The following is a 57,154-nucleotide window of genomic DNA, read 5'->3' as shown; positions in this document are numbered from 1 at the left end:
GGTCCGCCAACCCGACGAACGTGTAACCGAGATCGCCCGCAGTGCGGGCAGCGCCTCTGCCAGCGCCTCGAGTTGACGCCGGGTATCGAGCGAGCCGATGCGCAGGACCAGATGCTCGGCGCCCGCCTCGAGGTAGCGGCCCAGCCAGTCGACGCATTCCTCGGGTGAACCACCGAAATAGGCTTGGACCGTTGCCATTTCGTCGAGTGAGCGCCGATAGTAACGGCGCACATACCCGTCGAGCTCAGCGCGCGCCTTCGCTGAGTCCGGATCGAGGTTGATCGTCGCGTACATACCGGGCGTGATCGGACGGTCCGTCAGATCACGGATGGCAGCCCACGCTCGGGCGTACGCGTCCGCACTGGGCAAGAACGGCAGCCAGCCGTCGTAGGTCCGGGCCACTCGCCGCAACACGCGAGGGGTGTCGCTTCCGGCCAACCACACCGGCGGCCCCGCAGCGCTTGCCGCAGGCAACGCACCCGACAGGTCGTCGAACTTCCAGTAACGGCCGTCGAAACGGCTGACACCGGACCAGCTTGCGCGCCAAATCGCCACCGTCTCATCCAATCTCGCTACCCGCTCGTCGAACGAGATCCCGAGGGCCGAGAATTCGTCTCGGGTCTCGGGCAGCGGGAATCCAGCGCCGACACCGAGTACGAGCCTGTCTTCGCTGAGCTGATCCACGGTCGCGGCAGTGTGCGCACCGAGCAGGGGGTGGCGCAGGGTCGCGGTCCACGCGGCCGTACCGAACTGCACACGGGACGTGGTCGCTGCGACGGCGGCAAGCAGCGGCAGCGGGTCGACGCGGGTCCGCGCCAATGGCGAGTCTCCGATCCATACGGAGTCGAATCCTGCGTCTTCGGCAGCTACCGCCAGCTTCACCAGGCCCGCGGCATCGTGAGCACTCGTCATGGCAGTCTCGCGGCTGGGCAGTAGTACGCCGATTCGAATCATACCGACGATCCTCGGCGGTGACCGGTGAGGCGGCAATTACCTTGCAGGTAAAGGCATGCGAGATCGAGTGACGAGATCCCTTGTCGCAGACTGCCATCGCTATTACGGATGGAGCGCATATCTTTCGCCATCCGGAACATGACCTTGAAGAACTCGAGCACAACCCGGTAGAACGCGGCGGTAGATGCCGATGGCGGGTGCGGTCGGCGCGGTCTCTCGAGGTTGCCGACGCATTCATCGAACTCCTGGACGGTCATTCGCCGCCGGACCCTCTGTCGGGCTGGTGGTTTGTTGGAACTGGCGAACGCATGTATCAACTCGCCCGGCGGTAAGTCCGATTGCGCCATCTTGATTAGTGCCTCGCCGCGGTCTGCCGTCATTGAGATTGCCGAAGTCGCTCGTCGGTGTGTCCGGAGCTTCAGTTCACGGGCACGGTGTGGCGGGCGATGATGTCGTCGATCGGTCGGACGGCGGCATCGTGGCTCGCGGGTTCGGCGCCGTCGAGGATGGTGTCGAGAATGGCGGCGCGGTCGAGTGTGGCTGGGAGGCGGTGGGATTCGCGGGCGCTGACGATGACCGCGTGCAGCAGGGTTGCGTAGACCCGGGAGCGGGGGACGGTCAAGCGCCAACCGTGGCGTTCGCGGTCGCGCAGACGGGTTTCGATGGTGTCGAGGACGTCCTGGATGACCTGGATCTCGATCAGGTCCGGATCATCGCAGGGCATGGCGACCACCGAAAAGCAGTGTGCTGTAGCCGAATACGGCGGCCCGTAGCAGGGTGAACAGGGATCTGTGCGCGGTCGGCGGTGTTCGCGCCTCACGGGGGTCGAGCACCATGCGCCCGGATGCGACCAGGGCGGTGCGTGCCCGCCGACGCACCGCGCAGGTGTCGACTCCGCATTGGAGATGCAGCTGCATCGCGATATGTGCTTGTGCGGCAGTCAGTTCGCCGGGATCGGAGTAGCACGACCACAGCCCGCGCACCGAATACCCGACCGTAGCGCTCTCGTTCGATGGAGGTTCGGAGACGGCGGCTTGTCGCTTCTCTCGTTCGATGCGGTCGATGATCGCCTGCACAGACCACGGGTTGTTGCTGGACATTGTCACCTACCTGTGTGCCGTCGTTGGAACCCAAGCACACCACCGAGGACGTTTCTGAAAACGCGGAATCTGAATATTCAGATTAGGTAGTCTGAAATCCCAAGGCGGGATGCGGATCCACCGCGATGCAGCATTCAGATTCTGTTGGCGCATGTATTCACTTTTCAGGGGGAGCATCGATGGCAGAGGATGTGTCGCCGACCCTGTTGCGGCGGCAACTGGGTAGGTTTCTGCGGGAACGGCGTCAGGCGACCGGGCTGACCCTCGAACAGGCTGCGGTCCAGGTTCAGCTCAGCTTCAACGCATTACAACGACTCGAGGCCGGTCGCACGGTCAAGCCGCGACGGCAGGACGTGCGGGAGCTGTGCATGCTCTACGAGGTGGATGCCGACGAGACGGAGCAGGCGGTCGGTCTGGCGTTCCGCGCGGCGACTGCCAAGGACGAGGATGGGATCTTCTCCCTCGGCGGGCTTTTCAGTGATGCGTTCAACATGTATGTCGGCATGGAGCGTTCCGCCCGCCGTCTGGTCACCTACCAGGAACAGATACCCGGACTGCTGCAAACTTCTGACTATGCGCGTGCGGTGTTCCGCGCCTTCCCGGGCTTCGAGAACGATGAAGACATCCAGCGGCGCATCGATATTCGGTTGAAGCGCCAGGTGATCGTGACCCGCAAGGCCAATCCGCTGGCGGTCGAAGTGTTGCTGAACGAAGCGGCGCTGCGTCGGGTCGTCGGGGGCAAGCGGGTGATGGCCGCACAGCTCAAGCATCTCGCCGACCTGAGCACCAGATCGAACGTGACCTTGCGGGTCCAACCGTATGCGGCCGGGTACACCTGGGGTTTCCAGCACGGCCCGTTCGTGCTGTTGGACTTCGGCACCAACGCCAGGAACAACCGGGTCGAGCCACCGGTCGTCTACGTCGAGGGTCGGCTGACCAGCGATCTGTACGTGGAGAGGCTCGAGGACGTCCAGCGATACAGTGAGTTGGCCGAGGCCATTCGGGCCGAAACGCTGGATGAAGTGCGAACGCGAGACCTGGTCCGCCAGATAGCAAGGGAGTTCGATCGTGAACGGTGACCTGTCCGGAGCGCGCTGGTTCAAGAGCAGCCGCAGCGAAACCGGTTCCCAATGTGTGGAGGTTGCGTTCCTCGATTCGGGCATGGTCGGGATTCGTGACTCCAAGAACCCGACCGGCCCAGCGCTGGTGTTCGCCCCCAGCGAGTGGGACGCCTTCACCGCCGGTGTGGTGGCCGGGGAACTCGACTCTCCCGCCTGATCCGGGCCGGGCCTGATCCAGTCCTCAGGCGGGATCGTTTGGTGCGGTGGCGGGATGGCGACGATGAGCTCTGGGCGCGACGGAGATTTGGTAGCGGATTGATATGGCCCGCGCGGGAAAGCTCGCGCGGGCCATGGTCGTTCATGAATGATTAACACTGCCTGTGGTTGGCTCGATAGCCACACGACGGTGACCGCGCGCGCCGGCGACCCTGTGCCATACTCGGCCGGGGTCGGGCGCAGCGCCCGAGGGAGGAAAGAGAACTCAATGGGCCTGTTCGACATGATCCGCGGCGAATTCGTCGACGTCATCGAATGGTTGGATGACACTCGCACCACGCTGGCGTGGCGGTTTCCCCGCTACGAGAACGAGATCAAGAACGGCGCGGAGCTGATCGTCCGGGAGGGGCAGCAGGCGGTCTTCGTCTACCGCGGGCAGCTGGCCGACAAGTTCGGTCCAGGCCACTACCAGCTGACCACCGAGAACATGCCGATCATGTCTACCCTGCAGGCCTGGCGGCACGGGTTCAACTCGCCGTTCCGGTCCGAGGTGTACTACGTGAACACCCGCGCCGTCACCGATATGCGCTGGGGCACACCGCAACCGGTCACCGTGCGCGACCCCGACTTCCGCATGGTGCAGATCCGCGCCAACGGCACCGCGAACGTGCGCGTCACCGATATCGAGGTGTTCCTGCGCCAGATGATCGGCACCAATGCCGAGGTGGACGCCGACGTGCTCAGCGAGCAGCTGCGGGCCAATGTCGCCCTGGCCTTCTCCGACATGGTGCTGGCCAGCGGCCTGGGCGCGATCGATCTGCAGGGCCGCCAGATCGAATTGTCCGACAAGCTGCGCGAATTCGTCGGTCAGCGCCTGTCCGGCTTCGGTGTCGGGGTCGAGGGCGTCACCATGACGATCTCCCTGCCGGAGGAGATCCAGCAGGCCATGACCCGCGGTGTGGCGCGCGGCGTCGAAGCCGGCGGCTTCATGAACAATGTCGACCTCAACCGCTACCAGCAGATGCAGGCCGCCGACGCCATGCTCGCCGCCGCCCAGAACCCCGGCGGCGGAATGGGAGCCGCCATGCAGGCCGGTATGGGCGTGGTCCTCGGCGGCCAGATGGCCGGCGCCATGCAGGGCAGCATCGCCCAGCCCCAGCAACCCGGTTACGCCCAGCCCCAGCAGGGTGGCTACGCGCAGCCCGCCGCGCCCCAGCAGGCGGCCCCGCCGCCGCTCCCCGGCCAGCAGCAGTTCCACTTCGACAACGCCGGCCAGGCCGCGGGCCCCTTCCCCATCGACCAACTACGCCAGTACGTCTCGTCCGGCCAGCTGACCCGCGACACCAACGTCTGGACCGAGGGCATGCCCGGCTGGCAACCCGCCAGCTCCGTCCCCGCCCTCCAGCCCCTCTTCGCCACCCCGCCCCCGCTCCCGGGCACCCCGCCGCCCCTGCCCCCGCAGTAGCAGCCTCCCCGCCCAGCCCGGCCGACCCGGCCCGGCCGCACCCGTCGGCACCTTGGACCACCGACGGGTCCGCCGACGTACCCGCGCCGCCGGAACCAACGCCCGACAACTCGGTGCGTCCCGAAAGCCCTTCCACCGCAATGCGCGACCCTCGAGTCCGCCGCACCGAGTGAGCCCAGATGAACGACAACCAGCCCCCGCACCCCTCCGGCCCGCCGCCGCTCCCGGGCAGCGACCCGGCCACCCCGCACACGGCCGACCCTCAACCCTGGACGCCCCCGCTCCCGGGTCATGATTCGAGCCAGAGTGGTCTCCCACCGATGCACGGGATGACGCCGCCCCCACCAGGGCCGAATGCTCCCGGTGGTGCACCGCAGTTCGCACCCGGCGCGGGATCGCCTGTGCCGCCGCAGAATTTCGGGCAGGCTCCGGCCGGTCCGCCTCCGCTGCCGACCTCCGGGCCCGGTGAACGCGGTGTCCCGCCCATGCCGCAACGCGGGGCGGTCCCGCCTCCGCTGCCAGGTGCCGGAGCCGGACAGCAACAATGGGGGACGCCGGCCGCTCCAGGTGGGCCCGGCGGAGTCCCGCCCATGCCGCAGGCCTCCCCGCCGCAGAACTTCGGCCCGCCGCCGGTCGCTGCTGCCGGGCCGGGAACCGTTGCGCCGCCGCCGCTTCCGGGTGCCGGGGTGACGGCGGGGCCGCCGCCGTTGCCGGGTGGGTTCGGACCGGGGAATCCCGGGCAGGCGCCGATGGGTGCGATGCCGCAGCCTGTGATCGTGGCGCCTGTGATTGTTCCGGGGGTCGGGGACGGCAGGGCGGTCGGGGCGGAAAGTCCTGTAGCGCAGCCGGAGGCGGGGGTGCCGGATCGGGCGATGTTGCATCAGACGGAGTCGACTCGGACGTATCCGTGTTCTTCGTGTGGGGCCCAGTTGGTGTTCGATCCGGTGGGGCAGGATCTGCTGTGTCCCAGTTGCGGGAATCGGTCTCCGGTGACGGCGCCGGATGTGGCGGTTCAGGCTCGGGAGTTGGGGCCTGCGATCGCGGCGTTGCGGGAATTGCAGGCGCATGCGGCGGGGCCGCAGGTGACGGGGGAGTGGGAGGTGAAGTGCCAGAACTGTGGTGGGACAACCGGGTTCAATGGGAGTCTCACCGCTACTCGGTGCCCGTACTGCGCCACGCCCATTCAGCGCGACGATGTGCACAATGCGCCGGCCCGGCTGCCGGTGGATGGTGTGGTGCCGTTCCTGGTGGGGGAGAAGCAGGCTCGGGAGCTGGTCGAGAAGTGGGTGTCGGGGCGGTGGTTCGCGCCGTCGAACTTCCGGAAATATCGGCGGATCGGGGCGTTCTCCAGCCTGTATACCGCGTATTTCACCTACGACGCCGATACCCAGAGCTGGTATCAGGGCGAGCGCGGCGACGACTATCAGGTGCGGGTCGGGACGGATTCGGACGGGGATCCGATCTACGAGACCCGGACCCGGTGGTATCCGGTGGCCGGTGAGGTCGCCAATGAATTCGCGGATCTGCCGGTGCTGGCCAATGACAATATGAACCGCAACCGGATTCGGTCGCTGGAACCGTGGCCGGTGGAGCAGGCGCGCGCCTATTCACCGGAATTCGTGGCCGGCCACCTGTGCCGCACCTACGACAATGATGCGGAGCAATCGTTCCCGGAAGCGCAGCAGCGGATGGAGTCGGCGATCGAATCCACCGTGCGCGGCGACATCGGCGGTGACCATCAGCGCATCCACCAGCTCAACACGAACTGGAACTGGCTGGCGTACAAGCATCTGCTGCTGCCGATCTGGCTGCTGACGGTCGTCTACATGGACAAGACCTACCAGGTGTACATCAACGGCCTCACCGGCCAGGTGTCCGGCGACCGCCCGTGGAGCAAGGTGAAGATCATCGCCGCGATCCTGGCGGTGCTCGCGATCATCCTCACGGTGATCCTGGTGTACAGCAAGGTGCACGGCCATCACACCCCGGCGCATCCGACCGGACCGAGCCACTCGACCGTCGCGCCACCGCACCCCACCACTCATCGCTGACCGACCGACGAAAGTGAGCCGACCATGTTGATTGTCGTGCTGATCGTGCTGATTGCGATCGGGGCCGCCGTAGGTGGCGTGATGCTGGTGTCCTCCCGCCAGAAGACCGCGATCGCGGCCGCCAACCAGGTCGTCCCCGGCGCCCCCACCCGCGCCCCCGCCTCCTGGGCGGGCTCGCACGACCCGGAGCCGCGCCTGCACCGCCGCCTGCGCGACGCCATGACGGCCCTGCACACCGCCGATGCCCTCGACGACGCCACCACCATCGTGCTGCGCGCCGAACTCGAGCAGGCCGCCCTGGCCTGGGACGACCGCCTGGTCGCCATGGCCGCCCTGCCCGCCGCCACCCGCGGCGACCAGCTGGCGACCGCGACCACGGCGGTGGAATCCATCGAAGCGGCGGTGGCACAGTATGTTTCGGCCGCCACCCAGCGCACCGCCGCCGACGTGAACGCGGGCCTGACCGCGGCCCGGGCGCAGCTCGAGATCCAGGCCGAGATCCGGAAATCGCTCGAGGCGGGCTGAGAGATTCACCCGGTCGGCGAATCCAGTTCCGCCAGTGAGCGAATGACCGTGATCCCGTCGTCCGGGGCGACCCCCGGCCCGCTGCGGACCAGCCAATAGGCCCGCAGCCCGGCATTTCTGGCGCCCAGTGCGTCCCAGTCGTACCTATCGCCGACGTACGCCACCTGCTCCGGCGGCAGCCCCAGCATCTCGCATCCCGCGCGGAAGATCGCCGGATCGGGCTTGGCCGCGCCGAATTCGTCCGAGCACAGGATGGCGTCCCCGAAGTGGTGCAGCAGCCCGACCGTGCGCAGCTTCCCGGTCTGGTACGGCTGGGAGGCGTTCGACACCACGCCGAGCGCCCTCCGCCCGGCGAACCGCTCCAGTACCGGCGCGGCATCCGGGAACGCCGACCACGCGGAATCCCGGTGTACCGCATAGCGGGCGAACCATGCGACCGGATCGTCGGCCGTCATGCCCAGGTGCGCGAGAAATCGCTCGGTCCGCACCCGCTGCTGCCCCTTGAAGGTGTGTTCACCGGCCAGGAACCGCAGATACTCTTCCTCCTCGATCGCCCGCCACAGCGCCAACGCCGCCTCCGGTGACTCTAAGCGGTCCAGGAGCTGTTCCGCCGCGAGATGCCGCAGGAATCCGATCCGCACCGTCGCGGAATAGTCGATGAGTGTGTCATCGACATCGAACAGCACACCGCGAATACTCATGCGCGCGTACCGATCACCACGGTCGCCCCCATGTCCTCACATTCCACGATCCGAGCCGACAGCCCGTACTCCCGCATGATCCCGACGGCGACCGGAGCCTGCTCCTCGCTCTCCTCCACGAATAGATGCCCACCGGCACAGAGCCATTCGCCCGCCACGGCGGCAATCCGCCTCAGCACGTCCAAACCGTCCGCGCCGCCGTCGAGCGCACGGCGAGGCTCGTGATCGCGCGCCTCGGGCGGCATCCACGCAATGTCCTCCGACGGCACATAAGGCGTATTCGCCAGCAGAATATGCACGCGCCCTCGCAGATCCGCGGGCACAGCGTCGAACAGATCGCCCTCCACGACCCGCGCCCCCACTACGCCGAGATTCTCCCGCGCACAAGCCACCGCCGCAGATTCGACGTCGGCCGCAGTCAACTCGACCCGAATACCTTCCTCCGCCATCTCTTTCGCGAATGCCAATCCCAGAGCCCCGCAGCCGCAACACATATCGAGCGCGATCAGTGTCGAATCCGCGTGAGCGACGGTGGTCTCGGCCGGGTCCGTGAGGGTTCGTGGCCGGATGGGCTGATACTCACCGGCAGCAGTACGGGCAGCAGCGATGGCGGTCCTGGCGGCAGCGTCAGTGGCAGTAGTGGCCATGCTGTCGTGTGCGATACCAGCCGACACGGGTAGCCGGGTCATGCTGCGGCCCAGGACGATAGCCTGTTCGACCAGAAAGCTCGTGCGTTGTCGTGGGACGAAAACGCCCGGCCCGACGGCAACCCTGAGGCCGCGGAACTCCGCCCACCCCAGCAGATGTTCCAGCGGGAACCCGGCGATGCGCTGCGTGACAAGCGATTCCAGGTGGTCGGCGTCGGTGGCCGCATCGAGCAGCAGCGCGGCCTCGTCCTCAGCGAACACGCACCCGGCCGCGCGGAGCCGCGCGACCAGCGTTTCGGTGGCGGAAGGAGTCACCACGTCATTGTGCACGCCTGGACGGCCGCCCCGTTCGAGCAGGGTCCGGGCGTGGGGATCAGCGTTCGGCGGGGAGCCGCAAGGTGCGTGCGGTGTCGAGGTAGATGCCGCGCTGGCTGCTGCGCGCGGGCGGCGGCAGCTGCGAGACGAGCTGCTCGAGGGAGGTGGTCGCGCCGATGACCGGCATCCCGGCGACGATGAAGTCGGCCACCGCGCGGCGAATGTGGTTGGGGGAGGTCACCACAATGGCGCTGGTCGCGCCCGCGTCCCTCAGCAGCTGCGCGCCGAACAGCGCGTTCTGCACGGTCGACCCGGCGCGGTGGTCGGCCACGATGCGGCCGGCGGGAATGCCGTGCCCGATCAGCCAGCCCTGCATGGCCGCCGCCTCGGTGATCCCGTTCTGCGGATTGCCGCCGGTCACCAGGATCGGCGACAGGGGCGAGGCGATCGCCTGCAGCCAGGCCGCCTGCATCCGGTTCACCAGCTCGGGCCGCATGGACCCGTCGGGGAGCAGGCCGTAGCCGAGCACCGCGATGCCGGTCTGCGGTCCCGCGATCGCCGGAATCGGATTGGGCAGCGTGCCCACCGCGGCGCCGATGGCCTGGAACAGCGTCCGGGTGCCGTCCGCGAGCTGTCCGTCGATGCCGTTGAGGCGGTTCAGCGCCACCTCGCGGGTGACGATGTCCCCGGTGTAGTCCGACCAGATCGCCTGCAGCGCCAGCGCCTCCGCGTCATCGGGTGATTCACTGAGCAATTGGCGCAGGTCGGCCAGCCCGGCCGCCTCATTGCCGGCGGTGAAATTGTCCTGCGCGGAGTTGTACAGCGCTGCGGGGTTCGCGTGCGCGGCGCCGCTGCCGAGGATGGTGAGGACGGCGGCCGCCGCCGCGAGCAGGATGGGAAAACGCCTGGCGATCTGCACTGCTGTCGACCTTTCGGGGGTGTCACGCATTGCTGTTTGCTGGCTATCCATGGAATTAGCTGGCTATTGGCTCTTATCGAATGGAGACACGATACGACTGTCCACCCTGGTTGTCGGGTATTTGCCGAACTGATTTCGCCGTTTTGCCGGAATCCACAGCGGGAACGCGCGCGAAGCGTGCCGCGTCACGTGTCGTCCCCGGATCGCATCGCACGCCCGGCCACCGGCGTGCGCGGGGAGGGCGCGGCCGGGACTCGGGATAAGCTGTGCACCCGTGGATACGACTTCGCTCATCGGCAAGGAACTCGCCGCCGCCATCAACGCCGACACCAAGCAGCGCGCCGCCGCCCTCACCGAGCAGGGCGCCGCCCCCCGCCTGGCCCTCGTGATCCCGAACGACGACCCGGCCAGCGCCTGGTACGTGAAGTCCCTCAACCGTGCCGCCGAGCGCAATGGAATCGCTTGCGAGAACGTCGATCTCGGTGTCGACGCCACCGCCGAGCAGATCCGCGCCAAGCTCACCGAGCTGTCGCAGGACCCGTCGGTGGACGCCATCATGCTGCAGACCCCGCTGCCCAAGGGTGTCGGCCTCGACGACGTCAGCTCCGCCATCGCCTCCGAGAAGGATGTGGACGGCGTCAGCCCGCTTTCACTGGGCCTGCTCGCCGCAGGCCTGCCCGGCTTCCCGCCCGCCACCTCCGAGGCGGTCGTGGAACTGGCCAAGTTCCACCAGATCCCGCTCGCCGGTCGGCATGTCGCGGTCGTCGGCCGCTCCAATGTGGTCGGCAAGCCCCTGCTTCAGCTGCTGCTCGCCGAGAACGCGACCGTCACCATCGCCCACTCCCGCACGACCGACCTGCCCGCGGTGACCTCGGCCGCCGACGTGGTCGTCGCCGCGGTCGGACGCGCGGGCCTCATCACCGCCGACCACGTTCGCGAGGGCGCGGTCGTCATCGATGTCGGCACGAACGAGGACGAGAACGGCAACATCACCGGCGACGTGAACGCGGCCTCGGTCACCGGCAAGGCCGCCGCCCTGAGCCCCGTCCCCGGCGGCGTCGGCCCCGTCACCACCGCACTCCTCATGCGCCACGTGGTCCAGGCCGCCGAGAACGTTCGCTGACAACAGCGAATCAGGGAGCTCTCAGCGCGGGAATCGTCCGATTCCCCACGCCGGGAGCTCCCTGATCTTGTCCTGACCGGTACCGGTCACCAGTGCGTGGTGACGGGGTCGCCGACGGAGACGTTGTCGAAGTACCACTCCGCGTCGGCGGGGGCGAGGTTGATGCAGCCGTGGCTGACGTTCGAGTTGCCCTGGGAATCCACGGACCAGGGTGCGGAGTGGACGTAGACGCCACCCCAGGTCAGGCGCTCGGCGAACTCGCCGGTGAGCAGGTAGCCCTCCGGATCGTTGAGCGGGATGCCGATGGTCCGGGAGTCGAAGGTGACCGAGCGCTCACGGGACAGCACCGGGAAGGTTCCGACCGGCGTTTCGCGCCCCGGCTTACCCATCGATGCGGGCATGGTGTGGGCGACGCCGTCCACCCAGACCGTGAACGTGTGTGCCGACATGTCCGCATCGGCGGTGGTGCCGCCATTGGTCTGGAACTTGGTCTGCTCGCGTCCAGCGAGGACCGTGATCGGCGAGCGGGATGGCAGGAAGTTCTCGGGTTGCCACATCAGTTGCCGGTCGTCGATCCAGGTGAAGTGGCCGGCGAGGGAGTCCTGCGCGCGGACGTCGACGGAGCGTTCGGCGGCGGCGCGATCGGTGACCGCGTCGGCGAACTGGACGGTCACGGGGGCGGCGATGCCCACCACCTGACCTGAGGCCGGCGTAATGGCTTGGACGGCTGGGAGATTGGGCGTTTCGAGGGCCGCACCCGCGGCTCCGGTTCCGAACGCGGCCGCCGCGGCGACGAAGCTTGCGACGAACAGGGAGCGAATCGGTTTCCGCATTCTTCCATCCCTTCGAGAGGGTGTGGGGCAGGGTTTCTCAGACTATGACTTGGTCATCAGTCCCATCTGGAAATGTACCCGGTTCGTAACCATTGTCCCGGCGTGGGGGTTATGCGAAGTTCGTATCACCAGGTAGAGAGCCGGAAAATGACTGTGCCCCGTTCCATAACGGAACGGGGCACAGTGCAGGCTAATTTGCGCGGTCAGCGGGTGATGGCCGCGACCACATCGTTGTGCAGGGCATCGGCGCGGGCGATGACCTCCTCGATCTGCTTCAGCACCGGCGCGAACTCGGCGGCGGCCGTGCCGTCCAGCGATGTCACATTGATGGCGATGTTCAGCTGCGAGCTGGCCGCCGCGGACCGGGCGCAGTCGGCCGCCGCGCCGATGTCGGTCACCACGTTGGGGTTGCCGATGGGCAGCAGTTCCGTTGCCAGGGAGACGATTTCGTCGGCCTCGGCGACCACGGCGGCGGGCACCCGGGCGGCCTGCAGCAGCGCGGCGGTGATGGCCTCGCCGCGGGCGGCCTGCTCGGCCTCGGACTCCTTGGGCAGCTTGTAGGCCGCGCCGACCGCGGTGAAGGCGGCGGCGTCGGCGTCGGCCAGGGCCAGGGAGCGCTCGCGGGCCACGTCCGCGGCGGCGATGATGCGGTCGATGACCGGGCGATTCTCGGCATCCTTGGCCCGGGTGGTGTACCGCGCGACCATGGCGACCAGGGCCGCGCCCTGGGCCGCGTGCAGCGCCGCGACCGCGCCGCCGCCGGGGGCGGGCACCTTGGCGGCCAGTTCACCCAGGTACCCCCGCAGTGTCGAATCACCGAAGGTGGTGGTGTCCTGAGTCATGAGGGGTGGCCTCCCTTGGCAGTACGGCGAATTCAGGTGATTTCGCCGCCTACCGTACCGGTCGCGGGGCCGTGTGCGGCAACCCGCCCGCTGTCGGTGTGCCGACCGGTGAGTAAGGTCCCGGACATGCGTATCGGACTGTCGATCAATTACACCGACGGCTTCAAGGAGACCGCCGCCGAGGTCGCCGACCTCGAACGGGCGGGCCTCGACATCGTGTTCGTGCCCGAGGCGTATTCGTTCGACGCGGTGAGCGCGCTCGGATACCTGGCCGCGAAGACCGACCGGGTGCAGCTGGCCTCGGGCATCCTGCAGCTCTACACCCGCACGCCCACGCTGACCGCCATGACCGCGGCGGGCCTGGACTACGTTTCCGACGGCCGCTTCATCCTGGGCCTGGGCGCCTCGGGCCCGCAGGTCATCGAGGGCTTCCACGGCGTGAACTACGACGCGCCGATCGGTCGCACCCGCGAGGTGCTCGAGATCTGCCGCAAGGTCTGGAAGCGCGAACGCCTCGAGCACAGCGGCAAGTACTACAACATCCCGCTGCCCGAGGGGCAGGGCACCGGCCTGGGCAAGCCGCTCAAGCTCATCAATCACCCTGTGCGCGAGAACATTCCGGTGCTGCTGGCCGCGCTGGGCCCGAAGAACGTGGAGCTGGCCGCCGAGATCGCCGAGGGCTGGCAGCCCATCTTCTTCCTGCCCGAGAAGGCCGACCTGGTGTGGGGCGACTCGCTGAAAGCCGGTCTGGCCAAACGTGATCCGGCGCTGGGCGACCTCGAGGTGTTCGCCGGCCCCGCGCTGGCCATCGGCGACAATGTCGACAGCTGGCGCGACGGGGTCAAGCCGCACCTGGCCCTCTACATCGGCGGCATGGGCGCCAAGGGCAAGAACTTCTACCACGCGCTGGCCACCAAGTACGGCTACGGCGCCGAGGCCGACCGGATCCAGGAGCTGTACCTGGCGGGCCGCAAGGAAGAGGCCGCCAAGGTGGTTCCGGACGATCTGGTCCGCGACATCAACCTGATCGGTTCGGCCGGATTCGTGAAGGAGCGGATCGCGGCCTTCCGCGAGGCCGGTGTGACCGTGCTGAACGTGGTCCCGATGGCCGGCACCGCGGCCGAGCGCGTGAAGCTGATCGAGCAGCTGCGCGAGCTCCTCTGACCCAGCCGTGAACGCCGCGAAGCCGAGTCCGGAATGAACCGGACTCGGCTTCGTCGTTCACGGGCGGCCCGCGGCGGTGTGCGGGCAATACCCTCAGTGCAGCGCGCTGAGCGCTTCGTCCAGGGTGGAATGCAGCGAGAACACCTGGTCCAGGCTGGTCATCTTCAACTGGCGGCTGGTGGCGGGCCCGTCGGCCACCACCACGAGGCGGGTGCCCCCGGCGCGCTTGTGGACGCCCACCAGCACCGCCATGCCCGCGGAGGCCAGGAAGCTGACCGCGGACAGGTCGATCACCAGTGCGGCGGGCCGGCCCGCGAGGGCCGCGTCGATCGCGCTCTCGAGAGCGGGGGCGGTCGCCAGATCGACTTCGCCGGTCACAGTGAGCACGGTGGCCTCAGCGTGCGGGGTGACCGAGGTGGTCATCGTTTCGGCGAAGGGATAGCCGTCTCCGGAAGTATTGGTCACGTTTGTTAAATCTGCCATGATCCGTCCGTTCGTGCTGCATCGTCTACCACATCGGTACTGGTTCGGTAGCGGGCGTTATAGCGAAAACCGCAGCTACCGCACTCTTTCGGAGTTCTCCGAAACCGCCCGCCGAATTTGTGCCGGCGGGCCCAGATTCACATGCGCCCGGCCGCCGAAAATGAAACGGCCATTAGTCGCACCGACATCCGCACGCGGGTGCCCGGACCGGAATTGTCGATGTCGAGTTCATCGGTGAGCGCACGCATCATGGCGATACCGCGGCCCCGGTGACCGGGATCCGCGGGCAGCGGCCGCCACACACCGGTATCGGACACCTCGATGGTGAGGGTGTCCACGCCGCAGTCCGCGCTGAGCCGCACCCGGCCGGGTTCGCCGCCCAGATACGCGTGCTCGATGCTGTTGCTACAGGCCTCGTTCGCGGCCGCGACCAGATCGACCGCCGTGTCGTGCGGCACCGCGGCGGCGGTGAGCCAGGAACGCAGCGCGCGCCGGATGCCGGACAGCTCACGGGCTCCGGCGGGCACGTCCAGGCGCAGCGGACCGGGCGGCTGCCGGTAGACGACCATGGCCACGTCATCGTCGTAGCCGGCGGCCGGCCGCAGCCGCGACAGCACCGAATCGGCCACCTCGCGCGGCAATTGCCCGGCCACGCCCGACAATTCGTCGGCGAGTTCGACGAAGCGGTCATTGATGTCGACCCCGCGTTGCTCGACCAGGCCGTCGGTGAACAGGACCAGGGTGGAGCCCGGAGCCATGGCCGTCGTGGCCTCCGGGCGGCGCGGAATATCGAAGGTGGCCAACGGGACTGCGCGACCGCCCTCCAGCAGCCGGCCGCGCTTGGCGGGCTCGGCCAGCACCGGGGGCATGTGCCCGGCATTGGAGTAGCGCACCAGCCCGCGCACCGGGTCCAGGATGGCGGCGCACACGGTGGTGCACATGGCCCCCGGAATGCGGGAGGCCACCGTGTCCAGTTCGGCCAGCAGCTGGGCCGGGCCCGCGCCGCGCAGCAGCAGAGCCCGTGCGGCCGTGCGCAATTGGCCCATCACCACCGCCGCCGAGAGACCACGGCCGACGCAGTCGCCGACCACGACGCCGATGGTGCCGTCCTCGAGCCGCACCACGTCGTACCAGTCGCCGCCGATCTCCAGCGGGGGCAGGGCGGGCTCGTAGTGCACCGAGAAGCGCGGCGGCAGTTCGATCGGGCCGAGCATGGCGCGCTGCAGGGTGAGCGAGGTGGAACGGGCCTGGTCGAAGTTGCGCGCCCGCTGCACGGCCAGGCTCAGATGTCCGACCAGCAGCGAGAACAGGGCCCAGTCACCGGGTGTGATCACCCGCGGCGCGGCGAAGCGCAGCCACAGCGCCGAGTCGCCGCTCTCGCCGAGCGGCGCCACGATGCCCTCCGAACTCGCCGCCCCCTCGGGGATGGCGAACATGGTGCGGCCGGGCTGCAATCGGGCGCGGTCGAGCAGGGCGCGGGCCCGGGCATCCAGGACGCGCCGGGATTCGCCGCCCTCGGCCGGCTCGGCCTCCCCACGTCGGCGGATGGGCTGGGTGTCGTGCGGGGCCAGGCCCGCGCCGGTATACAGATTGTCCTCGGAGACATACAGTTCCGGGCCGGTGTGATGGTTGGGCCAGACCGAGACCACCGCGGCCTCCGCGCCGATAGCGCGCCGCAGTTCCTCCAGGCCGACGGTGAGCACCTCGACCACGCTGGTGGCCGCGCCGACCGCCGTGGCCAGCCGCGAGACCGCCTGGTCGCGGGCCTGGGCGTCGTGCTCGGCGGTGACGTCGCGCAGTGTGCCGACGAAGATCCGTTCCCCGTTCTCGGGTTTCACCAGTGAGGATGTCGATACCGCGAGCCACAGCTGCCGCCCGTCGCGGTGGCGGATGGGCATCACGAAGCGGGCCGCGTCGGTGCCCAGATCCGGGTAGCGCGGCGCCTCGGGCACGGTCCAGGGGTGGGGGAGCGGATACGGAATCCCGTCGGGCCCATAGCCGGTGAGCGCGCCGAACGCCGAGTTGACCTCGACCAGCGTGCCCTGGGCGTCGACGACGAAGAACCCGTCCTGCAGCGACTCCACCAGCGCCGTGCGGAAGGCGTCGCGGCCCGCGAGATCGTCGGCGCGCGAACGCTGTTGCTCGTAGCGCCTGGTCCCGTCCAGGAAGCCGCGGGTGGCGACGTCCAGCGCCGCCATGGTCTGCAGCAGGAACTCCAGCGCCGCTTCGGTGCGGTCGGTGCCGTCGGGCGCGGGCCCGAGGCCCTCGAGCTCGAGCAGCCGGAAGTGGTGCTCGGTGAGGTCGAGGATGCTCACGCCCTCCACCAGCGCCCGCCGCCCGAGCTCGTAGCCCTCGGCCAGGGTGTTCTGATTGGGGGCGCGCAGGTGCAGCCGGAGCGCGGCGGCGTACGCCTCGCGAAACGCGGCCAGTACCGTACTCACGCTCTGCTCCATGGACATGAGCGCAGGCCCTGCGTGGTTACGGAGGCTTCCGCCTCCAGGCCTCGACCGCTCATGCCGGGTTCTCGCTCATGGCTTCACACTCGGAATGGGTTGGGAGGGATGGGATTGCCCGCGATGGCGGGCCGCGAGCACGAGCGCGTCGTCGGTGTCCTTGGCGTGGCGGGCCAGGATCTCGGCGGTGATCTCCGCGGTCGGCTTGGACAGGTCGACGGTGTCGGAGAAGTGGCTGGTGATGCCGTCGGTGGACATGAGCAGCAGGTCGCCGGGGCGCACGGCCACGGTCTGCGGCTGCAGGTTCGGCGGCAGCAGGTAGCCGACGATGCCGCCCGAGAGCAGGGCCGTGGCGCGGACGGCCGGTTTGCCGGGAGCCGCTGCGACGATGCGGGATTCGACATTGCCGACGCCCAGCCAGTGCACCCGGTCGCGAGAGTCGAACAGCGCCAGCGAGACCGCCGCGCCGCGGGTGTCGGACATGGCGCGATGGCACAGCAGCAACAGCACATCCAGTGGCTCGGCGCGGTTCTCGGCCAGCACCTGCGCCGCCCGATCGGACGCGTCGGCCGCCGCCGCACCGTGGCCGAGACCATCCAGTACGGCGAAGAGCACCGAGCCTCCGCCCGCGTCGAGCACGACCGATCGGTCGCCCGAAACCCGTTGCCCGGGCAGTGCGCGACCGGCGACGGCCCATTCGACCGCGCCGATGAAACCGTCCTCACGCACCGGTGGGCACCCACTTCCACATTTCGACGAGGGTGCCGTGTCCCGGCCTGGAATTGATGACCATGCCGTCCATCAGTCGCTTGGCGCCCGGAAGACCCAGCCCCAGACCGCGTCCGGTGGAGAAGCCGTCCTCCATCGCGCGCGGAATGTCGGGAATGCCGGGCCCGCTGTCCTTGGCCTGCACCACCATCGAGCGCCGGCCGTCCCGATCCTGCACGGCCAGCCGGATCTCCCCGGTGCCCGCGTAGCTCGTGATATTGCGCGCCACTTCGGAAATGGCGGTCGCGATCATGGTGCGATCGGAGAGCGAGAAGCCGAGTTTGGCAGCCAACTCCAGCCCCGCTTGCCGAGCGGTCACGATGTCGTTCGACACGTTCACCGCGATCACCACGTCGTCAGCGGCCACGATCACGACCGTCTCGTTGGCCTCGGCTCTTGATCTTCTTGTTGAGCCAGGACAGGCCCTCCTCGAGGTCCAGCGCGGTGTGCATGTCCTCGAACGTGAGCCCCAATTGCACCATGGCGAAAGCGACTTCGGGCTGTAGGCCCACGATGACCGTCTCCGCCCCGCGCAGCTTGGTCATGTGGGCGATGGTACGCAGCGATCTGGCGGCAAAGGAGTCCATTACGTCGATTGCGGTGACATCGACGATGATGCCCTGGGCTCGGTATCTGCTGACGTAGGTCATCAGATCGTCTTGCAGGCGTTCGGTATCCGCGTCGGTGAGCGCTGACTGCACCGACGCAATGAGATAGGTGCCCTGCTTCAGAATGGGTACCGGCATCTGACCCGCCCTGACTACCGTCCGTCGCGATCGGTGACGCGCGACACCTCGTAGCCGAGCAACCGCTCTGCCTCCTCGATGCCACCCTGGAGGTCACCGACGGCATTCATCTTCGACAGATCCAGGCCGATGGTCACCAGGGTAAGCGCGATCTCCGAGGACAGGCCGGTAATGATGACATTGGCGCCCATGAGGCCCGACGCGTCGACCGTCTGCACCAGGTGGTTGGCGACCGTGGAGTCGATCGCGGGCACACCGGTGATATCGATGACGACGACCTTGGCGCGGTTGGCGCGAATGGCGCGCAGCAGCTGCTCGGTGAGCTGACGCGCGCGCTGCGAGTCCAGCACACCGATGATGGGGAGGATCAGCAGCTGCTCACGCACCTGGAGAACAGGCGTCGACAGCTCGCGAATCGCCTCCTGCTGCTGGCGGATGACGCGCTCGCGCTCCTGCACGAAGGACACGGCCACGGTGTTGGCGATGCGGTTCGCGGCCGGTTCGTAGGCGTCGAGCACCAGCTTCAGCAGCTCGAAGTCGGACTGGTACTTCTCGAAGAGGCTGCGCGCCAGCACGTCTCGCAGCAGGAGCACGATGCCGACGACCTCGTCGGTCTCGACTCCTCTGGGGATGATGCGTTCGGACAGGTCGCGCGCGTAGGCCTGCAGCGCCTCGACGCTACCGGTCTCGAGCACCTCGACGTAGTTGTCGTAGACGGAGGTGGCCTCGGAGAAGATTTCCTCGGGCGTCATGGCGGTGAGCAGCTGGGCATCGGTGATGCGACGGGCCCACTCCTCGCGCAGTTCGGTGCGGTTCTGCCGCAGGTGCTCGACGAGCTGCGGAAGCAGGTTGTCGACGGAACCCGCGGGCAGCGAATCCGCCGAGAGACCGATGGACACGTCGGACATGAAAACTCCTGCCCCTTTCGCTAAGGCCAGGTCGGGTGCTCACTTCTACGACCGATAACCGGCCGTGTGCTCGGTGCCGACCGCCGTCGGAAGCCGGTGCCGAGCCTAGTCTTACCCAGTACCCGATGGGTGCCAAACCAAACGCTGGTGGGCTGGGAATTCGGGGTCAGGTGTGCTCGTCGCGGGTTTCCGGTCTACGGTGATGGGCCAGCAGTGTGTCGTAGATATCTGCCAGCGCCGTGAGCTGGCCACGATCGAGCACATCCACCATGTGACGTCGCACACTCTCGACATGCGAGGGTGCGGCGGAATCGAGCACCTGCGCGCCTTTTTCGGTGAGGACCGCGGCGGTGCGGCGGGCGTCGTCGGGAATGGATTCGCGGGCGACCAGGCCGCGCTTCTCCATCCGGGTGATCTGATGCGAGAGCCGGCTCTGCGACCACTCCAGCACGGCCGCGAGTTCGGCGAAACTGCGCCGATGGTCCGGGGCGTCGGCGAGCCGGGCCAGCACGGTGTATTCCACGTAGGTCAGATTGGATTCGCGTAGGGAGTCCCGCCCGACCGCGGCGGCGATGAGGTCGCGGGTGAACACGAATCCCAGCCAGGCGCGCATCTCGACATCGTCGAGCCAGCGGGGTTCGGTCACAGTTCCACTCCCGGGTTCCGTTGTCATGCTAAATCCTCCCCGCCGCCGACAAGCGCATCATGCACAGGTAACACCTGCTCGATTGAAGGTGCAACATGTACCTGTTCGCGGCATCCTGTCGCGGATTGCAGTGTCCTCGACCACGACCCATGGCGCCCGTCGCCGCGTCGTGCACGGCATCGAACGCACTTGCAAACGAGCGAACCTGGCCGGGCCTGGTCATCGGCGGGTACACGTGGGTCGGTACAGTCACTCTGCTTGAACCGTCGGCTGACCAGCCCCCAGCCCTGCTCGAGGAGTCCGATTCGTGACCGCGCCTGATTTCCTGTACTCGGATCTGCTGCCCATCGGTAAAGACGAGACGCCGTACCGGCTGCTCACCACCGAGGGCGTGAGCACGTTCGAGGCGGGTGGGCGGACCTTCCTGCAGGTGGAGCCCGAGGTGCTGCGCATGCTCACCGCGGAGGCGATGCACGACATCAGCCACTACCTGCGGCCGGCGCATCTGGCGCAGCTGCGCAAGATCATCGACGACCCGGAGTCCAGCGGCAACGACCGGTTCGTGGCGCTGGATCTGCTCAAGAACGTCAATATCTCCGCGGGCGGCATCCTGCCCATGTGCCAGGACACCGGCACCGCCATCGTGATGGGCAAGAAGTCCGAGGGCGTGCTCACCGGAGCCGATGACGCGGAATGGATTTCGCGCGGTGTGTTCGACGCGTACACCAAGCTGAACCTGCGCTACTCGCAGCTCGCCCCGATCACCATGTGGGACGAGAAGAACACCGGCAACAACCTGCCCGCGCAGGTCGAGTTGTACTCCAACGCAGGCGATCCCGCCCACCCGTCCTACAAGTTCCTGTACATGGCCAAGGGCGGTGGCTCGGCCAACAAGTCGTTCCTCTACCAGGAGACCAAGGCGATCCTGAACCCGGATCGCATGCTGGAGTTCCTGGACGAGAAGATCCGCTCGCTCGGCACCGCGGCCTGCCCGCCGTACCACCTGGCGGTCGTCATCGGCGGCACCTCCGCCGAATTCGCCCTGAAGACGGCCAAGTACGCCTCGGCGCACTACCTGGACAACATGCCGACCGAGGGTTCGATGGCCGCGCACGGCTTCCGCGACCTCGAGCTGGAGGAGCAGGTCTTCAAGCTGACCCAGTCCTTCGGAATCGGTGCGCAGTTCGGCGGCAAGTACTTCTGCCACGACGTGCGCGTCATCCGCCTGCCGCGCCACGGCGCCTCCTGCCCGGTCGCCATCGCGGTGTCCTGCTCGGCCGACCGCCAGGCGCTGGCCAAGATCACCCCCGAGGGCGTGTTCCTCGAGCAGCTCGAACGTGAACCGGCGCAGTACCTTCCGGAGCAGACCGACGCCATCCTCGGCGGCGACGTCGTCGAGATCGACCTGAACCGGCCGATGTCGGAGATCCGTAACGAGCTGTCGAAGTACCCGGTGAAGACCCGGCTCTCGCTGACCGGCCCGCTGGTGGTGGCGCGCGACATCGCGCACGCCAAGATCAAGGAGCGCCTCGACGCGGGCGAGCCGATGCCGCAGTACATGCGCGACATGGCCGTCTACTACGCCGGTCCCGCCAAGACGCCCGACGGCTACGCCTCGGGTTCCTTCGGACCCACCACCGCCGGTCGCATGGACTCCTACGTCGACCAGTTCCAGGCGGCGGGCGGCTCGCACGTCATGCTGGCCAAGGGCAACCGCTCCGCGCAGGTCACCAAGGCGTGCAAGGAGCACGGCGGCTTCTACCTCGGGTCGATCGGCGGTCCCGCCGCGCGACTCGCGCTGGACTGCATCAAGTCCGTGGAGGTCCTCGAATACCCTGAGCTCGGCATGGAAGCCGTGTGGAAGATCGAGGTCGAGGACTTCCCCGCCTTCATCGTCGTCGACGACAAGGGCAACGACTTCTTCGCCGAGACCTCGAAGCCGATCGCCCTGCGCGTGCGCGAGCGGTCCAAGGAACGCGTCTGACGCCAGGAGGCATGCGAATGCGGAGGGCTTACCGGATCGACACTCGGCACCACCCCGATCCGGTGCCTTCCGCCCGGCGTCGCGGCGGCCGCTACGCGGTCCTCGCGCTGGCCGCCGGGGCCGGAATGCTCTGCGGCGCACTGCCTCTCGCGCACGCCGCACCGGCGCCCGCCGTGCGCGGCGGCCCGATCGCCACCCCGGTCGCGAGCGAAACCGATGGCCTGGACCCGTGGCTGGCGCTGGCCTACAAATTCGCGCTCGCCGAAGCGCAGGGTCAGGGCGTACCGCTGTGGATCGTCTCCGGCTACCGCACCCCCGCCGAGCAGGAAGCCCTGTGGGAGGACGGAATTCGCACCTACGGCAGCCCCGACGCCGCGCGCCGCTGGGTGCTGCCGCCCAGCGAATCCACCCATGTCACAGGCCATGCCATCGACGTCGGGCCGCGTGAGGGCGCGGCCTGGCTGGAGGCGAACGGCAACCGCTGGGGCCTGTGCCGCATGTACGACAACGAATGGTGGCACTTCGAACTCGCCACCACCCCCGACGGCCCCTGCCCGGCCCGCCTTCCCGACGCCAGCGACCGCTGACCCCCTCGTCCGACGGGGCATAGGCGCGCCGGCACCGAGGGGTGGGGCCGATGCCCTCCCACCAGTTTTCGACTGTGCGACAACCAATTGCGTTGTGCCGGTGAATCATTGCGCACGATCCCGACACGCGCTAATGATCGGCGATCAAGTGGGTGAGTGCCACGCTGTCGTGCTGGCGCCCTGATGCCCCGGGCCGCCTCGCGTGCGGGACAGCGGGCAGAGCATCGTCCATGCGCCACCTGACAGCACTCCGTGCAGCGTGAGGGGGTGGCCCACCGGGTGAAGGCGGGCCCTGCGCCGGTCCCGTTACCCGGCCGGAAGGCGGGTCGAGGACGGGCGCATCCGGCGGCGAATTCATGGCGGCTCCCCTGACGATCGGCCGAGGATGGGTAGGGACCCGTGAAAGGCTGCTGACACCATCGGCCCGTCCCGGCGGCCCAGACCATGGGGTCGCAGGCGAATCGGCTGCTCGGGTTGGGCTCGGGTGTTCCGCTCCGGAATTCGCGGGGACGGCAGTGACGACGCAGTTCGGATGTCGCGCGCCAGCTATAGATTGCAGTAATCGACAGGATCGATATCAAGACTTGGACACTATAGCTACAGCTCAGGCAAGGTGGAGCAGGTCGGCCCACATGGGTCGTCGACCCTCGGAGAGGAGTTCCCATGCCGAACCTCGCAGCCGGTCTCGGGCGGTTCCAGCGCGATGTCTTCCCCGCCAAGGCCGGGCTGTTCGCCCGCCTCGCCGGTGACCACCGGCCGGGCGCGCTGTTCATCGGGTGCTCCGATGCCCGCGTGGTGCCGGAACTGATCACCTCTGCCGAGGCCGGGGAACTCTTCGTCATCCGCACCGCCGGCAATCTGGTGCCGCCGCACACCCCGGGCGCGGCGGACGGTGTGGTGGCGAGCATCGAGTACGCGGTGGGTGTCCTCGGTGTCACCGACATCGTGGTGTGCGGGCACTCCGCCTGCGGCGCCATGACCGCGCTGACCGAGGGGCAGGACCTGTCGACGCTGCCCGCGGTCGCGGGCTGGCTGGGGCACGCCGACGCCGCCCGGGCTCTGGTCGACCCCGACATCACCGGTGCCGCAGCGGTATCCGCGCTGGTTCGCCACAATGTGGTGGCACAGCTGGCCAACCTCGCCACCCATCCCGCGGTGGCCCGGGCGCTGTCCCGGCGGACCCTCACCCTGCACGGCTGGGTGTACGACATCGGCACCGGCCGCGTCGAGGCGCTCGGTGCCGGGGGCGAGTTCAGCACTCTCGCCGCCTGATTCCCCGTTCTCTCCGAAATCCGACCTCCGATTTCGCGTCCGCGAAACGGTTTCCCGAAAGGAGGCACCGCCATGGTGCACGCACAGTTCGATCCGACCGCCCGTGAGGCGCTGGCCGATGCCGCCGTCGCCGCCAAGATCGCCAAGGACCTGACCTGGCAGCAGATCGCCGACGCGGCCGGCCTGTCGGTCGCCTTCGTCACCGCCGCGGTGCTGGGCCAGCACCCGCTGCCGGAGAAGTCCGCGCTCGCGGTGGCCGAACTGCTCGAGCTCGACGACGAGGCCGCCCGGCTGCTGCAGACCATCCCGCTGCGCGGCTCGATTCCCGGTGGCGTGCCGACCGATCCGACCATCTACCGCTTCTACGAGATGCTGCAGGTCTACGGCACCACGCTGAAGGCCCTGGTGCACGAGCAGTTCGGGGACGGCATCATCTCCGCCATCAACTTCAAGCTCGACGTCAAGAAGGTCGCCGATCCGGAGGGCGGCGAGCGTGCGGTCATCACGCTGGACGGAAAGTACCTGCCGACCAAGCCGTTCTGAGGCCCGGCCGCCCGGAGATGACCTGAATGTCCGGAACCGGAAGCTGATCGGTCATGTCCGGGCACCTGGCGGTTCAACTGGTGACCGTACCGTCGCGGCTGAGGGACCACGGCGGACGGAGATGTGATGCTGGAACCGCGACTTCGGACCATGTGGCTGGCCAATGCGGCGAGCGGGGCGGCGGCCGTCGCCGTGCGCACGCCGCGCCCGGTGTTCGCCGCCCAGGCGCGGCGGGCGCAGCGCGAGGCCGTGGTGGCCTCGGATCTGGAAGTCGTGACGGTGACCGATCATTCGGCCGTCATCACCTGGACGACGCGGACGCGGAACCGGGCGGGGCGGCTGCGGCCCGCGCCCGCCGACACCGAGCTGCGCATCGCTCCCGCCGACGGGCGCGGTGTGCCCCGTGTCCTGGTCTTCGAGGGCATGCGAACGGCGTACCACTATGCCGAGGTCCGGGATCTGGAACCGGGGCGCGCCTATCGATTCGAGGCGTACTCCGACGGGCAGCGCGCGGTGCCCGCCCGGACGCTGGTGACGCGACGGTCCGGAACACCGGAATCCACCGGCATTTTCACCACCTTGACGCCACCGCCGGGGCGGCTGCTGCGGACCGTCGCCCTGGCCAACGACCTGCACTACGGCGAACCGGCCAGTGGCCTGTTCGCGGGATTCTTCGAAGGTCTTCGGCACAGTACCGACGAGTATCCGGAGTTCATGCTGCAGGCCATGCTGGAGGATCTGCGCCTCCCGGATCGCGGGGCGGACCATCTGGTGGTCGCGGGCGATCTGACCGATTCGGGAACGGCCGAGCAGTCGCGCGGAGTCCGCGACAGTCTGGACGAGTGGGGTCATCTGGGCCGGGATTACTTCGTGTGCAGGGGAAATCACGATGTCCGGCCACCGGAGGAGACCGACCACTGGGGTCAGGTGTTCCATGCCCGGGACCAGCTTGTCGAATACTTCGTGGGCGGCCTGCGGCTCATCGGCCTCGACACCACCCGGGCGCGCGGCGCCGGCGGCACCCTCGACCCGGCGCAGCTGGCCCACCTGCGCGAACTGCTGCGCGGCGAACCCGACCGGCCGACACTGATCTTCGGTCACCACCCGGTGACCAGGCATGCGGCGGTGAGCAATCCGGGCGGGCCCGGCTTCGTGCTGGACAGGTTCAACGCGGCCGCGCTGCACGCCCTCTACGCCACCGCGCCCGGGGTGTTCCTGCACCACAGCGGCCACACGCACCGGAATCGGCTGAGCCGCCCCGATTCCGGGATCGGCGTGGAATTCCTCGAGGTGGGCGCGGTCAAGGAGTATCCGGGCGGGTACACCCTGGTGCGGGTCTACGAGGGCGGCTACATGGTGAACTTCTGCAAGACCCGGTCCGAGGCGGCGCGGCGCTGGAGCACGCGCACCCGCAGCCAGTACCTGGGCATGCACCCCGATCACGCGCTGGGCAGTTTTGTCGATCGCAATCATGTCGTCCGGCGTGATTTCTCCGGCCTGTGCGCGGAGCCCTCGGCGAGTTGACCAGCGACACACCGGTTGACGCACCGGTAGGTCCGGTCAATACGCCCACAATTCCTGTGCTGTTCGGCATACTGCCTGATGCGAGTGCGCGCCGCCCCACCTGGATGACCTACCCAGGCCCGATCGGATATCGCGATATCCCTTCGTTCACCGTTGTGCGCGTGCCGCGGGTTCGGCATCCTGGGTTCGGCACTTCTCTAGCAACGGAGGCATGGTGGGCAGGCAGGGCGGGCAGTACCGTACGAATCACGGCACACTCCAGCACCAGCGCCCACCCGTTCGCGTCACCCAGCGCCCCGCCCACCCTGCCCGGGAAGTCGTATTCGCTACCGGCTGGCTGATTTTCGAACTGCCCACCGCGGTACTGCTGGCCGTCTTCGTCGGCACCGGCTGGCTCGGCTACCTCCAGCACGCAGGCACCCCGGCCCAGCCACGCTCTGCCGTAGTGGTGCCCGCCGATACCGCCCGCCCGGGCTCTCACTGAGTCGGTTCGGTACCAGACCCGGCGATCCGACCGGTCGCTCCCGGCCGCGACGATCACCGCGAGACCGATTGCGCCACCCGGAAAATGACGCCACCCCGGTGCCGCTGGCTGCGGGTCACCGGGGTGCTGGCGGGCGGATCGGCCGAAGCTGGTGCAGCGGCGGCCGATTCGGCGCGAAGGGTGTCAGTCGTCGAGGGAGCTGCCGTTGCGGGAGCGCGACGCGGCGCGGGCGCGGCGGCGGGCGGCCTGCAGTTCGGCGAGTTCCTGCTCGAGGGTCTCGGCGATCCGGAACTGGCCGGTGTCATAGACATTCAGCGGCGGGACCGGATCGGCCAGATCGGCGAGCGGGGAACGGTCGTCCTCTTCTTCGGTCTTGCGGCTCTTGCCGGTGGCGGAGCGGCGCTCCTTGTCGGCGGGTTTCGCGGTGTCCGACTGGCTTTCGGCTCGGGCAGGTCGGGGCTCGACCACCTGGGCTTCGGCATCGACGGTCTTCTCGGGCTCAGCGGGAGCCGCGGGAAGGGCCGGGGTGGGAGTCGGCACCGCCGAGGGAGAAGGGCGGCCGGGCCAGGAGACGACGGTGGGCATGGAGCGGCGGATTTGTTCGCCCGGGTCCGGCAGATCCCGGATCTGGTCCGTGGCACGCACGATGGCCAGACCGTACCGACCGGCCGCGGCATTGTGGATCAGCAGCGCCACACCGATCATCACCGGTGCGATGGCGTGCACGGCCACTTCGTACCAGCTGCCGTTCTTCAGGTACGGGTAGGTGTTGAGCATGACGGTCAGGCCCAGCAGCGCCATCTCGGCCACCAGAACCTGCCGGCGGCTGTCGATCACACCCCACTCGGCCACCTTGTTGGTGCCGATCATGATGATCACGAGGCAGACGCTGATCATGCCTTCGAGCAGGTAGCTGAACCAGTACAGCGGATCGCTCGCCCCGCCCGGGGCGATGTTGTGCTGCACGTTGACCGCGGACCAGAGCATGCCGGCCGCGACCACGCCGGCCAGCGCGCGCTGACTCCATGCCCGATGCTTGTACAGGGACGCCAGTTTGGCGTGCGGGCTCGATTCCCGCCGCTGAGCGGCGATCGCCTTGCGCGCCAGCAGCAAGTCGCGAATGTCGGCCTTCTCAATCTCTACGGTGGTCTGTCGGGCCCGATCGGCCGCTGATGCCGCGGCCTCGGCCTGTTTCCAGCGCTGCGACCGCTCCTGCTCGCGGATGCGCTCGGCTAGCTCGCGCTCGGCGACGAGCTCGGTCTCCGACAGCACGTCGGTGAGAGCGGGATCGTATTGGTATGCCAGCCGTCCCCGGGCCTTCTCGACCCGTTGCGCCAGCTGGGTGACCTCGTCCTCGCGCGGATGTTCGATCGTCAATTGGTCCCCCATCCAGGGAGTCCCGATGGCTGACAGGTGATTCCGGTAGGCACGGAGAACATTTCTAGTCGATACACGCCCAACCGCGAAACTGTTGATTTGCCGATGGTCCAATCCTTACGGCGCGCCGCGCTGCGACACGCGGAATTGAGTGGGAGTCAGGGCAGTACGAAGACGTCGTCCGATCGGCTGTCCAGAGGGGTTGCCGACCGAAGTTCGGGCACCACCATATAGGACCCGGTGGCATCGCGCAGGAACCGCAACCCGCATGGGCGAAGCTGCGTGGGCGAAGGATCGAAAGACGGGCGGACGGTGGGAGATTCGGCGCGGGGCTCGGGGGTCAGCTGATCGCCTCGAGTTCCTCGTCCATCGGAATCGCGCCCTCCAGGCCGTGGGGGAGGCGGCGGCGGTTGGGGGAGCCGAGGGCGGTGGTGAGGTCGGTGCCGTCGTGTTCGGCCAGGAGATCATCGGAGTCCCAGACCAGCAGGGTTGCGCTGACGGTGTTCTCGGCGGCGGAGTGGGCCAGATCGTAGTGGGCGCAGGCGGGGACGTGGGGGTAGGTGATCCAGAGGTCGTAGCCGGTCATGAAGAGGTCGAGATCGAATTGGACGGACAGGCCGAGCAGTTCGCTGCGGCCGTTGTCGTCGACACCGGCGAAGGCCTCGTCCAGGGCCAGCAGGCGGGGCGCCTGGGGGTCGGCCGAATCGAGCATGACGTGGGCGGCGGCGAAGAGCGGAAGGTGCAGGGACACCGACTGTTCGCCGCCGGAGAGGGCGCTGTGCCGGGCGACGGTGAGGCGGTCCTCGGTGCCGTCGGCGGTGACGATGGTGAACGAGAAGACGCGCCAGGTGCGGTAATCGAGGGTGGCCGCGAGGATCTCGGGGAACGAGCGCTCCGGGTGGGCGGCGCGCGCGGTGCGGATCTCCGCGGCGAAATAGGCGCGGATGGTGGACAGGTCCTCGGGGGTGAGCTCGGCGGAGTCGCGGTCCAGGAGCTTGCAGACCGCGCGAGCCGGCTCGGCGAGATTGTCGGCCAGCACCCAGTGCACGCCGATGGTGTTGCCGGAGGACATGCGGCGTTGCTTCATCTCCGCGCCCATGCGGGAGATGAGATCGCGGGCGTCGCAGGTGCGTTCGTGGATCTGCTGGGCCAGCCCGGTCAGCAGCGCGTCCTCCAGGATGCGGCGCTCGGCGTCGGTGAGCAGCAGCTCCTGATCGCGGCGGGCCGCGCCGATGCGCTCGGCGAAATCGGCCAGCGCGGACAGGCCGTGGTCGTCGTGCACCTGCACCACGGTGAGGCCGTCGGCGGCATCCCAGTGCAGGCGGTAGTCCTGGCGGGCGGCGGTGAGCGCGGCGTCGAACTCCTGCAGGGCGGTGGTGACCGCGCTGCGGGTCGACTTGCGGGCCGCCTCGCCCGCGCGCACCGAAGCGGTTGCGGCGGCGAGGTTCTCGAACAGGGCGGACACCTCGGCGGGTAGCACCGTGGGCTCCTGCTCCGGGTCGCCGTTCTCGATCCGGTACAGCAGCTGCTCCGGCGTCGACCACGCGGCATCGCTGCTGGGCCAGCGGCTGTCGGCGGGGGCGCCCAGCAGGCTCAGCAGATCCGGGCGCGCGTACGGAGCCAGATGACGGACGTCGGCGAGCAATTCGGTGAGGGCGGTGCCCAATGTGTCGTGGGCGGCGCGGTGCGCGCCCTCGGCGGTGCCCACCGCCTCGATGGCCTCGGCCGCGGCCTTGCGGGCGGCCTTCTGCTCCGCGCGCGCCGCCTCGATCTTCTCCCGGGCCGCGTCCAGCTCGCGATCGATATCCGCGGCGCCGGCGCCGAGCGCCTCACGCAACGTCTCCAGTTTGCGCAGCTGCTCCTCGTACCCGGCGCGTGCGGCCTCGGCCTCTTCCGCGAATGCCTCGGCCAGGTCCTTGGATTCCTCGAGCCGGTCCCCGGCCTCCCGGGCCCGCTCGTGCTCACGCTGATGATCACCGCGCAAGCGCAGCAGCGCCGTCCCGGCGTTCTCGAAATGGCGGACAGCGGCTGCCAGCGCATCCAACTCGGCAGGATCGCGCGGCGCGCGATGATCGGCCGCGATGGCCCGAACCTTCTTGTCCGCGTTGGTGTATTCCGCCACGGCCTGATCCAGATCCCGCTCGGCCTGGCCCGCCGCCTCCGAGCGCGAGCGCAGCATGCCCGCCGCCTCGGCGACGCTCCGCAGCGCGGCGGTGACCGCTGTGGTCCGCGGCAGCGCCTTGGCCGCCGCCGAAATCCGCCCCAGCTCCGCGGTGGCGGCCTGTTCGTCGGCTTCGGCGGTATCAGCCTCGCCCACAGCCGTTTCGATGGCAGCGGCCAGCTCAGCGAGCCGCAACTCGCGCCGGCGGGCGCGGGCGGTGGTGCCGATGAACTCGGCGTCGGATTTGACGTGCCGGCCGACCTGCACCCCTTGCCGGAACCGGCCGTCGGTGGCGATGGTGAGCTGCCCCTCCGCGCCGACAGGCTGTGCCTCGGCCCCGGTGACAGTGCGCCCCTTGCCATCCGCGCCGCCGGCCGTGACCGACCCGGCGACCTCGTGCAGCGCGATGGACGCCAGAATGCCGGAGACGATCTGGCGCGGCACGGTCAGCGTGTCCGAATCATCCTCGGCGACAAGCACATCGGCGAGCGTGCGGCCGGTAGGCCGCAACTGCTGCGGCAGCGGCGTCAGGAACTGGTCCGAAGCATGGTCCGGCAGTGCGGCATCCGCGCACACCCAGGCGTCGAGCAGGTTGGCGGCCTGTAGCGCAGCCTCGATGCCGGCTGCCTCGTGCGCACCGACGCCGTCGGCGAAACGCACCAATCGCCACAGCGGCGCACCGGCCCGATCGGGTCGCGCATCGGTGCGGGCGGCGAAAGCCGGTGGCGCGTCGTCGCGTTCGGCCGCGACCCGCTCCCGCTCGGCGCGCAGTTCGCCCGCCCGTGCGGTCGCCTGGGCCGCCCGCGCCCGCGCCTCCTGCCGCCGCGCCCGGATCTCCTCGGTCAGCGGCTCGGTGCGTTCGGCGAGCACTTCGGCCGGGGTGGCCGGAGCGGAGCTGTCGTCGGAGGCGTCGGCCGAGTCGCCGCCGGACTCGGCGCCTTTCCTGCCCCTGCTTTCCGGGCGCGGGGCGTGCTCGGTGCCGACCTGCCCGAGCGCGTCGTCCAGCGCCTCGAACAGTCCGGTGCGAATCGGCGCGTAGACGTCGCGGTGGGTGTCCCACCAGTCGCGCAGGGACACAGCGGTGTTCGACCGGGCCAGGGCCACTCCGGCTTCGGCCTCGGCCAGTTCGGCGGCGGCGGATTCGCGTAGCTCCACCGCGCGCTGCGCGGCGCGTTCGGCCCGGGTGCGTTCGGTGACGGCCTGGTCGACCAGGGTGAGGGCGCGGCGGACGGCGCGGACGTCCGCGTCGCGCTCCTCGGCGTGGGAGCGGACGGTGGTGGTGAGGTGCTCGGCGCGGGCCGATTCGGGCAGGGCCGACCAGCCGATGCCGGCTTCCTCTGCGGCAGCGCGGAGTTCGTCCTCGCCGCGGGACAGTGCGGAGGCGGCGTTGGTGACGGCGGCCTGCGCGCGTTCGGATTCCTCGAGCCGCTGGTCCACGGTCTGACGGGACTTGAGGGCCTTGTCGCTGTGCACGGCGGCGGAGGTTTCCAGCCGGCGGACGGCGCCGGCGAGATCGTCGAGCTGCTGCTTGCCCTCGTAGGCGCTGGAACGCTGGAGGGTTTCACGGTCGGCGAGGGCCTGCTCGTAGGCGCGGTCGGCGTCCTCGGCGCGGGTCTCGGCCGCCGCGCGCTCGGTGTCGCGGCGCTTGCGCAGGGCGGCGGCCGCGTGCAGGGCGGTGCTGGAGTGGGTGACCGCGTCCAGGCGCACCCGCACCTGGTCGATGTCCGTCTTCGCCTGCACGGCAAGGTATTTGCGGTAGACGTTGACGAAATCGCGGGTCGCGGTATCGGCCTGGATCAGGCCCTCGAGGGTACGCCCGACCTCCTCCATATCGCTGAAGGAGCGGGCGGCGTCCAGGATCAGCTGCTCGTCCAGCGGGCGCAGACCATCGGTGAGCGCCTGCGAGAGGCCGCGCGGGTCGAGGTTCTTGGCCAGCTGCGGGCGGCGCAGTGTCAGGATCAGATTGATGAGCTGGTCGTAGCGCTGCTGTCCGAGCCCGAACATGCGGGCGTCGATGGCAGCCCGGTACTCGACCGGCCGGTCCACGATGGCGTCGGAGCCGATCTGCTCGGCCAGCTGCTTGCGGGTCAGCGGCCGGTCGTCGGGGCCCAGCAGCGAGAAGTCCACGCCCACCCGGCCGTCGGCGACGAAATACCAGCGGGTCACCTTGTCGTTGGAGCGGGTGGCGCGCATGCCGATGCCGATGGTCACCGTCTCCGGCTCGGTCCAGCCGCCGCGCGCGAACTCCATCCACACGTACGAGTAGGCCGATTCCTGCTTGCGGTACAGCAGGTTCGACTTCATGGTGCGCTCTTCACCCGCGAATGGATTGAGCCGCCGCGGCTCGATCCGCCCGTCCAGCACGAACGGGAACAGCACCTCGAGGGCCTTGGTCTTGCCCGAGCCGTTGGGCCCGCGCAGCACCAGCCGCCCGTCGGCGAAGCAGAACTCCTGGTCGCGGTAGTCCCACAGGTTGATGATGCCCGCCCGGGTGGGGACGAAGCGCACTCCACCGTGAATGTGGTCGGCCATCAGTTCCCGGATCCCTTCTCTGTCGAGCTGTCCGCGGGCGCTGTCGAGCTGTCCGCAGGCACGGCGTTCGCGCCGAGTTGTGTGGGGGAGATGAACAATTCGGTCTCCGCGCGGGTGCGGACGGTGACGATCGCGCCGCGGTACCGGGCCAGCGCGGGCAGGATGAGCAGGCCGCCGTCGACCAGCTCCACCAGCCGCAGCCGTTCCAACAGCGAGACCGTTTCGGCGGTCAGGCCCGGCACATCGGCCTGCCACTGGGCGGCGAAGGTGTTGCCGTACCGGTCGGTCAGCATCTGCACGGTGTCGCGGATCCAGGACGACTCGAGGAACGGGAGGTCGGGGATCTCGGGCTCGGCTGCTTCCACGTCCGAATCCTCGTGCGGCCCGAAGACATCCATCGGATCCGCGAGCGGAGCGAACACGGTATTCGACGGAATGGCGGTGTCGAGCTGCTCCACCAGATCCAGCAGCGGACGGTCCGGCCGCGGCCGGCGTTCGACCGGATTGTCGATGTCCAGCACCAGATCCGCGATCTCACCCGCCAGCAGCAGCGCCACCTGCGCGAGCGTGCCCGTGCCCGGGAACCGCACATCCGACAGCCGCCCCGAACTGTCGATCAGCGCAACGCCTTCCGCGCGCCGCTCGGCCCGCAGCCCGGTGAGCGACTCGACCTCGGCGACCAGCTTCTCCTGCCCCAGCAGCGAGCGCTGCGGCTCGTCGAGCTCGTCGGCGTAGACCACGGGCTGCTCGACCAGGGCCCGCCGGACCTCGCGTGCCGCCAACGCCAGTGCGGGGGAACGGGTATCGGATCCGCCCGCCTCCTCGCCGAGCAGTCCGGCGACACTCTGGAGATGCTGCAGCGCCCGCGGCGGCCGGAACAGCGCGAAGACCACCGACCGGTCGATGTCGTAGAGCGCCTCACCGGCCTCCGGGTCGCTCGCCCAGCCCCCGGCGTCGCCGTCGGCGAGGGTGACCGCGCCGCGCGCCGCCAGCCAGCCGACCGCATCCACGAACGCATCGCGATCCGCGGCCCGATCCGGCGCGAGCTCGAGGCCCTCCACCCGCTCGGTGTAGGCGGCCACCTGATCGGCCAACTCCGACAACGTGATCTGATCCCCGGCCCGGCCCAGCGCGGCCAGGGCCAAGGCGAGATAGGCGTAACGGCGGCGATCGAACAGCCGGTCACCGGTGGTCCGCGCGGGCCGCCCGGCGTCCAGGCGATCGAGCACCGGGAACAGCCGCGCCGTGGTCTCGGTGACCTCCAGCCGATACCCGAACAACTCGGCCAGATCCTCGCGGAGCTCCGTCGCCCACCGCCGCAGCAGCGGCAGCGCAATGCGATCCGGATACGTGCGGGTGACCAGGTGATTGGCCAGAATCACCCGCGCCGCACGTTGATAACTGTCCAGCGCGAGCGAATCGATACTTCGCGCGTGCATCAGCCCGCCTCCCCGCCGCCGACGGCCCCGCCTGCGGGCGTGACCGACGGGTCCGGCCGATTCGACTGCGCGGCAGGGGATTTGCGACCACGCAGGGCAACGGTCTCGCGAACCTCGAGTCGCCGGTTGTTGAGGTGCAGCACGCCCTTGGACGTACGGACGAGCGTGGACCCCTCGTGCTCGGACACGGTGAGTGTCACGCCGTTGTCGGAACCGGAGGTGCCCGGTACCCGCCCGCTCACCGGCACCCACGCGGTGGACGCGGCGTCGAGCAGCTTGAGCAGCACCTCGGTCTCGCCCTCGTCCAGCTCCCGGTCGTAGAGGTCGGCGGCGGCCAGTGAGCGTGCGGCCTCGGCGCGGGTGCGCTGGGCATCGAGCTGTACCTGGCGGAGGCGGCGAATCCCCGCGTCATTGCGTTGCAGCCGGGCGGGCGCACCCGGTGTCGGCGGCCGGCCGGTCTCGGCGAGGGTGCGGGCGATCTCCAAAGGTGGTGCGTCCCACCAGGATCGAATGGCCGGAATCACGTCGGCGTCCGGGTGCTGCATGGCCAGATGGCGGGGACGGCCCAATCCGAAGACGGCGTCGTACAGCGCGTGCGCGGCCTCGGCGGTCGGGGCGGCGGTGAACCATCCGGCGAGGTGTCGCAGCGCCGATTCCCGGCTGACTCCGCCCTTACGGGTCTCGGTGACTCGTCGCAGCAGCGAGAGCACGGCCGCGATGGCGCTCATGGTCGCTTCGCGCAGCCGCTCGCATTCGGTGAGCCCGCCCTCGTCGTCACTGATGAACCAGCTCCGCAGCCCCTGCCAGCGTGCCCGCCAATCCGCTTGGCGCTCAGCGGTATTCAGCAGCACCCGCTCGTCGCAGCGGGCCGCGCGTTCGACGAGATCCTCGACCCCGGTGTGCTCCACCTCGCGAATGGCAGCGGCCAGCCGCGGTGCGAAACGCGCCAGGTCCATGGAGAATTCGCGCATGTGCGCCAGCAGCGCGTCCTTGTGTGCGAGGAAGGCTTCGGGGGTGGCCTCGGTGGTCCGCACCAGATCGCCGAGCGTGAGATAGAAGTGCGCCGCTCGCTCGGCCAGATCCGACAGCGCCCGGTCCAGTCGGTTCAGCACCCGGTAGACGCGCGGCGCGTCCGCGCTCTTGTTGGCCTCGGCGAGGGTGTGCAGATCCGCCAGCAGCTCCGGCAGCACCAGCCGCGAGAGCGCGGCCTCGTCGAGCCGCGCCTCCAGCACATCCGAAACCGCCCGATATGCCTGATAACCCGCCTGTGAGAACTGATAGACGAAATGCCGGTTCCGATACTCGGCCAGCGTCGCCGCCCGGGTCCCGTCGTAACTGCGTTCCAGCACACCCCACTGGTGCAGCTGCTCCAGTAGCGGACCCACCTCGGTGGCGGTCAGCGCGGGCGCACCCGGGCAACGATCGAGCGAGTCGGCGACGTCGGAGGCGTGCAACAGCACCACGTAGGCGGCGCGGGCGGTGTCGAAGGCCCGCAACACCCACAGGTAATCGGCCCGTTTCTCGGCGGTGGCGAAAGAGAACAGACGCAGCCGGTCGGCGTCGCTCCGCCTCTCCGCGCTTGGAATCTCCTCGGACCCGACCCCCCTCGGGTCGGGCAGCAATCCGTCAGCGGACTCGGTCACCGGGAGAAGGTTAGTACTCCCTCCCGACCGGTTCGGAATCGTGCCGAGTGTCGGCGCGCCCGATCCGGCCCCCCGGTGGCCGATTCCAGGTCCGCGATCGGCGGTCAGTTACCGAGCGCGGCCACGCCCGCCTGCGCGAACTTCTCGTCCTGATCACCGCTCGGCGCACCCGCGACCCCGATGCCCGCGATCGGCGCGCCACCCTTGGCGGCCACCGGGGCGCCGCCCGCGAGGAACAGGGTGCCCTGGATGTCGGCCAGATGCGGCGCACTGTCGAGGCGCTTGGCCAGCTGCGAGGTCGGCGCGTTCCAGGAGACCGCGGTGAACGCCTTCTGCTGCGCGGACGAGTAGGACTGCGGCCCGGCGCCGTCGCCGCGCAACGTGACGACGGTATTGCCGTCGCGATCCACCACGGCGACCGTCACGTGCTGGTTCTCCTTCACCGCGGCATCCAGCGCGGCCTGCGCGGCCCTGGTGGCGGCGGCGATGGTCAGATGGGTGCTCTGCTGCAGGTTGCCATTGGCGACATCGGCCGCCACCGGGGCCTTGCTGCCCGGGTCCGGATCCTGCGCGTTCACCGACACCACGCCGATCACCCCGGCGGCCACGACCGCCGCGGCCGCGCCGCCGATGACGAGGCGCTTGCGGTTGGAGCTGGACTGCTGCGGGGTGGTCATGATGTCCTCCACGGATTCTCGGGTGAAAGCTGTTCGCTCTGTTCGCATTCCAGCTTGCTGCCCAGGCCGGCCGGGCACATCGACGCAGCGGCCAGGAATTCGCGCGCGGTCCGGCTGATCCCCGTATCAACCGATCGGATGACCCCGGAGGCGGGTGGGGCACGGCAGAATGAGGGTGTTTGTCCATGCCACTGGGTGTTTGCCCACGTCGCTGCCGCCGAGGAGGTGCCCGCATGCCGTCTCCGGACCAGGTGAGCGCGCAGCCCCGTGACGACACCCGGCTGCTGGGCACCATCGTGCACAGCGCTTTCTACGTCCTGCTGGCCGCGTCGATGCTGCGGTTCGTGCTGCGCCACCCCGACAGTGCGCGCATGCCGTGGGTGATCGGACTCTCGCTCGGGCTGGCCGTGCTCTATGTGCTGAGCGAACTGCGCGCCTCCCGTCGTGTGCTGCTGTTCGCGCTGCTGGTGACCGCGTGGGCGGTATTGGTCGTCCTCGCACCGAGTTTCGCCTGGTGCGCGGTGCCGCTGCTCTACACCGGCCTGCGGATCCTCGCGCTGCGTGTCGCCCTCGCGCTGGTCGCCGGGCTGACCGCGCTGGTCGTCTTCGCTCAGTTGAAACTCGCGGGCTGGGCCGATCCCAACCTGCTGCTGGCCCCGCCCGCCGTCGCCGCCCTCAGCACCGCGCTGTTCGTCGGCCTGATCCGCCAGACCGAACGGCAGGCCGCACTCATCGACGACCTGCGCGCCACCCGACGGGAACTCGCCGCCACCGAACGCCGCGAAGGCACCCTCGCCGAACGGCAGCGTCTGGCCATGGAGATCCACGACACGCTGGCCCAAGGACTTTCGAGCCAGCGCATGCTGCTGCAGGCGGCCGACCGGATCTGGGACAGCGAACCGGACCAGGCCCGCGAGCACGTGCGCAGCGCGGCAGCCGTCGCGGAATACAACCTCGCCGAGGCGCGGCGCTTCGTGCACGACCTCGCGCCCACGGATCTGGCCGCGGGCGGGTCGCTGGTCGCGGCGCTGGAGGCGATGGCCGAACGGGAGAGCGGCGACTCGCTCAGCGTGCGCATCCACGTGGAGGGCGCGCCGGTGGGACTGCCCGCGGGCGTGGAGGCGGCGGTCCTGCGAATCGCGCAGGGGGCGTTGGCGAATGCGCGCGAGCATGCGGCCGCGACCGCGGTCACCATCACCCTGACCGACCTCGCTGACCGGCTCGTCCTCGATATCGCCGACGACGGACGGGGTTTCGACCCCGCCGAGACCGCCACCACCGGCGACCGCGGCCACGGCCTGCCCGCCATGCGTGCCCGCGTGCGCCAGCTGGGCGGCACCCTCACTGTCGAATCGGCGCCCGGAGACGGCACCGTCGTCTCCGCCGAAGTCCCCCTGGAGCGGTCGTGACCGAAGCCGAAACCCCTGTCCGCCTGGTGATCTGCGACGACCACGTGGTCGTCCGCGCTGGCCTGCGCGCCCTGCTGGGCAGCACACCCGACATCGACGTCGTCGGCGAAGCGGGCAGCGGCCCGGAGGTGGTCGCCCTCGCCGAGCGTCTCCGGCCGGACGTCGTGCTCATGGACCTCCAGCTCGGCGGCGACATGGACGGCATCGAGGCCACCCGCCGCATCACCGCGGGCGGTGGTGCGACCCCGCACGTGCTGGTGCTCACCACCTACGACACCGACGCCGACATCACCCGCGCCATCGCCGCCGGCGCGACGGGCTACCTGCTCAAGGCCGAACGCCCCGAGGAGCTGTTCGCGGCGATTCACGCGGCCGCGCAAGGGCGTACGGCACTGTCCCCGCCCATCGCGGACCGGGTGCTCAACCGCATGCGAAACCCGCAGCCCGCGTTGACGGCCCGGGAACTGGATATTCTCGGCCAGCTGTCGCGGGGGCTCGGGAATCGGGAAATCGCCCGGGCGCTGCATGTCAGTGAGGCGACCGTGAAGACGCACCTGGGGCGAATCTACGACAAGCTGGGCGTCGACAATCGCGCCGCGGCAGTCGCAGTCGCGAACGAGCAACGGCTCCTGAAGTGAGTCACAGCCGTTACCTCTCAGTGCTCGTTGATGAGCGCTGACTCGGTAGCCGTCACCTCACGGTGGCGGCGTTGAGTCCGGATGGACTCTTCCCGTGGCGATCCGACTGCGCGGGCGGCGAGCCGACCGCGTCTGACACCGGTTCCATCGGGCTGCTCCCGGCGCAACTCGCCGGTGCTCGCCAGTGCGGCGAGGTTCTTCGCGGCGTTCACGTCCCGATCGAGGACGAGTCCGCATGCCGTGCAGAAGTAGGTCCGTTCGGAGAGGGCCAGCTTGGCTTTCGCTGCGCCGCACCCCGAACAGGCCTTGCTGGAGGCGAACCAACGGTCCGCCACGATCAAAGTCTTGCCCGCCCACTCAGCCTTGTATGTGAGCTGACGGCGGATCTCGCCCCAGTTCGCGTTCGAGATGTGCCGGGCCAGACGCCTGTTCCGGAGCATCCCGGCCACGTGCAGATCCTCGATCACGATCGCGTCGGCCTCGCGCACGAGCCGGGTGGTGAGCTGGTGGGTGTCGTTGCGGCGGAGGTTCGCCACTCGCACATGGATTCGGTCTATCTCAGCGGTGGCCTTGCGCCAGCGCTGCGACGGTTGCTGCCGCGTCCTGCGGTCCGGGCCGCGACGGCGAGACGTCTTTCGCTGGGCGCGGCGCAGCCGTTTCAGTTCGCGTTCGAGGTGGGGCGTCCGTTCGGGACCATCTCGCCGGTGGACAGGGTGGCGAGTTCGGTGATGCCCAGGTCCACGCCCACGACGCGGCCACCCGTGGCGGGCGTCGGCTCATGGTCGGGCAGGTCGACGGAGAACGACACCTGCCACCGTCCACGCCGCAACGACAGGGTCGCCGACCGGACGCGGGCGGTCCCGGCCTCGATCTTCCGCGCGAGCTTGCGGGTCGACTCAGCGGTGCGGATGACACCGATGACCGGAAGCTGCACGTGTCGCCGGTCCCGCGCCAGCCCGAATGAGCCGGTCGTGAAGCGGCACGAGAGCGGCGAGCGGTGCTTGGACTTGAACCGGGGCATCCGGGCTCGGCCGTCCTTGCGATTCTTCAGCGCGACCGAGAGATTGGCGCAGACGGTGGCGTACGCCTCCTTGCTGTTCTCCCGCCACCATGGTGCCACCTGGTCTTTCGCGGCGTTCCATGCCTTGCGCAGGCTGTACGCGGAGGTCTCGATCCACGGCGTGCGATCGTGCTCGGGGATGCCGTAGGACTCCTCGGCCTTGCGCTGGTCCCAGTTCGCGCGTACCTGCGCGAGGCACCAGTTGTAGGCGACCCGGACGGCACCGCAGTGCGACTGCATCGCCTCGATCTGACCCGGGGTCGGGTCGAGCACGAACACGAACGGACGGATCACTCCGCCTCCAGCGCCGTTACCGCTTTCGCGGCCCGGCTCGCCGCACACACCGGAATTCGAACCGACCGAGACATGCCGAGCCCTCCCTCGCAGTGCTTTCAGTCGAGCCCGATGTTCCAGGAGCCAAGTCAGTGTTCCATCGAATTCCGAATTGGATCAACCGATTATCCGCCGCTTCCCTCGCCACACCGGCACCCCATCGGCGCGGCTGTCCCCGCAGAGCTTCCAGCGGCATTCGGACGACTCCCGATGCCCAGGGCCGGGTGGGAACGTTGACTCGAAAAGCGAAGGGCTGCTATCGATCACATGCCCGGCGAGTCGTCGGGACGTACCGCTGCGATCCTCGTTCGACCTGAGCACAGGTGATGCTGCAGAGCGGTCGACACGAAGTCGCTATCGTCCGGCCGCCGAGGCTATCCGTGCGGTCGCCCGTCGACCCGAGGGTTCAGCGGCTGGGGTGCGGGCCGATGATGGAGGCGCGCTCCATGATCCGCACAGCACAGCCGGTTCGACCGGTAGTTGCACATGGACACCTGGGCCGACTGCGTGAACGGGCTGTGGCGGTCCATGGCCCACGCGGTCTTGTGGATCGAGGTCCGCAGCATTTCGTACTGGGTGCTCAGCTCCACCATCGGAAACTGGATCGCCTGCTCGGCGGCCAGCGGCGTCCCGAAGGTCTTGCGCTCTTGGAGTAGGCGATCGACCGGTCGATGCAGTATTGCGCCGCTCCGAGACTGGACGCCGCCTGCCGGAGCCGATTCTCGTTGAAGAAATGCTGGACGACCGCCAGCCCACGGCCCTCCCTGCCGAATATCGCGTCGGCCGGCACCCGCACGTCCTTCAGGACGACGTGGGCATGGTCGGTGGGCATATTGAACGTCTACAGGAACTCGGCGATTCGGAAGCCGGGCGTGCCGACCGGGACGAGGAATGCTGTGCTGCCGATGCCGCCTCCCGGGCTCCCGGACGTGCGGGCGAAGATCAGGTCGGCGTCGGCGCGGTGCATGCCGGTGTTAAAGGTTTTCTTGCTGTTGATGATCCAGGAATTGCCGACGCGGGCCTGATGCCGCAACTCCGGTGGGAGCGCGGGCAGGAGCGTCGTCTCCAGCAGATCCGCGAGCGCCGTCAGCAACTCCGGTGCCGTGGGCCGATACTGCATGGCGTGCCTCCGGCAGGAAATCCATTGTTCAGCAGGTAAACCGGGATGGTACGGGACCACGCGGCGCGATGGCCGTGAATTGCGGGCGAATGCCCGCAGTTGCGGGTCGGCCCCGCCGATCAGACTGCGGGGGCATGCGTCAGTTGCCGTGCCCGTGGTGTGTCGAGTATCGAACCCCGTCGCCGATTCGTGGAATGATCGCCCTTACTGATCATTTGCTGTAGTCGGACCGCGATCGCGACACCGGACAGGTGGTGACAGTGGAGAACCAACCCCAGGACAGCGGCGACACGGAACACCCGGAGCTCGACTACCGGTTCACCCTGGCGAACGAACGAACCTTTCTCGCGTGGATCCGCACCGCGCTCGGCCTGCTGGCCGCCGGTGTCGCGGTGCACACGCTGGTACAGCCGTTCCATCACGCCGGGGTGCGGCGGCTGCTCTCGCTCAGCTGCATCGTGCTCGCGGTCGTGCTGGCCGCCGGCGCGTACACGCACTGGCGCGATGTGCAGGACCGGATGGTGCGCGGCGAGCCGCTGGGGAACACGATGCTCGTCCCGATTCTGGCGGGCGGCATCGCGATCGTCTCCGTCTTCGCGGCGATCGCGACGGTGTGGCCATGACCGCGCCGCCCACCTATCCCGCCGAGCGCACCGCGCTGGCCTGGCGGCGCACCGCGATCGCCGCGATGGGGACCGGGGTGCTGTTCGTCAATCATGCGGCGACCAGCGGCTGGCATCCGGCGGCCATCGCGCCCGCCCTCGCGGCGGTCGGACTCATGTTCGTCGCGGGGCTCAGCTTCCTGCGTAACAACTCGCTGCACCACGGGCACTGGGCGCACGGGCAGCGGGTCATCGTCGTCGCGACGGTCGCGGTGCTGGTGGTGTGCGGGGTGGCGCTCGTCATCGGTCTCACCGATCCCGGTAAGCGGCAAGCCTTTTCGATCCCATCGACGTCGGAGATCCCGGCAGTTACAGGAGGCGGACAGTGAGTGCGGTCACCGAACCGAGCACGTTCATCATCGAGCAGAACCAGCGTGCTCTGAAAGAGCTTCCGTTCGACAACACCGCCGACCAGCAGGACGCCGACCGCGGGTTCATCGCCAAGCTGGAGCCCGGAATCGTCAAGGACGACAAGGGGACCGTGGTCTGGGACGACGACTCCTACAGCTTCCTGCAGGGCTCCTGCCCCAACTCGGTGCACCCGTCGCTGTGGCGGCAGTCGGGCCTGGTGGTGAAACAGGGCCTGTACGAGGTGGTTCCGGGCATCTACCAGATCCGCGGCCTGGATCTGTCGAATATGACGATCATCGAGGGCGACACCGGTGTCATCGTCATCGACCCGTTGATCTCGGCCGAGACCGCGAAGGCGGGCATGGATCTGTATTTCGCGCATCGCGGCCGGAAGCCGGTGACGGGCATGATCTACACCCATTCGCACGTCGATCATTTCGGCGGTGCGATGGGTGTGATGACCGTGGAGGACGCCGAGTCCGGGCGGGTGCCGGTGGTGGCGCCGGCCGGATTCCTCGAACACGCTGTCGCCGAGAACGTCTACGCGGGCACCGCCATGGCCCGGCGCGCGGCCTACATGTACGGCGCGGCGCTGCCGCGCGGTCCGAAGGGTCAGGTCGGTGCGGGGCTGGGGCAGACCACCTCGACAGGCGGTGTCACGCTGATCGCTCCGACCCTCGACATCACCCACACCGGGCAGGAGCAGACGATCGACGGCGTGCGCATCGTCTTCCAGATCACCCCCGGCACCGAGGCGCCGTCGGAGATGAACTTCCACTTCCCGGGCTTCCGCGCACTCTGCATGGCGGAGAACGCGACCCACACGCTGCACAACCTGCTGACGCTGCGCGGTGCGCTGGTGCGTGACCCGCACGTGTGGTCCACCTACCTCACCGAGTCGATCAACCTGTTCGGCCGCGAGAGCGACGTCGTCTTCGCCTCGCACCACTGGCCCACCTGGGGCACCGAGCGGCTGGTCGAGTACCTGGAGTTGCAGCGCGACCTGTACGCCTACCTGCACGACCAGACGCTGCGCCGGCTCAACCAGGGCTACGTGGGCAGCGAGATCGCCGAGATGATGGAAATGCCTCCGGCGCTGCTCGATTCGTGGGCCGCACACGGCTACTACGGGTCGGTCAGCCACAACGTGAAGGCCATCTATCAGCGGTACATGGGCTGGTTCGACGGCAATCCGGCCCACCTGTGGGAGCACCCGCCGGTCGAGGGGGCCAAGCGGCACGTGGAGTTCATGGGCGGCGCGGACGAGGTGCTGCGCAAGGCGCGCAAGTCCTTCGACGAGGGCGACTACCGGTGGGTCGTGCAGGCGGTCAACTACGTGATCTTCGCCGACCCGTCCAACCAGGCCGCCAAGGCGCTGCAGGCCGACGCCTTCGAACAGCTCGCCTTCGGTGCGGAGAACGGCCCGTGGCGCAATTTCTTCCTCTCGGGCGCCTACGAGCTCCGCAACGGCAAGTTCGGTACGCCGACCAAGGCCAGCTCGCCGTCCATGATGGCGGCGCTCACCGTGGACCAGGTTTTCGACGGCATGGCGCTGCGGCTCGACGGTCCGAAGGCCTGGCACGAAAAGGCCACCAGCGACTGGGTTTTCACCGACGAGAACCGCACCGTCCGGCTGCAGCTGCGCAACGGCGTGCTGTTGCACTGGGATCGCCGCGACGGTGACAAGCTGCCGGCCCCCGACGTCACCTTCACCCTGACCCGGCCCACCCTGATCGGCGTGCTGCTCGCGGGCGAGGACCTGCAGGCGGCCGTGCAGGCCGGACGGCTCAGGATCGACGGTGACGTCCAGGCCTTCGCCAAACTGGTGGGCCTCTTCGACCAGCCCGACCCGGACTTCGACATCGTGACCCCGTAGCAGCGGACACGAGTGGGTCCGGCCGCGAAACCGGCCGGACCCCACTGCTTTGTGGGCTGTCCGCGCGGTAGGCATCGGTCCTCCTGCGCCGAAGCGGACGGCCCGCAATCAGCCGTCATCGGCAACGTAGCGGCAACGCATGAAGGTTTGCTGAATTCCGGACCCCCGAGTCACCCGCGACGGGTGGGGCGGGGGTCCGTGGCCGGCGCGGCGGTCGCCAACGGTGCTCGGCCGGTTCAGCGTTCGAGGGTGAGCATGGCGGTGAGCGCGCGGCCGACCGCCTCGGAGGCGGCGCGTTTGGACAGACCGCGCCGGTCCATCAGATGGTGGCGGTACGGCCAGCCCACGGTGGCGTCGACGAGATCGAGCAGCTGCTCGCCCTCGGCGTAGTCCAGTTCCGGTGCGAAGGCGCGGGTCAGCGCGTCCCGAATCCGCTTGTCGGTCAACCGCATCCGGGTGTCCACCGCCGGGGTGCGCAGGGATTCGATGAGCCCGAGCACCCGGGGCTCGCGCTGCAGCGTGAAGATGGCCTCGCTCTGGCGCACCACCGCCTCGATGCGCTGGGCCAGTGGCAGTTCCGGGTCGATCTCGGCCAGCAGCGCCTCGACCTGCTCGGACTGCTGATCCACCGCCGCGGTGATCAGCGCTGTCCGGGTCGGGAAGTGCACGAAGATACTGCGTTCCGACACCCCGGCGCGCTCGGCGATGCTGCGGGTGGTGGGGTCGAACTCACCGTCGTGGACCGCCGACAGCAGTCCCTCGATGATCGCCCTGCGGGTCTGTTCCGGGTTGCGCCGCCGCCGTGGGCCGTCGCCTTTGCCCTCGCTCATGACGAGAATCCGATCACATCTGGCCGCAGCGCGTGCACGCAGGTCCGGCGGAGGGCTCGCGGGGTCATGGGTGGTGTCACACGGCCATCATATTGCAGCAACACTGCAATAGTGATGTACTGTGGCGGCGACGGCAGAACGGCAGCGAATGATCGGCTACTCCTGCTGTCCGGCACACCGACCGCATGGAGACAGGAGAGCGCTGATGACCGACGCGGACCTCACGAACAACGGCGACGACCGCAAGCCGGGCGGCTTCACGGTGTCGCGGCGGGGGGTGTTCGGGGTGGGCGCGGCCGCACTGGTGGCCGCCGGTGTCGGAGCCGCGGTCGCGGGGTGTGACAGCAACGGCGACAACGGTTCCGCCGCCGAGCGGACCAGCAAGGATCCGGTCGATCCGAGCGGCCACATCGTCGACCAGCAGCATCGGGCGCAATCCGCATTGCCCTTCGCCGACAAGCAGGACTTCACCGACACCGACAAGGGCTTCATCGCCAAGCTCGAGCCGGACGTGGTGCAGGACGCCACTGGAAAGGTGATGTGGGACAACGATTCCTACGGATTCATCCAGGGCACCTGCCCCAACTCTGTGCACCCCTCGCTGTGGCGGCAGTCGCAGCTGGTGGTGAAACAGGGCCTCTACGAAGTGGTTCCGGGCATCTACCAGATCCGCGGTCTCGACCTGTCGAACATGACGATCATCGAGGGCAGAACCGGCATCATCGTCATCGACCCGCTGATCTCGACCGAGACCGCCAAGGCGGGCATGGACCTGTACTTCGCACACCGCGGTCAGAAGCCGGTGACCGGCATGATCTACACCCACTCCCACGTCGACCACTTCGGCGGCGCGCTGGGTGTCATCAGCCTGGAAGACGCTGCCTCGGGCCGGATTCCGGTGATCGCGCCGCAGGGCTTCGTGGAGCACGCGGTAGAGGAGAACGTCTTCGCCGGTACCGCCATGGCCCGCCGCTCGGCCTACATGTACGGCGCGGCGCTGCCGCGTGGTGCGAAGGGCCAGGTCGGCGCGGGCCTGGGCATGACCACCTCGGTCGGCACCGTGAGCCTGATCCCGCCGAACAGGGACGTCACCCACACCGGCCAGGAAGAGACCATCGACGGGATCAAGGTCGTCTTCCAGATCACCCCGGGCACCGAGGCGCCGTCGGAGATGAACTTCTACTTCCCCGACTTCCGTGCGATGTGCATGGCGGAGAACGCCACCCACACCCTGCACAACCTGGTCACCCTGCGCGGCGCGCTGGTTCGCGACGCGCACGTGTGGTCGCAGTACCTGACCGAGACCATCACCATGTTCTCCGACAAGTACGACGTCGCCTTCGCCTCGCACCACTGGCCCATGTGGGAAGCGGACAAGGTCACCGAATGGCTGTCGCTGCAACGGGATACCTACGCCTACCTGCACGACCAGACCCTGCGCATGCTGAACCAGGGCTACACCGGCATCGAGATCGCCGAGATGATCCAGATGCCGCCGGCCATCGAGAGCAAGTGGTACAACCACGGCTACTACGGATCGGTCAGCCACGATGTGAAGGCCATCTACCAGCGCTACATGGGCTGGTTCGACGGCAACCCGGCGCACCTGTGGGAGCACCCGCCGGTCGATTCCGGCAAGCGGCACGTGGACGCCATGGGCGGTGCGAGCGGGGCGTTGAAGGTGGCACGCAAGGCCTACTCCGACGGCGACTACCGCTGGTGCGTCCAGGTTCTCAACTACCTGATCTTCGCCGACCCGGACAATGAGAAGGCGAAGATGCTGCAGGCCAGCGCGTTCGAACAGCTCGGCTACGGCTCGGAGAACGCCACCTGGCGCAATTTCTTCCTCTCCGGCGCCTACGAGCTGCGCAACGGCACCTTCGGCACCCCGACCAAGGCCAACTCCGCCGGCATGATCAGCGCCCTGAGCGTGGACCAGGTCTTCGACTCCGCGGCGTTCCTGATCAACGGCCGCAAGGCGTGGGACCTGCACCTGGTCAACGACTGGATCATTACCGACCAGAACCGGACCTACCGCACCGAGCTACGCAACGGCGTGCTCATCCACTACGTGATCCCCGCCGACTTCAAGGGTCCGGCCCCGGACGCCACCTTCACCCTGTCCCGGCTGGAGCTGATCGCCACCATGACCGGAACCAAGGACATCGTGAAGGAGATCCAGGCCGGCGCGATCAAGGTCAGCGGCGACCCGGCCAAGCTGAAGCAGTTGAAGGATGTCATGGACAAGCCCGACCCGAACTTCAACATCGTCACCCCGTAGTACTCCGCGCGGTGGAATGCCGCGGCGTGACGGGAGTTACCGGGGGCGTCACGCCGCGACACACATGAATAGATGTGGGGGTTACAGCGTCGGTCTCGGCGTGCCCGAGTGACCGGGCCGCGCGGGTCACGGTGCGCGCTGGGTGACGATTCGCTCGGTACGCTGCTCGGCTTGCGCTGCGACGGCGGCGCGTTCGACGGTCATCAGGCTCTCGGAGTGATGCTCTGCGTGATACTTGGCGGCCCCGCCGTTGAGGCCGAACAGCCGCTTGCTCCACAGCAGCCAGATCACCGCGGCGACATTCACCAGCAGCGCCCCGGCCCGCAGCACGGTGACCTTCTCGGTGAGCTCGTAGATCTCCAGCGGCAGGAAGATGGAGGTGGCGATGACCGCGAAGTATTCACCCCAGCGCTTGACCAGCCACAGGCCCACCGCCTCGATGAGTTCGATGGCGGCATAGGCGAACAGGCCGACCGCGATCCAGATCAGCACGTTCGGCGAGAGCGTGAAGGCCTTGTCGATGCCCCGGATGATCTTGGAATGGTCCGGGTTGAAACCGATCTGGTCGGCCAGCTGCCGGATCAGCGGAAGATCCTTGTCCCAGTTGGACTTCCAGTGCTCGCGGGAGCCGCGCAGCTTCAGCACACCCGCGCCCAGCAGAATGAACACGATGCCGCGGATGACGCGCTCGGCGGCCAGCAGCCGCATGATCAGGCGGTCGCGCAGCAGCCGGCCGCGCGGCACCTCGGGCGCGTCGTCGGCGGGACCGGTGCGGCGCGGCTCGCCCGGCACGAAATCCCCGCAACGCAGGCAGCGCCAGGATTCACCCGCCGGGGTGGCGACGTGGAGGCGTGCCGCGAGCTCGGGCTCGGTGGGAGCGTAGGTCTCATGCCCTCGGGCAGCGCAGGTCCACAGACTGAAGTCCATGCGCGTGAGCGTAACCGGTGGGCGCGCGCCGAGGGTGTCTCGGCGTGCTGCGAGGGAGGTGTCAGCCCGCGGCCAGTGCGCGCAGCTGATCCAGATAGGTCCGGGTGCGCGGATCGCCGGGGAAGCGCTCGATCATCTCCCGCGCCGTCTCACCCGCGATCCACATGAGCGAGGGCAGCGAGCGGCGCTTGCCGGCGAAGGCCCGCACGCCCTCGTCGAGGGCGAGCTCCAGATTGCGATCGCGGATGGCGACCACCGCCAGCGTCAGGTGCGCCTCGGCGACCCGCATGGGTCTGCGGATGCTGCCGTCGGGGCGGGTGGCGGTCAAGATCACCTGCCGGGCATAGTTTTCCGCGAGCCGGTCGTCCCCGGCTACCCGGCAGCAGTCCATGGCGTAGAAGTCGAACTTCTGCGGATCGACCACGAAGTGATTGTCCAGATTGGACGGATGCTCGATGGTGTCCAGGATCGAACGGCCCTGGGCGAGCGCCCTTTCCACCTCGCGGCGGTCACCGAGCCGTGCCCACGCCTTGGCGCGCTGTGCGGCCAGCTGGACGCCGACGCCCAGGTGGTCGGTGGTGCTGTGCGCGGCCTCGGCGGTCTCGATGGCGCCCCGGTAGTTGGCCTGCGTGAGTGCGAACCAGGCGGCCATTTCGGCTCCCCAGCCGATGATTTCGGCGTGCTCGGCCTCCTGGCCGAGGGAGAGCGCGGCCCGGCGGGTCGCCTCGGCGGCGGTGCGCCAGCCGAGATCGTAATCGGCGCAACCGACCAGCAGGGCAACCCATCCGGCCAGCACCAGGACCTCCCGATGCTGCGCGAGAGTCAAGCGACCGTCCAGTAGTGAAGTGATGCGCCGCAGCCACGCCGTACCCTCGGCATGCAACTCGTGCGGATCGGCGCACGGATACTCCGAACACAGCCGATCGGCGGTGATGCGAATGGCGTCGAGCGTAGAGGCGGACACATCGGACATACGTAGTCGCCCAATGAATTCCAGCGTGTCCATCCCCGTGGCCGAGAGCATCTCGTCGTCCCGATTGGGCCGCGCTTTGGGAAAGAAGGCGGCCGTCACCGTATCGAAAGCCGCCGCGATGATCGGAGCGTAGAAATCGTCCGGCCGCGATTCCCCGGACTCCCAGCGCCGCCAGTTGCGCAGAAGTGTGCTGTCCGTTGGCAGATTGTGGCTCGATTTGCCCCGCATGGCACGGATCGCATCGGCTTGAGACCATCCCCGAGTATCACGTTCGGCACGCATTCGGACGGCCCAGACAGGTCGATCGTCACCGGCGGACACGCTCTGTAGTATCTCACCAGTTAACGAAGGATGGACCCGGATAGGGCATCTCGATGTCAGTGGGTTGACATCTGCAATTGCATTCGTGATTACGCCAAACTGTTCAGCAGGGCACATTCATGACAGCGATCCCCAATCCAACGGAGGTTCGGGTGGAAGCGTTGATCTATGGGTACGTGCGTGACGATCTGGCCGACGGCCGCAGCGAAGAGCTGGAGAACGCCATGTGCGGGCTCGCTCAGTCCGCCGGCCTCTGCTTCGCCGCCACGTTCCATGAATCGACCCCCGGCGACGGTACCGCGTTCGCGGAGCTGACGGCCGAACTCAAGCGTGCCGATGCCCACCACGTGGTGGTGCCGTCGCTCGATCACCTTGCGGGGCAGACCATTCCGCGCGACCTTCTGATCGCGAAGCTGGCCCACGAGGCCTCCGTCAAGATCTGGGCCGTAGAGCACTAGCCGTCGAAACGAACGCCGCACCTGCGCGTGAACGCAGGTGCGGCAATGGTTTCGGTGTCGGAAGCCCCGTGTCAGAGACCGAAGCCGCCCCGTCCGCGGCGGCGCAGGTACTTCTCGAACTCGGCCGCGATGGCGTCACCGTCGATCTTGGCCATGGCGTCGTTGATGTCGACCTCGGCATCGCCGCGCTCCTCGAGCGAGCGCACGTACTCGGCGATCTCCTCGTCGCCGGCGGTCATCTCGTTGACCGCGCCCTCCCACTCCTCGGCCTGCTCGGGCAGACCGCCGAGCGGCACCTCGACATCGAGGACGTCCTCGACCCGGTGTAGCAGGGCGATGATGGCCTTGGGGTTGGGCGGCTGGGAGACGTAGTGCGGCACCGCCGCCCAGAAGGAGATGGCCGGGACGCCCGCGCGCACGCACGCGTCCTGCAGCACTCCGGTAATACCGGTCGGTCCCTCGTAGCGGGTCTGCTCCAGGTTGAAGCGCTCCGCGGCTTCCTTGTTGTAAGCGGTCCCGGTTACCGGAACCGGCCGGGTGTGCGGAGTGTCGGCCAGCAGCGCGCCCAGGATCACCACCGTGGACACCCCGAGCTGCTCGACGAATTCGAGGATGTCGTTGCAGAAGCTGCGCCAGCGCATATTCGGCTCGACGCCCCGCAGGAGCACGACGTCCCGATCGCTGCCCGGGGGCGAGCAGACCGACAGCATGGCCGCGGGCCACTGGATCTCGCGGGTCACCCCGTCCACCTGCCGGACCGTCGGCCGGTTCACCTGATAGTCGTAATAGTCCTCGGAGTCGAGCTCGGCCAGCGGCTGCGCGTCCCAGATCAGTTCCAGATGCTCGACCGCGCCACTGGCGGCATCGGCCGCATCGTTCCAGCCTTCGAAGGCGGCCACGAGCACCGGATCCCGCAGCGTAGGCAGGTCCGATTCGGGTGGCACCGGGGATTCACTGGCGTTCACCCGGTCAGCCTACGGTGTGCGTAGACGCAGTGTGCATGCGACGCGCAATGTAGGAGTTGGGGTAGCACCGCACACCGGCGCAGGGATTGTCGGCGTCTCCCACTACTCTTGAGTACATGTCTGTACGCAGCCGCGCCGAATTCGACACCACCCTCTTGGACACGCTCAGACGGCGTGTCGTGATCGGGGACGGTGCGATGGGCACGATGCTGCAGGCCGCGGATCTCACTCTCGACGATTTCCGCGGCCTCGAGGGATGCAACGAAATCCTCAACGACACCCGCCCCGACGTGCTGCGCCACATCCATCGGGCCTATTTCGAGGCCGGCGCCGATGCCGTCGAAACCAATACCTTCGGGTGCAACCTGCCCAACCTGGCCGATTACGACATCGCCGACCGCATTCGGGACCTGTCCGAGCGCGGCACCCGCCTCGCCCGCGAGGTGGCCGACGAGATGGGACCGTCCGCCGACGGGACTCCCCGGTACGTGCTGGGTTCCATGGGCCCGGGCACCAAGCTGCCCACCCTGGGCCACGCGCCCTACGCCGCCCTGCGCGACGCCTACAGCGAAGCCGCGCTCGGCATGCTCGACGGCGGCGCCGACGCCATCCTCATCGAGACCTGCCAGGACCTGCTGCAGGTCAAGGCCGCGGTCACCGGAAGTCACCGGGCCATGGACCAGGCCGGGCGCCGGATCCCGATCATCACGCACGTGACCATGGAGACCACCGGCACCATGCTGGTCGGCTCCGAGATCGGCGCGGCGCTGACCGCACTCGAGAAGCTCGGCATCGACATGATCGGGCTGAACTGCGCCACCGGTCCGGACGAGATGAGCGAGCATCTGCGGCATCTGTCCAAGCACGCGCAGCTGCCGGTGTCGGTCATGCCGAACGCCGGTCTGCCGATCCTGGGTGCGAACGGCGCGGAGTACCCACTGACGCCGGAGGAGCTGGCGGTCGCACTGAGCCAGTTCGTGTCCGAGTTCGGGTTGTCGCTGGTCGGCGGCTGCTGTGGCACCACGCCCGAGCACATCCGGCAGGTGGCCGAGGCGGTGCGCGAGGTCCAGCAGGCCAAGCGGGATCCGGTGCACGAGCCGAGCGTGTCGTCGATCTACAGCTCGATGCCGTTCGAGCAGGACGCCTCGGTCCTGATGATCGGTGAGCGCACGAATGCCAACGGCTCCAAGGCTTTCCGGGACGCCATGCTGGCCGGCGACTGGCAGAAGTGCCTGGACATCGCCAAGGACCAGACCCGCGACGGCGCCCACATGCTGGACCTGTGCGTGGACTACGTGGGTCGCGACGGCGCCGCCGATATGACCGAGCTGGCCTCCCGGCTGGCGACCGCGTCCACCCTGCCGATCATGCTGGACTCCACCGAAACCCCGGTGCTGAAGGCCGGTTTGGAGCACCTGGGCGGGCGCTGCGCCATCAACTCGGTGAACTACGAGGACGGTGCGGGGCCGGATTCGCGGTTCCAGCAGACCATGGCGCTGGTCGCCGAACATGGTGCGGCCGTGGTGGCGCTGACCATCGACGAGGAGGGCCAGGCGCGCACCGCCGAGAAGAAGGTGGAGATCGCCGAGCGCCTCATCGCCGACATCACCGGCAACTGGGGGCTCGACGAGTCCGACATCATCATCGACACGCTGACCTTCACCCTGGGCACCGGCCAGGAGGAGTCGCGGCGCGACGGCGTCGAAACCATCGAGGCCATCCGCGAACTCAAGAAGCGGCACCCGGATGTGCAGACCACGCTGGGTCTTTCGAACATCTCCTTCGGCCTGAACGCGGCCGCGCGGCAGGTCCTCAACTCGGTGTTCATGAACGAATGCGTCGAGGCGGGCCTGGATTCGGCCATCGTGCACGCCTCGAAGATCCTCCCCATGGCGCGGATTCCGGAGGAGCAGCGGCAGACGGCACTCGATCTGGTCTACGACCGGCGCACCGAGGACTACGACCCGCTGCAGAAGCTGATGGCGCTGTTCGAGGGCGTGTCGGCGGCCTCGTCGAAGGCGTCGCGGGCCGAGGAACTGGCGGCGCTGCCGCTGTTCGAGCGGCTCGAGCGGCGCATCGTGGACGGCGAGAAGGCCGGTATGGACGCCGATCTGGATGCCGCGATGGCCGAGGTGCCGCCACTGCAGATCATCAACGAGACGCTGCTGGCGGGCATGAAAACCGTTGGCGAGCTGTTCGGTTCGGGGCAGATGCAGCTGCCGTTCGTGCTGCAGTCGGCCGAGACCATGAAGACCGCGGTCGCCTACCTGGAACCGCACATGGAGGCCACCGACGATTCCGGCAAGGGCCGCATCGTGCTGGCCACCGTCAAGGGCGACGTGCACGACATCGGCAAGAATCTGGTGGACATCATTCTGTCCAACAATGGCTACGAGGTCGTGAATCTCGGTATCAAGCAACCGATTTCGACGATCCTGGATGCCGCCGTGGACAAGAAGGCCGATGTCATCGGCATGTCCGGGCTGCTGGTGAAATCCACCGTGGTCATGAAGGAGAACCTCGAGGAGCTCAACAGCCGCGGTGTCGCGGAACAGTTCCCGGTGCTCCTGGGCGGCGCGGCGCTGACCCGCGCGTACGTGGAGAACGACCTCACTGCGGTCTACGACGGCGAGGTGCACTACGCGCGTGACGCCTTCGAGGGTCTGCGGCTCATGGACGAGATCATGACCTTCAAGCGCGGCGGCGCGGCCGACCCGGATTCTCCGGAGGCGCTCGCCGCCCGCGAGAAGGTCGCCGAGCGCAAGGCCCGCCACGAGCGGTCCAAGCGGATCGCCGAGCAGCGCAAGGCCGCCGAGGTGCCGGTCGAGGTGCCCGAGCGCTCGGATGTGGCCGCGGAGCTGCCGGTGCCGACGCCGCCGTTCTGGGGTTCGCGCATCGTGAAGGGCCTGTCGGTCAACGAGTACTCGAGCCTGCTCGACGAGCGGGCGCTGTTCCTGGGCCAGTGGGGCCTGCGCGGCCAGCGCGGAGGCGAGGGACCTTCGTACGAGGAGCTGGTGGAGACCGAAGGCCGTCCGCGTCTGCGGTACTGGCTGGATCGGCTGACCGCCGAGGGCGTGCTGCAGCACGCCGCGGTGGTGTACGGCTATTTCCCGGCCGTGTCCGAGGGCGACGATGTGATTGTTCTCACCGAGCCGAATCCCGATGCGCCGGAACGCTTCCGGTTCACATTCCCGCGTCAGCAACGCGACCGGTTCCTCTGCATCGCCGATTTCATTCGCTCACGCGAGTACGCGAAGCAGACCGGTCAGGTGGATGTGCTGCCGTTCCAGCTGGTCACCATGGGTAAGCCGATTGCCGACTTCGCCAATGTGCTGTTCGCGGGCGACAATTACCGCGACTATCTCGAGGTGCACGGCATCGGCGTGCAACTCACCGAGGCACTCGCCGAGTTTTGGCACCGCCGGATTCGGGAAGAGCTCACACTGGAAGGACATTCGGTCGCCGACGAGGATCCCGCCGATGTGTTGGATTACTTCAAACTCGGATACCGTGGCGCGCGGTACTCGTTCGGCTATGGTGCCTGCCCGGAGCTCGAGGATCGGGCCAAACTCGTGGAGCTGCTGGACGCCGGCCGGATCGGAGTGATGCTGTCGGAGGAGTTGCAACTGCATCCGGAGCAGTCCACGGATGCGTTCGTGCTGCTGCATCCGGAAGCCAAGTACTTCAACGCTTAAGATTTTCACCAGATTTCCGGGCTTCGCGCAAAGTTGCAGGGGTGCTCGGCGCGAAAGCCAGCAGGAGGGGCACAACCACATGAGCGCAGACCGGCTGATTGCGGGGCGGTACCGGCTAACGGATCCGATCGGCACCGGTGCTATGGGGGTCGTGTGGCGCGCGACCGATGTTCGGCTGCGGCGCACGGTCGCGGTCAAGCAATTGCTGCTGACACCGGGGCTGACCCGGTCGCAGGCCGTCGAGGCCAGGATGCGGGCGATGCGTGAGGGGCGCATCGCGGCGCGACTGCATCATCCCAACGCCGTCACCGTGTTCGACGTGGCGGAGGAGGACGGCCAGCCCTGGCTCGTCATGGAATACGTGGACGCCGTCAGCCTGGCGGCGCTCATGCGGGAGAAGGGCAAGCTCGAGCCGGTCGAGGTGGCGCGGATCGGGGCCAAGGTGGCCGAGGCGCTGGCCGCGGCCCACAAGGCCGGGATCGTGCACCGGGATGTCAAGCCCGCCAATATCCTGGTGGCCGACGACGGGACGGTGAAGATCACCGACTTCGGCATCTCGCGGGCCACCGGGGACGTGACCGTCACCTCCACGGGGTTCCTGGCGGGCACGCCCGCCTACCTGTCGCCGGAGGTGGCGCGGGGCGAGAACCCGGAGCCCACCTCCGACGTGTTCGCCCTGGGCTCAACGCTTTACGCGGCGGTCGAGGGGAAGCCGCCCTTCGGTGAGGGCGACAACCCCCTGGCGGTGCTGCATTCGGTGGCGCGCGCCCAGGTGCCGCCGCCGACCCATGCCGCGGCGCTCGCGCCGGTGCTGATGGACCTGCTCGCGGCCGAGGGCGCGGACCGGCCGACCATGGTGCAAGCGGCGGAACGGCTGCAGGCGGTGGCGGAGGGGCGGGCCCCGGCCGTGCCGATCCAGCAGACCAAGGTGCTGCCCGCGATGAGTGCCGCTGCCGCCGTGGACGGTTCGGCCGCCACGACGGTGATGTCGACCTCGCGCAGCGGCGCGCCCAGCAATGCCACCGACGCCACCGTGCATGTTGATATGGCCACGCATGCGTCGCCGCCGCGCGGGACGGTGCCGGGCACGCCGCCGCCGGGCGCGACCGGGGGAGCGAAAACCGGTGGCGCGGACCGGAATCCGCGGCGGCTGGTGCTGGCGGCGGCCGGCGTGGTGGCCGCGCTCGTGGTGGCCGTCGTGATCGCCGTGTCGGTCAGCCACAACAGCGGTGGCGGCAACCAGCCGCTGGCGAGCAACGGCGGCTCGGTCGGCGCGGGGGCCTCGCCGATTCCGGCGACCTCCCCGGACAATATGGGCCAGGCCGACGGCGGCACGCAGCCCACGCACACCGGCGAGGCGGGTGCGGCCACCCACGCCCCGACCACCACGCCCGCGCCGACTTCGTCGGTGGCGCCCACCTCCTCGGCCCGGCCGAGCACGACCACCGTGCCGCCGTCCTCGACGACACCGTTCGGCCCGCCGCCGGCGACCTCGGTGGCCTCGTTCATCCAGGGCTACTACGGCATGCTCCCCGGCAATGTGAGCGGTGCGTGGTCGATGCTGTCGCCCGGCTACCAGTCCTCCACGGGCGGCTACAACGCGTACGCGCAGTTCTGGGGCGGCATCTCGTCGGTGAGCGTGGGCGCGATCACGCCCAACGGCGACAACCGGGCGGTGGTGGCGCTGACCTACGTGCTCAAGAACGGGCAGGTGTCCACCGAGAACCGGTGGATCCAGGTCGACTCCTCGACCGGGCACCTGATGATCGCGGCCTCGGGTCTGTGATCGGTCCCCGATAGGCTGAACCGGCTCCGCCCCGCGGCGGAGCCGGTTTTTTGGTTCAGGTGGTGTGGAAGGAGTGCGAGTCGGTGGCGCGGTTGGACGCGGTGTTGTGGGACATGGACGGAACGCTGCTGGACTCGGAAAAGCTCTGGGACATGGCATTGCGCGAACTGGCAGGCGAGTACGGGCGGGCGCTGACCGACACGGTCCGGCACGCGCTGATCGGCGCGTCCGGCCCGAACGCCTTCCGGATTCTGTTCGAGGGCTTGGGTATCGAGCACACCCCCGAGGCGGTCGCCACGGCCTCGGACTGGATGGAGCGACGGGTCACCGAACTGTTCCACGGCCCGGTGCCCTGGCGTCCCGGCGCGCGTGAAGCGCTGGAAATGGTGCAGGCCGCAGGCATTCCGATGGCCCTGGTCACCAACACCAAGCGGTCGCTGACGGAGTACGGCCTGAACACCATCGGCCGCGAGTTCTTCGGCGCCACCGTCTGCGCCGACGAGGTGCCCCACGGCAAGCCCGCCCCGGACGTCTACCTCCGAGCCGCCGAACTTCTCGGCGTCGCGCCGGAAAACGCGGTCGCCATCGAGGATTCGCCCACCGGCTCGATCGCCGCCCAGGCCGCCGGCTGCGCGCTCCTGGTGGTGCCGTGCGAGGTCGCGGTCCCGGACGCCCCGGGCCGAACCTTCCGGGAGAGCCTGGTCGGGTTGACCATGACCGACCTCGGCGATCTCGTCCCCGCCGGAATCGGCTGACTCCGAACACCATGACCCCGCCGGGGTTCCCATTCGTCCAAGGCTGCGGGCTATTCGTCGCCTAGCCTGCGGGTATGGAGAGCGTGCTGGCGTTGCTGCGGGGTGTGTGCACCGGGCTGCCCGAGGTGACCGAGCGGGTCAGTCACGGGGAGCCGTGCTGGTTCGCGGGTGGGAAGAAGATGTTCGTGATGTTCGCGGACCATCATCATGACGAGCGGGTCGGATTCTGGTGTGCGGCACCGGCGGGCGTGCAGGAGGAGTTGGTGGCCGCCGAGCCGGAGCGGTTCTTCCGGCCGCCGTATGTGGGGCATCGCGGGTGGCTCGGCGTGTATCTGGATACGGCCGTGGAGTGGGACGAGATCGGGGAGATCGTCGAGGACGCCTATCGGGTGGTGGCGGCGAAACGGCTTGTGGCGGAGCTGGATCGGCGAATGGCGTCCGAGTGACGTGGACCGAACCGCCGGTATCTCCCGGGACGTTCCCCCTTTTTTTGGTGCGCTCCACCGGCGCAAAAAAGGCCTTAAGTCTCGTACGACGGGTTTTGTGGTTTCCCCCTCCCGGCAACTCCCGT

Annotated in this window: 50 protein-coding genes and 1 pseudogene (1 of these 51 cut by a window edge); 24 read left to right on the top strand and 27 right to left on the bottom strand. The window is 68.6% G+C overall.

Annotated features, from left to right (window positions below; translation table 11 throughout):
- The 3 genes from ACFXN1_RS22515 to ACFXN1_RS22505 all read right to left on the bottom strand — a co-directional run.
- Positions 1 to 954 carry the 5' portion of an LLM class flavin-dependent oxidoreductase gene (locus tag ACFXN1_RS22515; RefSeq protein ID WP_379443267.1) on the bottom strand. Its footprint begins 15 nt before the window's first position, so 954 of the gene's 969 nt are visible here — the first part of the coding sequence; the start codon lies at positions 952 to 954; the stop codon falls past the left edge of the window.
- Between the two features lie 418 nt (positions 955 to 1,372).
- Positions 1,373 to 1,687: a hypothetical protein gene (locus tag ACFXN1_RS22510; protein ID WP_379443269.1), complete on the bottom strand. Its 315-nt coding sequence runs from the start codon at positions 1,685 to 1,687 to the stop codon at positions 1,373 to 1,375.
- Positions 1,665 to 2,054, bottom strand: a complete 390-nt coding sequence (locus ACFXN1_RS22505; protein ID WP_379443270.1) for a hypothetical protein — start codon at positions 2,052 to 2,054, stop codon at positions 1,665 to 1,667. The genes ACFXN1_RS22510 and ACFXN1_RS22505 overlap by 23 nt, the downstream gene beginning before the upstream one ends.
- A gap of 179 nt (positions 2,055 to 2,233) precedes the next feature.
- Between ACFXN1_RS22505 and ACFXN1_RS22500 the strand changes: the two genes are divergently transcribed.
- The 5 genes from ACFXN1_RS22500 to ACFXN1_RS22480 all read left to right on the top strand — a co-directional run bounded on the left by ACFXN1_RS22500 (position 2,234) and on the right by ACFXN1_RS22480 (position 7,372).
- Positions 2,234 to 3,133: a helix-turn-helix domain-containing protein gene (locus ACFXN1_RS22500; RefSeq protein ID WP_379443271.1), complete on the top strand. Its 900-nt coding sequence runs from the start codon at positions 2,234 to 2,236 to the stop codon at positions 3,131 to 3,133.
- Entirely contained in the window at positions 3,123 to 3,332 is a 210-nt protein-coding gene (locus ACFXN1_RS22495; RefSeq protein ID WP_379386056.1) for a DUF397 domain-containing protein, read from the top strand. The genes ACFXN1_RS22500 and ACFXN1_RS22495 overlap by 11 nt, the downstream gene beginning before the upstream one ends.
- Before the next feature lie 267 nt (positions 3,333 to 3,599).
- Positions 3,600 to 4,796, top strand: coding sequence for an SPFH domain-containing protein (locus ACFXN1_RS22490; RefSeq protein WP_379443272.1), 1,197 nt, complete (start codon positions 3,600 to 3,602; stop codon positions 4,794 to 4,796).
- Between the two features lie 1,025 nt (positions 4,797 to 5,821).
- On the top strand, positions 5,822 to 6,847 hold the full coding sequence (locus tag ACFXN1_RS22485) for a hypothetical protein (RefSeq protein WP_379443274.1): 1,026 nt from the start codon (positions 5,822 to 5,824) through the stop codon (positions 6,845 to 6,847).
- 24 nt (positions 6,848 to 6,871) lie between these two features.
- Positions 6,872 to 7,372: a hypothetical protein gene (locus ACFXN1_RS22480; RefSeq protein WP_379386049.1), complete on the top strand. Its 501-nt coding sequence runs from the start codon at positions 6,872 to 6,874 to the stop codon at positions 7,370 to 7,372.
- A gap of 5 nt (positions 7,373 to 7,377) precedes the next feature.
- Here ACFXN1_RS22480 and ACFXN1_RS22475 read toward each other — a convergent pair whose 3' ends face one another.
- From ACFXN1_RS22475 to ACFXN1_RS22465, 3 genes are read right to left on the bottom strand one after another with little or no spacing between them, the layout of a single operon-like run.
- The gene (locus ACFXN1_RS22475) at positions 7,378 to 8,073 is read right to left on the bottom strand and encodes an HAD family hydrolase (RefSeq protein WP_379443275.1); all 696 of its coding nucleotides are present in this window, start codon (positions 8,071 to 8,073) and stop codon (positions 7,378 to 7,380) included.
- Entirely contained in the window at positions 8,070 to 9,035 is a 966-nt protein-coding gene (locus ACFXN1_RS22470) for a methyltransferase (protein ID WP_379443276.1), read from the bottom strand. The genes ACFXN1_RS22475 and ACFXN1_RS22470 overlap by 4 nt, the downstream gene beginning before the upstream one ends.
- A gap of 58 nt (positions 9,036 to 9,093) precedes the next feature.
- Positions 9,094 to 9,954, bottom strand: a complete 861-nt coding sequence (locus ACFXN1_RS22465; RefSeq protein WP_379443278.1) for a YdcF family protein — start codon at positions 9,952 to 9,954, stop codon at positions 9,094 to 9,096.
- 274 nt (positions 9,955 to 10,228) lie between these two features.
- On the opposite strand from ACFXN1_RS22465, the gene ACFXN1_RS22460 reads away from it, so the two are divergent.
- On the top strand, positions 10,229 to 11,077 hold the full coding sequence (locus ACFXN1_RS22460) for a bifunctional 5,10-methylenetetrahydrofolate dehydrogenase/5,10-methenyltetrahydrofolate cyclohydrolase (protein WP_379443279.1): 849 nt from the start codon (positions 10,229 to 10,231) through the stop codon (positions 11,075 to 11,077).
- A gap of 86 nt (positions 11,078 to 11,163) precedes the next feature.
- On the opposite strand, the gene ACFXN1_RS22455 is transcribed toward ACFXN1_RS22460, so the two are convergent.
- Together ACFXN1_RS22455 and ACFXN1_RS22450 are read right to left on the bottom strand one after the other, a co-directional pair.
- Positions 11,164 to 11,910 carry a L,D-transpeptidase family protein gene (locus tag ACFXN1_RS22455; RefSeq protein ID WP_379400170.1) on the bottom strand — a complete coding sequence of 249 codons (747 nt, stop codon included), beginning with the start codon at positions 11,908 to 11,910 and terminating at the stop codon, positions 11,164 to 11,166.
- Between the two features lie 203 nt (positions 11,911 to 12,113).
- Positions 12,114 to 12,752 (bottom strand): cyclodeaminase/cyclohydrolase family protein, encoded by a 639-nt coding sequence (locus ACFXN1_RS22450; protein WP_364618078.1) that lies wholly within the window; start codon positions 12,750 to 12,752, stop codon positions 12,114 to 12,116.
- Positions 12,753 to 12,878: 126 nt separating this feature from the next.
- On the opposite strand from ACFXN1_RS22450, the gene ACFXN1_RS22445 reads away from it, so the two are divergent.
- The gene (locus tag ACFXN1_RS22445) at positions 12,879 to 13,916 is read left to right on the top strand and encodes an LLM class F420-dependent oxidoreductase (RefSeq protein WP_354832004.1); all 1,038 of its coding nucleotides are present in this window, start codon (positions 12,879 to 12,881) and stop codon (positions 13,914 to 13,916) included.
- Between the two features lie 93 nt (positions 13,917 to 14,009).
- Here ACFXN1_RS22445 and ACFXN1_RS22440 read toward each other — a convergent pair whose 3' ends face one another.
- The 7 genes from ACFXN1_RS22440 to ACFXN1_RS22410 all read right to left on the bottom strand — a co-directional run bounded on the left by ACFXN1_RS22440 (position 14,010) and on the right by ACFXN1_RS22410 (position 19,947).
- Entirely contained in the window at positions 14,010 to 14,339 is a 330-nt protein-coding gene (locus tag ACFXN1_RS22440) for an STAS domain-containing protein (RefSeq protein ID WP_379443291.1), read from the bottom strand.
- 197 nt (positions 14,340 to 14,536) lie between these two features.
- Positions 14,537 to 16,840, bottom strand: a complete 2,304-nt coding sequence (locus ACFXN1_RS22435; RefSeq protein WP_379443280.1) for a SpoIIE family protein phosphatase — start codon at positions 16,838 to 16,840, stop codon at positions 14,537 to 14,539.
- Positions 16,841 to 16,927: 87 nt separating this feature from the next.
- On the bottom strand, positions 16,928 to 17,581 hold the full coding sequence (locus tag ACFXN1_RS22430; protein WP_379443282.1) for a SpoIIE family protein phosphatase: 654 nt from the start codon (positions 17,579 to 17,581) through the stop codon (positions 16,928 to 16,930).
- On the bottom strand, positions 17,574 to 17,987 hold the full coding sequence (locus ACFXN1_RS22425) for an ATP-binding protein (RefSeq protein ID WP_354833098.1): 414 nt from the start codon (positions 17,985 to 17,987) through the stop codon (positions 17,574 to 17,576). Before ACFXN1_RS22425 ends, ACFXN1_RS22430 begins: the two co-directional genes overlap by 8 nt.
- Positions 17,977 to 18,366, bottom strand: a complete 390-nt coding sequence (locus ACFXN1_RS22420; RefSeq protein WP_379400167.1) for an STAS domain-containing protein — start codon at positions 18,364 to 18,366, stop codon at positions 17,977 to 17,979. The genes ACFXN1_RS22425 and ACFXN1_RS22420 overlap by 11 nt, the downstream gene beginning before the upstream one ends.
- A 14-nt stretch (positions 18,367 to 18,380) precedes the next feature.
- Positions 18,381 to 19,274, bottom strand: coding sequence for an STAS domain-containing protein (locus tag ACFXN1_RS22415; protein ID WP_354832015.1), 894 nt, complete (start codon positions 19,272 to 19,274; stop codon positions 18,381 to 18,383).
- A 166-nt stretch (positions 19,275 to 19,440) separates the two neighbouring features.
- On the bottom strand, positions 19,441 to 19,947 hold the full coding sequence (locus ACFXN1_RS22410) for a MarR family winged helix-turn-helix transcriptional regulator (RefSeq protein WP_379400166.1): 507 nt from the start codon (positions 19,945 to 19,947) through the stop codon (positions 19,441 to 19,443).
- A 280-nt stretch (positions 19,948 to 20,227) separates the two neighbouring features.
- Here ACFXN1_RS22410 and ACFXN1_RS22405 point away from each other — a divergent pair, with 280 nt between their 5' ends.
- From ACFXN1_RS22405 to ACFXN1_RS22380, 6 genes are all read left to right on the top strand, one after another.
- The gene (locus tag ACFXN1_RS22405) at positions 20,228 to 21,904 is read left to right on the top strand and encodes a fumarate hydratase (RefSeq protein ID WP_379400165.1); all 1,677 of its coding nucleotides are present in this window, start codon (positions 20,228 to 20,230) and stop codon (positions 21,902 to 21,904) included.
- Between the two features lie 125 nt (positions 21,905 to 22,029).
- Positions 22,030 to 22,491, top strand: coding sequence for a M15 family metallopeptidase (locus tag ACFXN1_RS22400; protein WP_379443292.1), 462 nt, complete (start codon positions 22,030 to 22,032; stop codon positions 22,489 to 22,491).
- 663 nt (positions 22,492 to 23,154) lie between these two features.
- Positions 23,155 to 23,763 carry a carbonic anhydrase gene (locus ACFXN1_RS22395; protein WP_379443283.1) on the top strand — a complete coding sequence of 203 codons (609 nt, stop codon included), beginning with the start codon at positions 23,155 to 23,157 and terminating at the stop codon, positions 23,761 to 23,763.
- A gap of 72 nt (positions 23,764 to 23,835) precedes the next feature.
- On the top strand, positions 23,836 to 24,306 hold the full coding sequence (cynS, locus tag ACFXN1_RS22390; RefSeq protein ID WP_379443284.1) for a cyanase: 471 nt from the start codon (positions 23,836 to 23,838) through the stop codon (positions 24,304 to 24,306).
- Between the two features lie 126 nt (positions 24,307 to 24,432).
- Entirely contained in the window at positions 24,433 to 25,830 is a 1,398-nt protein-coding gene (locus ACFXN1_RS22385; protein WP_379443286.1) for a metallophosphoesterase family protein, read from the top strand.
- A 211-nt stretch (positions 25,831 to 26,041) separates the two neighbouring features.
- Positions 26,042 to 26,314 (top strand): hypothetical protein, encoded by a 273-nt coding sequence (locus ACFXN1_RS22380; RefSeq protein WP_379443287.1) that lies wholly within the window; start codon positions 26,042 to 26,044, stop codon positions 26,312 to 26,314.
- A 183-nt stretch (positions 26,315 to 26,497) separates the two neighbouring features.
- Here ACFXN1_RS22380 and ACFXN1_RS22375 read toward each other — a convergent pair whose 3' ends face one another.
- The 5 genes from ACFXN1_RS22375 to ACFXN1_RS22355 form a co-directional block, all read right to left on the bottom strand.
- A complete protein-coding gene (locus ACFXN1_RS22375; protein WP_379443288.1) occupies positions 26,498 to 27,691 on the bottom strand; it encodes a hypothetical protein in 1,194 nt (397 codons plus the stop codon).
- A 340-nt stretch (positions 27,692 to 28,031) separates the two neighbouring features.
- On the bottom strand, positions 28,032 to 32,384 hold the full coding sequence (locus tag ACFXN1_RS22370) for a TIGR02680 family protein (RefSeq protein WP_379463662.1): 4,353 nt from the start codon (positions 32,382 to 32,384) through the stop codon (positions 28,032 to 28,034).
- Entirely contained in the window at positions 32,384 to 33,823 is a 1,440-nt protein-coding gene (locus ACFXN1_RS22365; protein ID WP_379440805.1) for a TIGR02678 family protein, read from the bottom strand. The genes ACFXN1_RS22370 and ACFXN1_RS22365 overlap by 1 nt, the downstream gene beginning before the upstream one ends.
- Positions 33,823 to 35,373, bottom strand: a complete 1,551-nt coding sequence (locus ACFXN1_RS22360) for a TIGR02677 family protein (protein ID WP_379440810.1) — start codon at positions 35,371 to 35,373, stop codon at positions 33,823 to 33,825. The genes ACFXN1_RS22365 and ACFXN1_RS22360 overlap by 1 nt, the downstream gene beginning before the upstream one ends.
- A gap of 197 nt (positions 35,374 to 35,570) precedes the next feature.
- Positions 35,571 to 36,143, bottom strand: a complete 573-nt coding sequence (locus ACFXN1_RS22355) for a heme-binding protein (RefSeq protein ID WP_379463661.1) — start codon at positions 36,141 to 36,143, stop codon at positions 35,571 to 35,573.
- Positions 36,144 to 36,376: 233 nt separating this feature from the next.
- Here ACFXN1_RS22355 and ACFXN1_RS22350 point away from each other — a divergent pair, with 233 nt between their 5' ends.
- Both ACFXN1_RS22350 and ACFXN1_RS22345 read left to right on the top strand, forming a co-directional pair.
- A complete protein-coding gene (locus tag ACFXN1_RS22350) occupies positions 36,377 to 37,552 on the top strand; it encodes a sensor histidine kinase (protein WP_379440803.1) in 1,176 nt (391 codons plus the stop codon).
- Entirely contained in the window at positions 37,549 to 38,190 is a 642-nt protein-coding gene (locus tag ACFXN1_RS22345; RefSeq protein ID WP_379440801.1) for a response regulator, read from the top strand. Before ACFXN1_RS22350 ends, ACFXN1_RS22345 begins: the two co-directional genes overlap by 4 nt.
- Positions 38,191 to 38,207: 17 nt before the next feature.
- Here ACFXN1_RS22345 and ACFXN1_RS22340 read toward each other — a convergent pair whose 3' ends face one another.
- The 3 genes and pseudogenes from ACFXN1_RS22340 to ACFXN1_RS22330 all read right to left on the bottom strand — a co-directional run.
- Positions 38,208 to 38,843: an RNA-guided endonuclease InsQ/TnpB family protein gene (locus ACFXN1_RS22340; protein ID WP_379440808.1), complete on the bottom strand. Its 636-nt coding sequence runs from the start codon at positions 38,841 to 38,843 to the stop codon at positions 38,208 to 38,210.
- Positions 38,844 to 38,848: 5 nt separating this feature from the next.
- On the bottom strand, positions 38,849 to 39,544 hold the full coding sequence (locus tag ACFXN1_RS22335; RefSeq protein WP_379440800.1) for an RNA-guided endonuclease TnpB family protein: 696 nt from the start codon (positions 39,542 to 39,544) through the stop codon (positions 38,849 to 38,851).
- A 494-nt stretch (positions 39,545 to 40,038) separates the two neighbouring features.
- Positions 40,039 to 40,601: pseudogene (locus tag ACFXN1_RS22330) on the bottom strand (acyl-CoA dehydrogenase); the annotation flags it as partial.
- A gap of 356 nt (positions 40,602 to 40,957) precedes the next feature.
- Here ACFXN1_RS22330 and ACFXN1_RS22325 point away from each other — a divergent pair.
- From ACFXN1_RS22325 to ACFXN1_RS22315, 3 genes are read left to right on the top strand one after another with little or no spacing between them, the layout of a single operon-like run.
- Positions 40,958 to 41,326: a YidH family protein gene (locus ACFXN1_RS22325; RefSeq protein ID WP_379400154.1), complete on the top strand. Its 369-nt coding sequence runs from the start codon at positions 40,958 to 40,960 to the stop codon at positions 41,324 to 41,326.
- The gene (locus tag ACFXN1_RS22320) at positions 41,323 to 41,694 is read left to right on the top strand and encodes a DUF202 domain-containing protein (RefSeq protein ID WP_379440798.1); all 372 of its coding nucleotides are present in this window, start codon (positions 41,323 to 41,325) and stop codon (positions 41,692 to 41,694) included. The genes ACFXN1_RS22325 and ACFXN1_RS22320 overlap by 4 nt, the downstream gene beginning before the upstream one ends.
- Complete coding sequence (locus tag ACFXN1_RS22315; RefSeq protein ID WP_379440796.1) at positions 41,691 to 43,592, top strand: alkyl/aryl-sulfatase; 1,902 nt, start codon at positions 41,691 to 41,693, stop codon at positions 43,590 to 43,592. Before ACFXN1_RS22320 ends, ACFXN1_RS22315 begins: the two co-directional genes overlap by 4 nt.
- A 236-nt stretch (positions 43,593 to 43,828) precedes the next feature.
- Here ACFXN1_RS22315 and ACFXN1_RS22310 read toward each other — a convergent pair whose 3' ends face one another.
- Positions 43,829 to 44,422 (bottom strand): TetR/AcrR family transcriptional regulator, encoded by a 594-nt coding sequence (locus ACFXN1_RS22310; protein ID WP_379400151.1) that lies wholly within the window; start codon positions 44,420 to 44,422, stop codon positions 43,829 to 43,831.
- Positions 44,423 to 44,627: 205 nt separating this feature from the next.
- Between ACFXN1_RS22310 and ACFXN1_RS22305 the strand changes: the two genes are divergently transcribed.
- A complete protein-coding gene (locus ACFXN1_RS22305; protein ID WP_379440795.1) occupies positions 44,628 to 46,703 on the top strand; it encodes an alkyl/aryl-sulfatase in 2,076 nt (691 codons plus the stop codon).
- 126 nt (positions 46,704 to 46,829) lie between these two features.
- Here the strand turns inward: ACFXN1_RS22305 and ACFXN1_RS22300 are convergent, their stop codons facing one another.
- Together ACFXN1_RS22300 and ACFXN1_RS22295 are read right to left on the bottom strand one after the other, a co-directional pair.
- The gene (locus ACFXN1_RS22300; protein ID WP_379440793.1) at positions 46,830 to 47,630 is read right to left on the bottom strand and encodes a DUF2127 domain-containing protein; all 801 of its coding nucleotides are present in this window, start codon (positions 47,628 to 47,630) and stop codon (positions 46,830 to 46,832) included.
- A gap of 61 nt (positions 47,631 to 47,691) precedes the next feature.
- Complete coding sequence (locus ACFXN1_RS22295) at positions 47,692 to 48,831, bottom strand: XRE family transcriptional regulator (protein ID WP_379440792.1); 1,140 nt, start codon at positions 48,829 to 48,831, stop codon at positions 47,692 to 47,694.
- A 245-nt stretch (positions 48,832 to 49,076) separates the two neighbouring features.
- Between ACFXN1_RS22295 and ACFXN1_RS22290 the strand changes: the two genes are divergently transcribed.
- Positions 49,077 to 49,382 carry a hypothetical protein gene (locus tag ACFXN1_RS22290; protein WP_379385993.1) on the top strand — a complete coding sequence of 102 codons (306 nt, stop codon included), beginning with the start codon at positions 49,077 to 49,079 and terminating at the stop codon, positions 49,380 to 49,382.
- 71 nt (positions 49,383 to 49,453) lie between these two features.
- Here the strand turns inward: ACFXN1_RS22290 and ACFXN1_RS22285 are convergent, their stop codons facing one another.
- Positions 49,454 to 50,347 carry a PAC2 family protein gene (locus tag ACFXN1_RS22285; RefSeq protein ID WP_379400147.1) on the bottom strand — a complete coding sequence of 298 codons (894 nt, stop codon included), beginning with the start codon at positions 50,345 to 50,347 and terminating at the stop codon, positions 49,454 to 49,456.
- 116 nt (positions 50,348 to 50,463) lie between these two features.
- Between ACFXN1_RS22285 and metH the strand changes: the two genes are divergently transcribed.
- The 4 genes from metH to ACFXN1_RS22265 all read left to right on the top strand — a co-directional run bounded on the left by metH (position 50,464) and on the right by ACFXN1_RS22265 (position 57,029).
- The gene (metH, locus tag ACFXN1_RS22280; RefSeq protein ID WP_379440790.1) at positions 50,464 to 54,042 is read left to right on the top strand and encodes a methionine synthase; all 3,579 of its coding nucleotides are present in this window, start codon (positions 50,464 to 50,466) and stop codon (positions 54,040 to 54,042) included.
- Between the two features lie 79 nt (positions 54,043 to 54,121).
- Positions 54,122 to 55,828, top strand: a complete 1,707-nt coding sequence (locus tag ACFXN1_RS22275; protein ID WP_379440789.1) for a serine/threonine-protein kinase — start codon at positions 54,122 to 54,124, stop codon at positions 55,826 to 55,828.
- Between the two features lie 83 nt (positions 55,829 to 55,911).
- The gene (locus tag ACFXN1_RS22270; RefSeq protein WP_379400144.1) at positions 55,912 to 56,583 is read left to right on the top strand and encodes an HAD family hydrolase; all 672 of its coding nucleotides are present in this window, start codon (positions 55,912 to 55,914) and stop codon (positions 56,581 to 56,583) included.
- Positions 56,584 to 56,657: 74 nt separating this feature from the next.
- Positions 56,658 to 57,029 (top strand): MmcQ/YjbR family DNA-binding protein, encoded by a 372-nt coding sequence (locus tag ACFXN1_RS22265; protein WP_354832078.1) that lies wholly within the window; start codon positions 56,658 to 56,660, stop codon positions 57,027 to 57,029.
- Positions 57,030 to 57,154: the final 125 nt, after the last annotated feature.

The sequence above is a fragment of the Nocardia sp. NPDC059154 genome (assembly GCF_042755705.1).
In the GTDB taxonomy this organism is placed as follows: domain Bacteria; phylum Actinomycetota; class Actinomycetes; order Mycobacteriales; family Mycobacteriaceae; genus Nocardia.
Note: the sequence above shows the minus strand (reverse complement) of the source record. Positions and strands in the feature narration are given on the sequence as shown.

What these genes read in the sequence shown, in the direction of transcription:
- ACFXN1_RS22275 (WP_379440789.1), top strand. Translation starts at nt 54,122, where the DNA reads ATGAGCGCAGACCGGCTGATTGCGGGGCGGTACCGGCTAACGGATCCG.
- ACFXN1_RS22395 (WP_379443283.1), top strand. Translation starts at nt 23,155, where the DNA reads ATGCCGAACCTCGCAGCCGGTCTCGGGCGGTTCCAGCGCGATGTCTTC.
- ACFXN1_RS22505 (WP_379443270.1), bottom strand. Translation starts at nt 2,054, where the DNA reads ATGTCCAGCAACAACCCGTGGTCTGTGCAGGCGATCATCGACCGCATC.
- ACFXN1_RS22365 (WP_379440805.1), bottom strand. Translation starts at nt 33,823, where the DNA reads ATGCACGCGCGAAGTATCGATTCGCTCGCGCTGGACAGTTATCAACGT.
- ACFXN1_RS22450 (WP_364618078.1), bottom strand. Translation starts at nt 12,752, where the DNA reads ATGACTCAGGACACCACCACCTTCGGTGATTCGACACTGCGGGGGTAC.
- ACFXN1_RS22310 (WP_379400151.1), bottom strand. Translation starts at nt 44,422, where the DNA reads ATGAGCGAGGGCAAAGGCGACGGCCCACGGCGGCGGCGCAACCCGGAA.
- ACFXN1_RS22380 (WP_379443287.1), top strand. Translation starts at nt 26,042, where the DNA reads ATGGTGGGCAGGCAGGGCGGGCAGTACCGTACGAATCACGGCACACTC.
- ACFXN1_RS22300 (WP_379440793.1), bottom strand. Translation starts at nt 47,630, where the DNA reads ATGGACTTCAGTCTGTGGACCTGCGCTGCCCGAGGGCATGAGACCTAC.
- ACFXN1_RS22455 (WP_379400170.1), bottom strand. Translation starts at nt 11,910, where the DNA reads ATGCGGAAACCGATTCGCTCCCTGTTCGTCGCAAGCTTCGTCGCCGCG.
- ACFXN1_RS22410 (WP_379400166.1), bottom strand. Translation starts at nt 19,947, where the DNA reads ATGACAACGGAACCCGGGAGTGGAACTGTGACCGAACCCCGCTGGCTC.
- ACFXN1_RS22475 (WP_379443275.1), bottom strand. Translation starts at nt 8,073, where the DNA reads ATGAGTATTCGCGGTGTGCTGTTCGATGTCGATGACACACTCATCGAC.
- ACFXN1_RS22355 (WP_379463661.1), bottom strand. Translation starts at nt 36,143, where the DNA reads ATGACCACCCCGCAGCAGTCCAGCTCCAACCGCAAGCGCCTCGTCATC.
- ACFXN1_RS22305 (WP_379440795.1), top strand. Translation starts at nt 44,628, where the DNA reads ATGACCGACGCGGACCTCACGAACAACGGCGACGACCGCAAGCCGGGC.
- ACFXN1_RS22490 (WP_379443272.1), top strand. Translation starts at nt 3,600, where the DNA reads ATGGGCCTGTTCGACATGATCCGCGGCGAATTCGTCGACGTCATCGAA.
- ACFXN1_RS22370 (WP_379463662.1), bottom strand. Translation starts at nt 32,384, where the DNA reads ATGGCCGACCACATTCACGGTGGAGTGCGCTTCGTCCCCACCCGGGCG.
- ACFXN1_RS22440 (WP_379443291.1), bottom strand. Translation starts at nt 14,339, where the DNA reads ATGACCACCTCGGTCACCCCGCACGCTGAGGCCACCGTGCTCACTGTG.
- cynS (WP_379443284.1), top strand. Translation starts at nt 23,836, where the DNA reads ATGGTGCACGCACAGTTCGATCCGACCGCCCGTGAGGCGCTGGCCGAT.
- ACFXN1_RS22350 (WP_379440803.1), top strand. Translation starts at nt 36,377, where the DNA reads ATGCCGTCTCCGGACCAGGTGAGCGCGCAGCCCCGTGACGACACCCGG.
- ACFXN1_RS22295 (WP_379440792.1), bottom strand. Translation starts at nt 48,831, where the DNA reads ATGCGGGGCAAATCGAGCCACAATCTGCCAACGGACAGCACACTTCTG.
- ACFXN1_RS22265 (WP_354832078.1), top strand. Translation starts at nt 56,658, where the DNA reads ATGGAGAGCGTGCTGGCGTTGCTGCGGGGTGTGTGCACCGGGCTGCCC.
- ACFXN1_RS22480 (WP_379386049.1), top strand. Translation starts at nt 6,872, where the DNA reads ATGTTGATTGTCGTGCTGATCGTGCTGATTGCGATCGGGGCCGCCGTA.
- ACFXN1_RS22400 (WP_379443292.1), top strand. Translation starts at nt 22,030, where the DNA reads ATGCTCTGCGGCGCACTGCCTCTCGCGCACGCCGCACCGGCGCCCGCC.
- ACFXN1_RS22415 (WP_354832015.1), bottom strand. Translation starts at nt 19,274, where the DNA reads ATGTCCGACGTGTCCATCGGTCTCTCGGCGGATTCGCTGCCCGCGGGT.
- ACFXN1_RS22320 (WP_379440798.1), top strand. Translation starts at nt 41,323, where the DNA reads ATGACCGCGCCGCCCACCTATCCCGCCGAGCGCACCGCGCTGGCCTGG.
- metH (WP_379440790.1), top strand. Translation starts at nt 50,464, where the DNA reads ATGTCTGTACGCAGCCGCGCCGAATTCGACACCACCCTCTTGGACACG.
- ACFXN1_RS22420 (WP_379400167.1), bottom strand. Translation starts at nt 18,366, where the DNA reads ATGCCGGTACCCATTCTGAAGCAGGGCACCTATCTCATTGCGTCGGTG.
- ACFXN1_RS22445 (WP_354832004.1), top strand. Translation starts at nt 12,879, where the DNA reads ATGCGTATCGGACTGTCGATCAATTACACCGACGGCTTCAAGGAGACC.
- ACFXN1_RS22500 (WP_379443271.1), top strand. Translation starts at nt 2,234, where the DNA reads ATGGCAGAGGATGTGTCGCCGACCCTGTTGCGGCGGCAACTGGGTAGG.
- ACFXN1_RS22385 (WP_379443286.1), top strand. Translation starts at nt 24,433, where the DNA reads ATGCTGGAACCGCGACTTCGGACCATGTGGCTGGCCAATGCGGCGAGC.